General features: G+C 64.3%; 49 protein-coding genes and 1 pseudogene. 20 read left to right on the top strand and 30 right to left on the bottom strand.

What is annotated here, in order from left to right:
- The first annotated feature begins 388 nt into the window (after positions 1–388).
- Complete coding sequence (locus VMI09_10820; protein HTQ25180.1) at positions 389–595, top strand: hypothetical protein; 207 nt, start codon at positions 389–391, stop codon at positions 593–595.
- A gap of 53 nt (positions 596–648) precedes the next feature.
- Here the strand turns inward: VMI09_10820 and VMI09_10825 are convergent, their stop codons facing one another.
- Positions 649–1,440, bottom strand: coding sequence for an SDR family oxidoreductase (locus VMI09_10825; GenBank protein ID HTQ25181.1), 792 nt, complete (start codon positions 1,438–1,440; stop codon positions 649–651).
- Between the two features lie 187 nt (positions 1,441–1,627).
- On the opposite strand from VMI09_10825, the gene VMI09_10830 reads away from it, so the two are divergent.
- Entirely contained in the window at positions 1,628–3,058 is a 1,431-nt protein-coding gene (locus VMI09_10830) for a 4-hydroxyphenylacetate 3-hydroxylase N-terminal domain-containing protein (GenBank protein HTQ25182.1), read from the top strand.
- Between the two features lie 12 nt (positions 3,059–3,070).
- Here the strand turns inward: VMI09_10830 and VMI09_10835 are convergent, their stop codons facing one another.
- The 3 genes from VMI09_10835 to VMI09_10845 all read right to left on the bottom strand — a co-directional run bounded on the left by VMI09_10835 (position 3,071) and on the right by VMI09_10845 (position 4,962).
- On the bottom strand, positions 3,071–3,523 hold the full coding sequence (locus tag VMI09_10835; protein ID HTQ25183.1) for a VOC family protein: 453 nt from the start codon (positions 3,521–3,523) through the stop codon (positions 3,071–3,073).
- 151 nt (positions 3,524–3,674) lie between these two features.
- Positions 3,675–4,067 (bottom strand): VOC family protein, encoded by a 393-nt coding sequence (locus tag VMI09_10840; GenBank protein HTQ25184.1) that lies wholly within the window; start codon positions 4,065–4,067, stop codon positions 3,675–3,677.
- A 79-nt stretch (positions 4,068–4,146) separates the two neighbouring features.
- A complete protein-coding gene (locus VMI09_10845) occupies positions 4,147–4,962 on the bottom strand; it encodes an SDR family NAD(P)-dependent oxidoreductase (GenBank protein HTQ25185.1) in 816 nt (271 codons plus the stop codon).
- Positions 4,963–5,116: 154 nt separating this feature from the next.
- Between VMI09_10845 and VMI09_10850 the strand changes: the two genes are divergently transcribed.
- Positions 5,117–5,998 carry an LLM class F420-dependent oxidoreductase gene (locus VMI09_10850; protein HTQ25186.1) on the top strand — a complete coding sequence of 294 codons (882 nt, stop codon included), beginning with the start codon at positions 5,117–5,119 and terminating at the stop codon, positions 5,996–5,998.
- Positions 5,999–6,092: 94 nt separating this feature from the next.
- On the opposite strand, the gene VMI09_10855 is transcribed toward VMI09_10850, so the two are convergent.
- Positions 6,093–6,629 (bottom strand): VOC family protein, encoded by a 537-nt coding sequence (locus VMI09_10855; GenBank protein HTQ25187.1) that lies wholly within the window; start codon positions 6,627–6,629, stop codon positions 6,093–6,095.
- A 180-nt stretch (positions 6,630–6,809) separates the two neighbouring features.
- Between VMI09_10855 and VMI09_10860 the strand changes: the two genes are divergently transcribed.
- Complete coding sequence (locus VMI09_10860; protein ID HTQ25188.1) at positions 6,810–7,412, top strand: DUF1326 domain-containing protein; 603 nt, start codon at positions 6,810–6,812, stop codon at positions 7,410–7,412.
- 569 nt (positions 7,413–7,981) lie between these two features.
- Here the strand turns inward: VMI09_10860 and VMI09_10865 are convergent.
- The 5 genes from VMI09_10865 to VMI09_10885 all read right to left on the bottom strand — a co-directional run bounded on the left by VMI09_10865 (position 7,982) and on the right by VMI09_10885 (position 12,122).
- Positions 7,982–9,595: a TonB-dependent receptor gene (locus tag VMI09_10865; protein ID HTQ25189.1), complete on the bottom strand. Its 1,614-nt coding sequence runs from the start codon at positions 9,593–9,595 to the stop codon at positions 7,982–7,984.
- A 281-nt stretch (positions 9,596–9,876) separates the two neighbouring features.
- Positions 9,877–10,158, bottom strand: coding sequence for a DUF5985 family protein (locus VMI09_10870; GenBank protein ID HTQ25190.1), 282 nt, complete (start codon positions 10,156–10,158; stop codon positions 9,877–9,879).
- Positions 10,159–10,184: 26 nt separating this feature from the next.
- Entirely contained in the window at positions 10,185–10,451 is a 267-nt protein-coding gene (locus tag VMI09_10875) for a DUF5985 family protein (protein HTQ25191.1), read from the bottom strand.
- Positions 10,452–10,460: 9 nt separating this feature from the next.
- Complete coding sequence (locus tag VMI09_10880) at positions 10,461–10,838, bottom strand: hypothetical protein (protein ID HTQ25192.1); 378 nt, start codon at positions 10,836–10,838, stop codon at positions 10,461–10,463.
- Between the two features lie 114 nt (positions 10,839–10,952).
- On the bottom strand, positions 10,953–12,122 hold the full coding sequence (locus tag VMI09_10885) for an acyl-CoA dehydrogenase family protein (protein HTQ25193.1): 1,170 nt from the start codon (positions 12,120–12,122) through the stop codon (positions 10,953–10,955).
- A 115-nt stretch (positions 12,123–12,237) separates the two neighbouring features.
- On the opposite strand from VMI09_10885, the gene VMI09_10890 reads away from it, so the two are divergent.
- Positions 12,238–13,284: a LysR substrate-binding domain-containing protein gene (locus tag VMI09_10890; protein HTQ25194.1), complete on the top strand. Its 1,047-nt coding sequence runs from the start codon at positions 12,238–12,240 to the stop codon at positions 13,282–13,284.
- Positions 13,285–13,320: 36 nt separating this feature from the next.
- Here the strand turns inward: VMI09_10890 and VMI09_10895 are convergent.
- From VMI09_10895 to VMI09_10925, 7 genes and pseudogenes are all read right to left on the bottom strand, one after another.
- A pseudogene (locus VMI09_10895) lies at positions 13,321–13,623 on the bottom strand (ArsC/Spx/MgsR family protein).
- A 166-nt stretch (positions 13,624–13,789) separates the two neighbouring features.
- On the bottom strand, positions 13,790–14,428 hold the full coding sequence (locus VMI09_10900) for a hypothetical protein (GenBank protein HTQ25195.1): 639 nt from the start codon (positions 14,426–14,428) through the stop codon (positions 13,790–13,792).
- Positions 14,429–14,469: 41 nt separating this feature from the next.
- Positions 14,470–15,201 carry a competence/damage-inducible protein A gene (locus tag VMI09_10905; GenBank protein ID HTQ25196.1) on the bottom strand — a complete coding sequence of 244 codons (732 nt, stop codon included), beginning with the start codon at positions 15,199–15,201 and terminating at the stop codon, positions 14,470–14,472.
- 96 nt (positions 15,202–15,297) lie between these two features.
- Entirely contained in the window at positions 15,298–16,488 is a 1,191-nt protein-coding gene (locus tag VMI09_10910) for an RNA polymerase factor sigma-32 (GenBank protein ID HTQ25197.1), read from the bottom strand.
- A gap of 156 nt (positions 16,489–16,644) precedes the next feature.
- A complete protein-coding gene (rpoZ, locus tag VMI09_10915) occupies positions 16,645–16,842 on the bottom strand; it encodes a DNA-directed RNA polymerase subunit omega (GenBank protein HTQ25198.1) in 198 nt (65 codons plus the stop codon).
- A gap of 121 nt (positions 16,843–16,963) precedes the next feature.
- Positions 16,964–18,391 (bottom strand): amidohydrolase family protein, encoded by a 1,428-nt coding sequence (locus VMI09_10920; GenBank protein HTQ25199.1) that lies wholly within the window; start codon positions 18,389–18,391, stop codon positions 16,964–16,966.
- Between the two features lie 132 nt (positions 18,392–18,523).
- Complete coding sequence (locus VMI09_10925; GenBank protein HTQ25200.1) at positions 18,524–19,336, bottom strand: hypothetical protein; 813 nt, start codon at positions 19,334–19,336, stop codon at positions 18,524–18,526.
- Between the two features lie 240 nt (positions 19,337–19,576).
- On the opposite strand from VMI09_10925, the gene VMI09_10930 reads away from it, so the two are divergent.
- From VMI09_10930 to frc, 5 genes are all read left to right on the top strand, one after another.
- Positions 19,577–20,788, top strand: coding sequence for a hypothetical protein (locus VMI09_10930; protein HTQ25201.1), 1,212 nt, complete (start codon positions 19,577–19,579; stop codon positions 20,786–20,788).
- A 95-nt stretch (positions 20,789–20,883) separates the two neighbouring features.
- Complete coding sequence (locus VMI09_10935; GenBank protein ID HTQ25202.1) at positions 20,884–22,293, top strand: M20 family metallopeptidase; 1,410 nt, start codon at positions 20,884–20,886, stop codon at positions 22,291–22,293.
- 64 nt (positions 22,294–22,357) lie between these two features.
- Positions 22,358–23,665 (top strand): deoxyribodipyrimidine photo-lyase, encoded by a 1,308-nt coding sequence (locus VMI09_10940; protein ID HTQ25203.1) that lies wholly within the window; start codon positions 22,358–22,360, stop codon positions 23,663–23,665.
- Positions 23,666–23,846: 181 nt separating this feature from the next.
- Entirely contained in the window at positions 23,847–25,568 is a 1,722-nt protein-coding gene (locus VMI09_10945; protein ID HTQ25204.1) for a thiamine pyrophosphate-binding protein, read from the top strand.
- Positions 25,568–26,812 (top strand): formyl-CoA transferase, encoded by a 1,245-nt coding sequence (gene frc, locus VMI09_10950; GenBank protein HTQ25205.1) that lies wholly within the window; start codon positions 25,568–25,570, stop codon positions 26,810–26,812. The genes VMI09_10945 and frc overlap by 1 nt, the downstream gene beginning before the upstream one ends.
- A 34-nt stretch (positions 26,813–26,846) precedes the next feature.
- On the opposite strand, the gene VMI09_10955 is transcribed toward frc, so the two are convergent.
- The 8 genes from VMI09_10955 to VMI09_10990 form a co-directional block, all read right to left on the bottom strand.
- On the bottom strand, positions 26,847–27,500 hold the full coding sequence (locus VMI09_10955) for an FMN-binding negative transcriptional regulator (GenBank protein HTQ25206.1): 654 nt from the start codon (positions 27,498–27,500) through the stop codon (positions 26,847–26,849).
- Between the two features lie 84 nt (positions 27,501–27,584).
- Complete coding sequence (locus VMI09_10960; protein HTQ25207.1) at positions 27,585–28,988, bottom strand: ATP-binding protein; 1,404 nt, start codon at positions 28,986–28,988, stop codon at positions 27,585–27,587.
- Between the two features lie 217 nt (positions 28,989–29,205).
- The gene (locus tag VMI09_10965; protein ID HTQ25208.1) at positions 29,206–30,075 is read right to left on the bottom strand and encodes a CopD family protein; all 870 of its coding nucleotides are present in this window, start codon (positions 30,073–30,075) and stop codon (positions 29,206–29,208) included.
- Positions 30,072–30,455, bottom strand: coding sequence for a copper resistance CopC family protein (locus VMI09_10970; GenBank protein ID HTQ25209.1), 384 nt, complete (start codon positions 30,453–30,455; stop codon positions 30,072–30,074). Before VMI09_10970 ends, VMI09_10965 begins: the two co-directional genes overlap by 4 nt.
- Positions 30,452–30,676, bottom strand: coding sequence for a hypothetical protein (locus VMI09_10975; protein HTQ25210.1), 225 nt, complete (start codon positions 30,674–30,676; stop codon positions 30,452–30,454). The genes VMI09_10970 and VMI09_10975 overlap by 4 nt, the downstream gene beginning before the upstream one ends.
- Complete coding sequence (locus VMI09_10980) at positions 30,673–31,368, bottom strand: hypothetical protein (GenBank protein ID HTQ25211.1); 696 nt, start codon at positions 31,366–31,368, stop codon at positions 30,673–30,675. The genes VMI09_10975 and VMI09_10980 overlap by 4 nt, the downstream gene beginning before the upstream one ends.
- Before the next feature lie 185 nt (positions 31,369–31,553).
- Positions 31,554–31,748, bottom strand: coding sequence for a hypothetical protein (locus VMI09_10985; GenBank protein HTQ25212.1), 195 nt, complete (start codon positions 31,746–31,748; stop codon positions 31,554–31,556).
- Between the two features lie 47 nt (positions 31,749–31,795).
- A complete protein-coding gene (locus VMI09_10990) occupies positions 31,796–32,248 on the bottom strand; it encodes a Fe-S-containing protein (GenBank protein HTQ25213.1) in 453 nt (150 codons plus the stop codon).
- A gap of 154 nt (positions 32,249–32,402) precedes the next feature.
- Here VMI09_10990 and VMI09_10995 point away from each other — a divergent pair, with 154 nt between their 5' ends.
- The 7 genes from VMI09_10995 to VMI09_11025 all read left to right on the top strand — a co-directional run bounded on the left by VMI09_10995 (position 32,403) and on the right by VMI09_11025 (position 36,894).
- Positions 32,403–33,344 (top strand): fumarylacetoacetate hydrolase family protein, encoded by a 942-nt coding sequence (locus tag VMI09_10995; protein ID HTQ25214.1) that lies wholly within the window; start codon positions 32,403–32,405, stop codon positions 33,342–33,344.
- Positions 33,345–33,413: 69 nt separating this feature from the next.
- On the top strand, positions 33,414–34,676 hold the full coding sequence (locus VMI09_11000; protein HTQ25215.1) for an aminotransferase class III-fold pyridoxal phosphate-dependent enzyme: 1,263 nt from the start codon (positions 33,414–33,416) through the stop codon (positions 34,674–34,676).
- 64 nt (positions 34,677–34,740) lie between these two features.
- On the top strand, positions 34,741–34,947 hold the full coding sequence (locus VMI09_11005; protein ID HTQ25216.1) for a hypothetical protein: 207 nt from the start codon (positions 34,741–34,743) through the stop codon (positions 34,945–34,947).
- A gap of 39 nt (positions 34,948–34,986) precedes the next feature.
- Positions 34,987–35,478 (top strand): hypothetical protein, encoded by a 492-nt coding sequence (locus VMI09_11010; protein ID HTQ25217.1) that lies wholly within the window; start codon positions 34,987–34,989, stop codon positions 35,476–35,478.
- Entirely contained in the window at positions 35,475–36,041 is a 567-nt protein-coding gene (locus VMI09_11015; protein HTQ25218.1) for a hypothetical protein, read from the top strand. The genes VMI09_11010 and VMI09_11015 overlap by 4 nt, the downstream gene beginning before the upstream one ends.
- Positions 36,020–36,670 (top strand): metallophosphoesterase, encoded by a 651-nt coding sequence (locus VMI09_11020; GenBank protein HTQ25219.1) that lies wholly within the window; start codon positions 36,020–36,022, stop codon positions 36,668–36,670. The genes VMI09_11015 and VMI09_11020 overlap by 22 nt, the downstream gene beginning before the upstream one ends.
- The gene (locus tag VMI09_11025; protein HTQ25220.1) at positions 36,670–36,894 is read left to right on the top strand and encodes a hypothetical protein; all 225 of its coding nucleotides are present in this window, start codon (positions 36,670–36,672) and stop codon (positions 36,892–36,894) included. Before VMI09_11020 ends, VMI09_11025 begins: the two co-directional genes overlap by 1 nt.
- A 257-nt stretch (positions 36,895–37,151) precedes the next feature.
- On the opposite strand, the gene VMI09_11030 is transcribed toward VMI09_11025, so the two are convergent.
- Entirely contained in the window at positions 37,152–37,349 is a 198-nt protein-coding gene (locus VMI09_11030; GenBank protein ID HTQ25221.1) for a DUF3565 domain-containing protein, read from the bottom strand.
- A gap of 23 nt (positions 37,350–37,372) precedes the next feature.
- Complete coding sequence (locus VMI09_11035) at positions 37,373–39,697, bottom strand: DNA polymerase domain-containing protein (GenBank protein ID HTQ25222.1); 2,325 nt, start codon at positions 39,695–39,697, stop codon at positions 37,373–37,375.
- 170 nt (positions 39,698–39,867) lie between these two features.
- Here VMI09_11035 and VMI09_11040 point away from each other — a divergent pair, with 170 nt between their 5' ends.
- On the top strand, positions 39,868–40,293 hold the full coding sequence (locus tag VMI09_11040; protein HTQ25223.1) for a VOC family protein: 426 nt from the start codon (positions 39,868–39,870) through the stop codon (positions 40,291–40,293).
- Positions 40,294–40,313: 20 nt separating this feature from the next.
- Here VMI09_11040 and VMI09_11045 read toward each other — a convergent pair whose 3' ends face one another.
- On the bottom strand, positions 40,314–41,333 hold the full coding sequence (locus VMI09_11045; GenBank protein HTQ25224.1) for a sodium:calcium antiporter: 1,020 nt from the start codon (positions 41,331–41,333) through the stop codon (positions 40,314–40,316).
- 397 nt (positions 41,334–41,730) lie between these two features.
- On the opposite strand from VMI09_11045, the gene rpoD reads away from it, so the two are divergent.
- Complete coding sequence (rpoD, locus tag VMI09_11050) at positions 41,731–43,476, top strand: RNA polymerase sigma factor RpoD (protein HTQ25225.1); 1,746 nt, start codon at positions 41,731–41,733, stop codon at positions 43,474–43,476.
- 6 nt (positions 43,477–43,482) lie between these two features.
- Here rpoD and VMI09_11055 read toward each other — a convergent pair whose 3' ends face one another.
- Positions 43,483–45,099 carry a hypothetical protein gene (locus VMI09_11055; protein HTQ25226.1) on the bottom strand — a complete coding sequence of 539 codons (1,617 nt, stop codon included), beginning with the start codon at positions 45,097–45,099 and terminating at the stop codon, positions 43,483–43,485.
- A complete protein-coding gene (locus VMI09_11060; GenBank protein HTQ25227.1) occupies positions 45,092–46,276 on the bottom strand; it encodes a CoA transferase in 1,185 nt (394 codons plus the stop codon). The genes VMI09_11055 and VMI09_11060 overlap by 8 nt, the downstream gene beginning before the upstream one ends.
- Positions 46,277–46,490: 214 nt before the next feature.
- Here VMI09_11060 and VMI09_11065 point away from each other — a divergent pair.
- A partial coding sequence (locus VMI09_11065) for a VOC family protein (protein HTQ25228.1) occupies positions 46,491–46,831 on the top strand: 341 nt, incomplete at its 3' end.

The following is a 46,831-nucleotide window of genomic DNA, read 5'->3' on the forward strand; positions in this document are numbered from 1 at the left end:
TTTGCCGACTGGGTCGCACCGAGAGCAAGGAGTTCCCAGACTACTCCCCTCCTCGCACACGCATGAAGCGGGGCCTTGGCGCAGTCCCGTGACCGCCCGGGAAGTTAGCGGACAAAGAGTGCGCCTGCTCTCGCTATCTTATCGAGAACGCGCCGTCGATCAAAAGTTCTGTGCCGGGCTATGTTGTCCTAAAGGTCAGGTTGCCAGATGCTCACATGACGATGGCGCGGGATCGACGCGACTAGAGAGATAAGCCGCACAATGTGAACACCGCCCGGGCTCGGGCACTGAAGACTACGGAACGTGACCACGAAACGCTCGACAGGTCACGCGCACGGTCAGCAGTTGAAAAAGAGGAGAGGAGCAAACCTGCTCTGTTGAGCTGACAATGCCCAAATTTCTGATAGGCAGAATAGTCGTTATCCTGCTTTCCTCGCTGATCTTTTACTTCGCAATCGCCGGGCTGAAGTCTGGCGAGATACGATCGCGAGGGTACATGTTCAAACGCGACAAGAATCCTTTCGGCTATTGGTTCACCGTTTTGACCAGCCTGGTGGGGCCAGCGGCCATCATCTACCTGCTGCTGACCAGATGATGTACCAGCCCGTGGGACCGATGAATAGTGTGCAACCGGCTCAGTCAGAGCCGCTAACGGATAGAAAAGCCACCGTCTATGAGGAAGTCCGCGCCGGTCATGTTGTCCGACGCCGATGACGCGAGGAAAATCACTGCGCCCTTCAGCTCTTCCGCTTCGGCGAAGCGTCCGCGCGGCGTCCGCTGGACCATCTCCTTCAGCAGCCACTGGTAATCGGCGCCCGTGCGAATCCATTCGGTCATGTCGGTCGAGACCCATCCGGGCGCGAGCGCGTTGACCTGGATATTGTGCGGGCCAAGCTCGATCGCGAGCGAGCGGGTGAGCTGCGCAAGCCCGCCCTTGCTGACCGCGTAGGATGGAAAGACGCCGCTCCCGAAAGCGGAGGCGAGACTCGTCACATTAATGATCTTGCCCCCCTTGCCGCGCTTGATCATCGATTGGGCCGCGTACTTGCAAAAAAAGAAGGCCGTGTTGAGATTGACCGCAAGCACGCCGTCCCAGTCCTCTTCCGAGGTATCGACCACGCTGGTGAGCGTCGCGTAGGCGGCGTTGTTGACCATGATATCGACCGGGCCGAGTTTGCGCTCGACTTCGTCGAAAGCGGGCTTGAGTTCGCTCCGCTGCTTGAGATCGACCTGGAGCGCCAGCGCAGGCACGCCGAGTGCCTGCAGTTCATTGAGCGTCGAGCGGCTCTTTTCCTCGTCGCGCGCGAGGATCGCGACCGCAGCTCCGGCTTCGGCGAGCCCCAACGCGAGTCCGCGCCCGATTCCGCGATTGCCGCCGGTGACGATCGAGACCTTGCCGCTCAGATCGAACATCTTCGGAAATGCTTTGGGAAACGCCATCGCCCGAACCCTCCGGCAATAACTATTGATTGATGTCCGCGCGAGCTGCTTTGCGCCCGCCCAGCGCCGCTTCGCGTCCGTTGGACGCAGCCGCTGCGGGTCTTTATATTGGCCTGTCGGAGTTGGCCAAGTCGAGCGCCGCGCGGCGCACGGACGCGGCGCGAAATCAGCAAGGGGATGAATCACGATGGGGCTTAGAACGGCGGAGCAATACAAGGAATCGCTGCGCGACGGGCGCGCCGTCTATCTGCGCGGCGCGAAGGTCGCCGACGTGACCAAGGATCCCGTGATCGGAATCGCGGTCGATCACGCCTGTATCGACTACCGGATGGCCGAGGATCCGAAGTACCGCGGGCTCGCCGTGATGCACGACGGCTCCGGCGAATACAGCCGCTACTTCCATCTGCCGCGCAATTCCGACGATCTGCTCAAGCGCAGCGAACTCATCGCGGCCTCGACCCGCGAAGGCGCGACCCTGGTCGTGCTGATCAAGGAGATCGGCACCGACGCGCTCTACGCGCTGCATATCGTGGGCGAGCGGATGGCGGCCGCGGGCAAGCCCGAATACCGCGAGCGCATCGCGAAGTACCATCGCTATTGCCGCGACAACGATCTCGCGGTCGCGGTGGCGCAGACCGACGTCAAGGGTGACCGCTCGCTCGGGCCCACCGCGCAGGAGCATCCCGACTACTACGTGCGCGTGGTCGAGGAGCGGCCTGACGGCATCGTGGTCCGCGGCGCCAAGGTCCACACCTCGGTCTCGACCAACACCAACGAAGTGATCGTGCTGCCGACGCGCGCGATGAAGGCCGAGGACAAGCCCTACGCGGTTGCCTTTGCGCTGCCGATCAACACGCCGGGGCTGAAGCTCATCGCGAGTCCGCACGGCTCGAGCCACAAGAACCAGTTCGAACATCCGTTGAGCGCCGGGCACAAGATGATGGAGACGCTGACGGTATTCGACGACGTCTTCGTGCCGAAGGATCGCGTCTTCCTCTGCGGCGAAATCGACTTCGCGGGGCTGCTGGCGCTGACCTTCGTCCGGTACCATCGCTTCACCGCAGTCTCGTACAAGCTGCCGCTGCTCGAACTGATGGCGGGTGCCGGCTACGCGATAGCGGAGGCCAACGGCGTGCTGCGCGCGGCCCACGTGCGTGACAAGCTGACCCATCTGGCGGCCTATCACGCGACCGTGCGCGGCCTTATCGAGCACGCGGCCAACTCCTGCACGATCGAGGACGGCCTCGCGGTGCCCAACACGCTGCTCACCAACATCGCCAAGTACCACTTCGCGCACAACTACCATCAGGCGGTGCAGATCGTGCAGGACCTCGCCGGCGGATTACTGGTGACCGCGCCCGCCGCCGAAGACCTGACCAGCGAGGCAACCCGCGCTTACGTGCTGAAGTACATGGGCGGCGCCAAGGGCTTCGACGCGGAGAAGCGCCTGCGGCTGCTCAATCTGATCGGCGATCTGACGGCGTCGGACTTCGGCGGCTACCAGGAGGTGCTGGCGGTGCATGCCGAGGGCGGTTTCGAGGCGGAGAAACTCCAGGCTTACCGCGAGTATGATTTCAAGACCGTCGCGGCTTACGCGCGCAAGCTCGCGGGGGTGTGAAACGGCGCCCTTCTAGGTCTGGATCAGCTCGACGACCGTTCCGTCCGGGTCCGTCATGCAGACGAAGCCGGCCTCGCTGCCCTCCGCGTGGAACATCTGCGGCTCGGAGAGAAACCTGACGCCCCGGGCTTTAAGCTCCTGGTAGTCGGCGAGCAGCGTCTTTGTGCGGAGCGCGATCCGGCAGTATCCGATATTGAACAGATCCGGGTACGGGCGGCCGTGGCTCGGCGGGACCTTCCATTCGATAAGGTCGAGGCGCGTCGCATGCTTGTCGTCGCCGAGCATCATCAGCACGGCGCGCCCGCGACAACCCTTGCCGGCGCCCAATCCGCGCGCCAACTGCTCGTCGCCGAATTCACCGAAGTCGCGAACCACCCGGAAGCCGAGAATCTCGTAGAAATCGAGCGAGCGCTCGAAATTGGTGACGTTGAGGTTGATGTGGAAGATCGACCTGGTGTTCGGCATCTACGCATCCCCTCCACCATACGCGCGCTTTAAGGCAGCCTCGACGATACGCCCGGCGCGATGTTCGCGGCGCCGGCGTCGGCCGTCACGATGGCCGTCGCCAGGCGCGCCGCCAGCAGGCTGAATCTCGGGAGCTGCGCGCGAGCGCGGCTCAGGCGTCGCTCTTGCGCAGCTCGACCGTGTTGCCGTCGGGGTCGAGCACCCAGATCTGGCGGCCGAGACGGCGCTGGTCTTCCGCTTTCAACTGCGCGCGCATCGCGTCGCCGTCGAGGAATGGCACGCCCATCTTCTTGAGCTCGGCTTTGGTCGCGTCGAGATCCTCGACCTCGATCGCGATATGGGGACCGGTCGGATCGGGCCCCTGGCGCTTCTCGCTGACGATCAGGTGAATCTGGCCGCTGCCGATCCCGTACCACATGCCCTTGAAGCTGAAATCGGGACGCGGGATGGGCTTTAGGCCGAGCACCTTCTCGTAAAAGGCGCGGCTTTTATCGACGTCGGCGATCCTGAAGGCTGAGTGGGACAAGTCAACCGGCTTGTGCATCTGGACCTCCCGTGGCGGCGCCGGATTTGCGCACGAACTCTTCGCGTTGCGCCGCTCGCGATACGCTCGTAACCCACTTCTAGTGAATTTCCGCGCCGCCTGCCACCACTATCGAAGTGCCGGTGACGTTGTCGGCGCGGGCCAGGTAAACCACCGCCTCGCCGATATCGGCGGGCGTCTGCTCGCGCCCGAGATAGCACATCGTGCCCACCGTGTTGTCGAACAGCGACTCGGCGTTGCCGCCCCACGCCTTGCTCAGGTACTGGTTGAGCACGTCGGTCCACATCGCAGTGCGCAGCAGCCCCGGGCATACGGCGTTGACGCGGATATTGGCCGGGCCGAGCTCCTCGGCCAGCGCCTGCGTGAGCGCCATCACGGCGAACTTGCTCGCGCAGTACGCTGAGAGGCCGCCGCGCGAGGTCTTGCCGGCAATCGACGCGATATTGACGATCGCGCCTTCCTTCTTGCGCAAAAGATGGGGGATCGCGGCCTTGGAGCACAGAAAGGGCCCCTTGGCGTTGACCGCCATCACGCGGTCCCACGCCTCCTCGGAAAACTCGGCCACCGGGCCGGCGGCGATGATGCCCGCGTTGTTGACCAGGACGTCGATCGAGCCCAGCGCCTTCACGGTCTCGGCAGCCATCCGCTCGCAGTCGGCAAGGCGCGTCACGTCCGCGAGGATCGCCGCAGCCTTGACGCCGCGGGAGTTTACCTCGTCGACCGCGCTTTGAAGCTCGCCATGCGCGGCCAGGTTATAGGTCAACGCCGGATCGCGGGGATTCCCGAGATCGACCAGCGCGACGTTGGCGCCGGCCTCGGCGAGTTTGAGCGCGATACCGCGCCCGATCCCGCGCGCCGCTCCGGTGACGATAGCGTTTTTGCCCTTGAGTTCCATCGCGCCTGCCCTCCTTTCCGCTATTTAGCACGCCCGGCTCCCAACGCGGCAAACCCACCGATCCCGCGCCGTGCAAAGGCTCGCGCGCTGAGCTATATCAGGAACCTGCGTCGAACGAATTTCGCTCCGGACAAACGCAAGAGGAATACAGCAGATGGACATCGGCTTTCTGATGGCGGCGACGGCGGAGTGCGGCGACCTTGCCGAGATCGCGCGCGCCGCCGAGCAATCGGGTTACGAATCGCTCTGGATGGCGGAGCATCCGGTGATTCCGATCGGCATGAAGACGCAGTTCCCCTTCACGCCCGACGGAAAACTTCCCGACCATTATGCGCGATGGGCCGATCCGTTCATCGCGCTCGCTGTTGCCGCGGCCGTGACCAAAAGGATCAAACTCGGCACCGGCGTCTGTCTCGTCCCGGAACGCGAGACGCTGATCACGGCCAAGATGGCGGCGAGCCTCGACCTCGTCTCGGGCGGACGGTTTTTGCTGGGGGTCGGCGCGGGATGGCTCCGCGAGGAGACCGAAGCGATGGGCGCGAACTTCGGCCTGCGCTGGAAGCGCACGCGCGAAGGAGTCGAAGCGATGCGCGTCCTGTGGACCAAACGCGAAGCTTCCTACCAGGGCGAAATGGTCAGGTTTGCGCCGCTGCGCTCGGAGCCCAAGCCGGTGCAGAAGGCGGGCCCCCCGGTGCTGCTGGGAGCGCATGGCCCAAAGGCGCTCGAGCGCGTGGCGCGCACGTACGACGGATGGATGCCGCTGGTAGCGAGCGCCGAGGAGCTTAAGGCGAGCGTCGCGGAATTGCGCCGCCTCGCGGCCGAGCGCGGGCGCGACCCCGGCTCGATCGCGATCTCGCCGCTGGTCGATCCGGGCGAGAATGGTCCGTCGGCGGATGAAATCAAACGCTATCGCGACGCAGGCGCGAGCCGTCTTATCTTAATCTCGCAGAAGGCGCTTGCGGAGGTCGCGGACGGCAAGGCGCTCGAATGGATGCGGCGATGGGCGCCGGCGGTCGAACGCGCGCGAGCGATCTGAAAAGAACACCGACCTGAAAACGCATCCCCGCCTGAAGGCGCACTGAGGATCGCTTCGCGCGCGCGGTCGCTTTCGACGACCCATGTCGCCCGCTTTACGAGCGGGCGTGAGCGGAGTGGCGCCGGCTCTTTTCGCGCGTCCACTCGGCGAGTTCGTCGTGGGCGTCGCGCTGGTACTTCCGGAGCGTCGGATGAGCCTCCGGCAGCGTCGGCGTGGTCAGCTCGAGGCGGATCCCGTTGGGGTCGAAGAAATAGATCGACTTGATGAAGTGATGGTCGGTCGGCCCCAGCACGTCGATACCGGCCGCGGTGAGCCGCGCCTGTGCGGCCTCCAGTTCGGCGAGCGAGCCGACGCGCAGCGCGAGATGGTTCACCCACTCGGGCGTGTTGGGCGACGGCGCCGCGCTCTGATTGTCGCCGAGGTCGAAGAACGCGACGCACGAGCCGTCGGTCATGCGAAAGAAGATGTGCGCGTGCGGGCAGAATTCCCGGGTGCTCGGTACGCGGTCCTGGCGGATGACGTGGACCAGCGGCAGGCCGAGGAGGTCCTCGTAGAAATGCCGGGTCTCCTCCGCGTCGCGGCATCGATAGGCGAAGTGATGCAGTCCGTTGATCGGAACGAACGAAGGCATGCCGTCACCTCCTGACCGTAACTATCTGCGCGTAACTATCAGTCGGGGCCGTCTGGAACGCAAGCAGCCTTCAGGAGTGGCGACAGGACAGACTTGCGTCGGATGACGCTGCGTCCTATAGGAAATCTGGATGATGGGTCGGCAAGGGGACCGCGCAACAAATTGCAGGAGGAGGCGCCGATGGCTCCAAAATGGCAGGCAAAGGGTGATTATTTCGAGACGTGTAACTGCCAGACCTTGTGCCCATGCATATTTCTGAGCCCTCCAACCGAGGGAAACTGCACTGTTCTTGTCGGCTGGCATATCCAATCCGGCAAATTCGGAGATGCTTCTCTTGATGGATTAAACGTCGCCGCGTTCTTTTATTCGCCCGGACCGATGCACCAGGGGAACTGGAGCGCCGCCCTGTACCTGGATTCTCGAGCCTCGTCCGAACAAAGCGACGCCCTCCTCAAAATCTTCTCCGGACAGGCAGGTGGGGTGCCCGCGGCTCTCCATCCGCTGATCGGAAAGGTGCTGGGTGTTAAGAGCGCTGAAATCGCCTACAACGCAAACGGCCGAAAACGCCACATGACGATCCAAGGCGTCGGCGAATCGGAGATCGAAGCGCTCGAGGGGGCCGGCGGGGCGGATGTGACGATCAGCAATCATCCGCTCGGGATCGCTCCGGGCCATCCGAGCATCGTCTCACGTTCAAAGCAGCTCAAGTTTCGCGACCATGGCTATACGCTCGATCTCAGCGGCAGAACCGGACAGTTTTCTCCGTTCACCTATGAAGGCTGAGCCGTAAGCTTCTCCGGCGCGGCGGCTCGGGAGAACTCGGGTCGCGCCGAACCAGGCGCAGTAATGACTCCGGACGGCTCGCACGCGACCTCTCGATACCAAACCGGCGCGCCGCCGCAACTTCCCTCACGCGAGCGCCTAACCGTGTGGGCCGGCATATTGTCCGTTACGGCCGTCTCCTGGTTTGTGCTCGTTCGCATGCCGATGCCGTATGGGGGTATTAGCAACGGGACTATGACCGGCATGACCGCGGTCGCGAGTGGCGGAGGCGCTCCGTGGTCGCTTCGCGACGCTGAACTCGTCTTCGTCATGTGGACGGTCATGATGGCGGCGATGATGTTGCCGAGCGCGGGCCCGACGCTAGAGATGCATGCGCGAATCGCGCGCGGCCGCGGCGCTGGGCAGAGCCGGCGCACTTGGCTTTTTGCGTTGGGCTACCTGCTCGCCTGGACAGGTTTCGCCGCAGCCATAGCCGCGGTGCAGTATCTTCTGGAGCGTTCGGGGATCATCGGTGACGCGATGCGGATGGGACCGTTGGCCGGAGGGCTACTGCTGATCGCCGCGGGCATCTACCAGATTACTCCACTGAAGCAGGCGTGCCTGACGAAGTGTCGCACGCCGCTCGGCTTTTTCATGACGCAATGGCGCGCCGGCGACCGTGGCGCGATTCTGATGGGTTTGAACCACGGGATGTTCTGCGTCGGATGTTGTTGGCTGCTCATGGCGCTGATGTTTGTGGGCGGCGTTATGAACCTCGCATGGGCGGCGGCGCTCGCTATCTTTGTCCTGCTCGAAAAGGCGGCGCGTTGGGGCGGCGCCGTGTCCCGCGTTTGCGGCTTGATTATGGTGGTGGCGGGACTTGCGCTCGCCGCCCTCGAATGAGGAGTCTCGGGAACCGGCACGCCGGAAGCGACGCCTTGATAAATGAGATCGCCGATCGGGTCAGGATAAAATGTCTGGGTATTGTAGTGCGCCGAGTAGGCCAATTGATAATCCCAGTCCGAACCCCAGGTTCCGTTGAGGGCTAGAACGCCGAAGTAGTCCTGCTGATTCAACCCGGAATTGATGGCGCTCGACGGATAGGCAGCGGGATTTATGTGCTTAAGCTGGTACTGAGGCGTCTGGTTCGCCTGATTCGGGAACTGGTTGAACGCAAGCGTCATTCCGTAGATAAGGCTGAGCTTCATTGTCGGCACCGGGGTGTAGGTCAGGTAGGCGAAGCTCTGTCCGTGAGTCACCGCGTCGTGGATGGGATCGGGTGCTGGCACTGCTGAGCTGAAGCCAAGGTTGGATTGCTGGAAGAGGCCGGTCAGGTAATAGCTGAAATTACCGTCGCATCCGCCGAGTTCGAAGCTTCCCTGCGCCGTATCGCGCTGCCCGCCGAAGATTGTCACGCTGTTATGCGTATCATCGCAGCCATTCCTGGTGCGAATGTCGGTGATTCCCGAGGAGTGGTATCCGTAACGCGCCGGCAGCACTCCGTCGATTAGAGTGACGCTCCGGACCAAATAGGAGTTCAGCAGCTGAGTGAAGGTCGGATCGGTATTCAGATCGAGGGGCAGCATGATTCCGTTCGTCTGGTACTGGATGCCCATGTGCTCGCCGCGAATGTGAATCTCCTGGTTTTGATCCAGCGCCACGCCGGGCATTTGCAGGACCACTTCATTCAGTGCAGTTGCCTGGCCTTGGGGCAGATTTGTGATGTCATGCTCCGTGAGCGTGTACTTGTTCGTTCCGGTTGATGAGAGACTGTTCTGTGCGCCGATGCGGCTCGCGGTCACCGGAAAGCTCAACGCCTGGCAGGATTCCTGTGTAATCTCCACGCCGCTCTGGCGACTTTGCGGTAGCATGAGCAGTACGGTCGCGGGCCTGAAGCCGGTACTTTGCGCGGTTATCGAATAGGTCCCGGCGCGTGGTTGTTTGAACTTGAACAGACCGTGATCGTCGCTCGTCGTCGCTCCGATGATTCTTCCAGCGTCGGACTGGAGGGTGATGGTCGAACCCGCCAGCGGCCTTCCAAGAGAGTCCTTCACGAAGCCGGAAACGAACTGGCGGGCGGGTGGTGTGAGTTCTGCGCTGCGCAGGGCGCAGCGCGGAAGAGGATGGCCACAAAAAGGAGCGCAGCGAAAATCCGAAGCGGAAAAAAAGCCATTGGCGTTACCCCGTGCCCAGACCGCCCACAAACAAGGTCCGCGACGAGCGCCCTACGGCCGGCACCAATGCCTGCCGCCATCAGTCACGCGGGTGGCTTTCCGACACCTCTAACGGCTGGTCTGGAAGAGGTCAAGTCGATTCCGGGATTCCAGTTCCAGCCGCAAGCGGCCGGAGTACGGACGACTGCACTTCGCGACGCTGTAGAACGCGACCGGCTACCTGCGCATGCATGCGTTGCTCCGCCGCAATCGATGCGGGTTGGAGCGTTGCCACCGCTCAGTTAAGCGCCAATTCACCGGGTTTTGAGCAGCTATTTGCGTCGTTCGACAGATATCGTCCGTTGATCCCTCTCGAGTTCTTCTTCGTACGCTTCGCTGCGAGAGTTTTTCGTGAAGACAGCCCCTATGATCAATGTGAAGCCGACTAGTCGAAGGAGGTACGCGAAGATGTGGTTCTCCTCCACGCCGAACAGCGCAATGATCGCGGTGTTGAGCGCGAACAACCAGAATGCGCCGGCGAATAGCCCAAAGAAGATGTCGCGGGTGCGATTCCAGAAACGCAGGAAGAACAGCCCCGCTACGGCGAACCCCATCGTGGTAAGTCCCGAAATGAATCCGTTCATGGGCGGTCTGCTTCCCAAATGAAGCCGTAGAGCAGAACCGAGATTGACGCGAGAGCGGAAAAACCGCGCGCCAAGCGCAGGTCGATTGTGGGAAAAAAGACAAAATCAGCGACCAGCAACAGATTGTTGGCAGCGAGTCCGACAAAACACAGGGTACTCCAGAAGAGCAGCGGATTCCGATCCTTCAGGTAGTTACGCAGCAGCAGAACCATGCAGAAAATGCTGGCAGCGCTGCATAGCAGATATACCGTTGGGGCTAACATCCTGTGCTACTACCTCCTCAATTTGAAACCTCTGGCAAAGCTTTGCGCGCTTGGCTCTGGCGTTCTGAAAATTTCATTGATCAGCTTGATCCGGTTTTGGGCGTACGCGGCAGCCACCCGCTCAACAAGCCGCTCCAGTTCAGATACGGCGGGGTGATAGCGAAATACGTTTCGTGCGGTCTCAAGAACCAGTCCCTTCTTCACGAAGTCGGGCAGGATCGCTTGCACAAGTGTTTCGCTGGCACGCAATTCGCGCGTGAGATCGGCGACACTCCAAGCTCGATCGTTCTCGCGCCGCATGAGAAAGAGAAGTTCCAGCGCCCATACGGAACTGAACGAGCTTCGGACGAATTTGAGTGTTTCGGCAGAGATCGTATCGCCTGACATATGCGATTGACCCGTCCCAACATCTCTCCCGTTTACAGAAAACAGGCTGTCGACAAGGTCTGAGCGAGGGCGCTCCCCCCCGGGCCCCCACGCGCGATCGTCTTTGCGTCGCGTCTAGTCGAAGGCGCTGAGGCCCGTGATATCGCGGCCCAGCACCAGCGTCTGCACGTCGAAGGCGCCTTCGTAGGTGTTGACGGTCTCGAGGTTCAGCATGTGGCGGATGACCGGGTATTCGGTCACGATTCCGTTGGCGCCCAGCATGTCGCGCGCCATCCGCGCGACCTCCAGCGCCATCCCGACGTTATTGCGCTTGGCGAACGAGACCTGCTCGGGCCGCATCTTGTTGGCGTCCTTGAGCTGGCCCAGGCGCAGACAGATGAGCTGCGCCTTGGTGATCTCGGTCAGCATCGCGACCAGCTTGTTCTGCACCAGCTGGTAGCCGGCGAGCGGACGCGTGAATTGCTTGCGCGCCTTCGTATAGTCGAGCGCGCAATGGTAGCAGGTGCGCGCGGCGCCGATCGCGCCCCATGAAATTCCGTAGCGCGCCTGCGTCAGACACGAGAGCGGCGCGCGCAGTCCGCGCGCCGCGGGCAGCCGCGCCCCGTCGTCCAGCCGCACGTCGTCGAAGATCAGTTCCGAGGTCACCGAGGCGCGCATCGAGAACTTGCCGTGGATGTCCCTGGTGGCGAAGCCGGACTTGCCGCGCTCTACCAGGAAGCCGGTGATGCCCTCGGGAACCTTGGCATAGACCACCGCGACGTCTGCGATCGAGCCGTTGGTGATCCATCGCTTGGTTCCGTTGAGCACCCATCCGTCGCCATCGCGATGCGCGCGCGTCTCCATCCCGCCCGGGTCGGAGCCGTGGTCGGGTTCGGTCAGCCCGAAGCATCCGATGAGCTTGCCCTTGGCCATCTCGGGCAGGTAGCGGAGCTTTTGCGCCTCGGAGCCCCAGGCGTAAATCGAATACATCGCGAGCGCGCTTTGCACCGATGCAAACGAGCGCAGCCCCGAATCGCCAGCCTCCAGTTCCTGCATGATGAGGCCGTAAGCGATGTTGTTCATTCCGGCGCATCCGTAGCCCTTCAGGTTGGCGCCGAAGAAGCCAAGCTCGGCCATCTGCGGCACTATTTCCTTGGGGAAAGTTTCGCTGGCAAAGTTGCGCTCGATAGTCGGCAGTACTTCGCGCTGTACGAATTGCCGCACCGTGTCGCGGACCATCCGTTCCTCGGGCCCGAGCATCTCGTCAAGGTCAAGGAAATCCAAATCTTTCAATGAATCCGCCATCTTATGACTCCTGAGGAAACGTAGGGGCGAGGCCCTAAGAGAAATCGCGGCAGGTCGACGGCCGTATTGCCTCAGCTATAAGTATCAATTAGCCTTATGCAAGACCCCAATTCGTATGCACATCGAGACACTAAAAGTCTTTTGCGACATCATCGAGAGCGGAAGCGTTTCTTATGCCGCTTCACAAAACTTCGTCACCCAGTCGGCGGTCAGTCAGCAGGTCCGCAGTCTGGAGGAGAAGTATGAGTGTCGATTGTTAGAACGGGCGCGCGCGGGTGTCAAACCGACTCCGGCCGGGCAGATTCTTTACAACTCGAGCAAGGAAATCGTGCGCCGGTTCATGGAACTGGAGAACCGGCTGCGCGAGATCGGATCGGTCGTGGCGGGATCGATCCGGGTCGGCACCGTTTACAGCGTCGGATTGCATGAACTGCCGCCCTACCTGACCGAATTCCTGCGCACCTATCCCCAGGTGAACGTGCATCTGGAGTACCTGCGCTCCAATAAGATCTATGAGGACCTGATCGAGGGTAAGATCGACCTCGGCGTGGTGGCCTATCCAGCCAAGCGCAGCCAGATCGTCACGATCGCCTTTCGCTACGACGAACTGGTGCTGGTGGTGCCGCCCGATGACCCGCTGGCCAAGCTTAACAAGGTCAGCGTGAGCGCGCTTGCTGGCCTGAAATTCGTCGGTTACGAGCGGGACATCGCAACCCGCAAAGCGTCGGACCGCATCCTGCGCGAGCACGGAGTCAAGCCGCATTACACGATGGAGTTCGACAATATCGAGACCATCAAGCGTGCGGTTGAAATCGGACAGGGTGTCGCGATCGTGCCACTATCGACGGTCGAACACGAAACCGCTCGCGGCTCGCTCAAGATGCTCGAGTTTGCCGAAGGCACCTTCACGCGGCCGCTCGCGATCATCTACAAGCGCGGGCGGGAACTTTCGCCGGCAGTGCGGAAATTCGTCGAGGTCCTGACCTCGGCCAAAATTCAATCGCCCGGCACGCGCACCGAGAAGGGCGACGGCGGCAACGGCCGCAGCGAAGCTCGCGCCGAACGTCCGGATAAATCCGAGCGCCAGGACAGGTCAGACAGGGCCGACAAGGGCGAAAAACCCGACCGGGCCGAGAAGGCCGAACGGGCCGAACGCGCATAAAACGCAAGCGCGCCAAGCGCGAAGCCCTTAAAACTCCTACGACAGCAGCGCCCGCAGACCCTCGCGATCGAATCCGGCTACGATCTCGCCGTCCGCCACCACCAGCGGGCGCTTGATAAGGTTCGGCTCCCTGGCCATCAGCGCCAAGGCTTCTGCCGCCGTCAACTTCCTGTCCTTTAGCCCCATCGCCTTGAACGCCGGGCTCTTCGGATTGAGGAAATCGCGCGGATCGCGTCCCGCGAACAGAGCCTTCAGCTCGGAGGGGCCGAGCGGCTCTTTCGCGTAATCGCGCTCGTCGAGCTCCACCCGAAGTTCGTCACGCAAGAAACCTCTTGCGTTTCGGCAGGTGGTTCAGGTGGACTTCCAGAGCAGGCGCGCCCGCTTCATTTAGGCTATTCCTCGCTCACTTCGCGTAATTCGGTCTAATACGTGTACATTTTTGCAGGCTCCAGCCACTCGCTCCAGCCGCCGGAACGCTGCGACTCAATTTCGCCCGGGCCGGTATCTATTCGATACTGGTGCCCGGCAACGGCGGGGCAGCGACGCCGCCGCTGATCCCCTTGCCCGAACTGACCGGGCCCGCGCCGCGATCAGCCGGCTGAGCCGCAGCGGCCCCTGTCGTCGACGTCCCCGCGATAGGCGCGCTGCCGACCCCGGCGGTATTGGCCGCGGACACGGTTCGGTCGGCCGGCATCGGCTGGGCCGTCGAATTCGTTGCCGGCGGCGCGAACGAAGCCGTCGTCGCAGGCTGCGTCGAGGTGGTCGGCCCGCTGAAGTGAATCGGCTTCTGCCCCGCGACCATGTCGGGCGTAAGTACGTAGTCGCCGCCAAGCGAGCTGCGCCAGATAGTGTTGGCGGTCTGCGTGTTGCCGCCGGTCAGCAGATAGCTCGCTCCGCCGGTGATTCCGCCCAGGATTCCGAAGACCAGCTTGGCAGGCACGTAGAGAACGTTGCCAGCCACGGTGCCGGCGCCGATTCCGACGCCTTTCCAGTTGACGTCGCCGTTAGACGGCTGCGGCACCTGCGCCTGGCTTGCCTGCTGATTGCCGACTCCGATACTGCTGCCGTTCGAAGTTTGAGCTTTCGCGGGCAGCGCGATCGCTATCGCCGCGACCGTCACCAACAAACATGCAACCTTTCTCATCTCCCTTTTCCTCCTCCTCCCCCACAGACTGAACGAAAAGACTATTCGGTCCTCACCACCACCTCACCGGGCAAAAGGCTCATCAAATGAGCAAAGGCCCGCTCCAGGTAATCGCGGTCCTTGGATTCGAGCGTCAGCTTTACCCGGTAGTCCGGATCTCCAATCCTTGGATAAGAGCCCATCAGAAGATCGGGGTAACGCGCAAGACACTGGTTGAGATACTCGGCAATCACGCCCTCGGTGGCCGAAGTATAGATAGTGCGCAGATGATACGGGTCGGTCGCGAACCCGCCCAGCAGCGCGGTCAGCTTGGCTTCGAAGATTTGCGGGATGCCCGGCAGGATATAAACGTTTTCGAGCTGGATGGTCGGAAAGCGCAGGTCGCCCGCCGCGTTGAGCACAGCGCCCTCGGGCACCGCCGCCATCTTGAGCGCGGCGGGCGTGAGGCGGTCGGCCATGTGCGTGCGGATGAGGCGTTCGAGTTCGGGATGCATCACGAGCTTGCGGCCGAAGGCCGCCGCTACGCCGTCCATCGTGACGTCGTCGTGAGTCGGGCCGACGCCGCCCGAGGTCAGGACGACGTCGAAGCGGCGGGCGCAGTATCCGACCTCTTCGGCGATGAGCGCGACGTCGTCCGGGATGACCGCGATGCGCTGCAGGGCGACGCCTACGGCGCGCAACTGGCGCGCGGCAAAGTACGCGTTGGAGTCCTGGGTCTTGCCCGACAGGACTTCATTCCCCACCACCACAAGGGCGCACGTTCGCTCTCGCATAAGGCCTTGGCCGCCCGCGCCGCCCACCCCCTTCCCGCCGCCATTATCGCGTCCCGACAGGGGCTCGGCAACGGGGGTGCGGGGCGCGCCCCCGCTTCAGGACCCCGTCTGCTCGATATCGGGCGACTGCGCCTTGAGGAACAGTTTCAGCCGTTTTTTAAGCCGCGCCTCGATCTGACGCACGCGCTCGCGGCTGATCCCGAACCGCGCGCCGACCTCCTGCAGGGTCGGCGGATCCTCGGAAAGCAGCCGGCTCCGGAAAATTTCGAGCTCCTTGTCCTTGAGCGTGCTTGCGAACTGGTCGATTTTCTCGTGCGCGAAGCTGCGCCATTCGTCGTGCGCGGCCGCCTCCTCGGGCGTGTCGCCAGTGTCGGGAATAACGTCGAGCAATTCGATCGGTTCGTCCTCGCGCACCGGCTGATTGAGCGAAACTTCGCTGTGCGCCATCCGCTCCTGCATCTCGCGCACCTCGCTCTCCTTGACGCCCAGGCGCTGTGCGAGCAGCAGCGGCTGCGGGGTGAAGCCCTCGGTCTCGAGCCGTTCGGTCTCCTTGCGGAGATTGAAGAAGAGCTTGCGCTGAGCCTGCGTGGTGCCGATCTTGACCAGCCGCCAGTTGTTGATCAGAAAGCGGTAGATGTACGCGCGGACCCACCACACCGCATATGACGGGAAGCGGATGCCGCGGTACGGATCGAAATTGCGCACCGCCTCCATCAGGCCGACGTTGCCTTCCTGGATAAGGTCGAGCAGGTTGCGCGAGGCGTGCGCGAATTCGCTCGCGATTTTGACCACCAGGCGCAAATTGGCGGTGACCAGCCGGTAGGCGTCAGCGGGGTCGTGGAGCTTCGTGTAGCGCTTGGCGATCTCGATTTCTTCTTCGCGGCTGAGCAGCGGAAAGCGCCGTATCTCGGCGAGGTAGCGGCCGAGCGGGTCGTACGCGACCAGCGCGCCGCCTTCGCCGGCCGGGCCTTCCCCAGTTTCATCCGCAGCGTCTTTTCCGGCGCTCGCGCCGGCCTCGTGGCTCGCGTCCGCGCGGGAGAATCCGTGGGGAAGCTCGCCGAACTCGCCGATTTCCTCGGCCATCGGCGCCGCGCCCGGGCCTTCGTCATCAACGATTTCAGCGTCCAGCGGCGCATCGCGTCGCGCCGTTTCCTCCGATGCGTCCGCGCCGCCGCGGCGGCGGCGCGTGGCGCGGGCGGCGGGCCGGACCGGATCTGCGCCGGACCCGATCGCCGGGTCGCCTCCGGGATCGATCTTGGGTTTGCGGGGGCCTGATTTGCGCGCCACCGGATACTCCGCGGGTGGTCTGGATCGGAATTCCGCGCGCGCGCGGCTATCGCGCGCGAGACGGGAGGTGCGTCGTCTGCCGTTCCTCCGGCGCCTGGTCCACCGGCCTTGCGAGACGGTGGTCCGGCGTCCGTCGAACGGGTGTCAGCCGTCCGTTCAGGACTCTTGGGGCCGCTCTATCGAAACCTTGGCCGCGGCAATCTCGCGCAGAGCCGTGACCACTTCCTTGTTGTCAGTCTCCACCAGCGGACGGGCGCCCTTGAGCAGTTGCTTGGCGCGCTTGGCGGCTCCCAGCACGAGTTCGAAGCGGTTGGGAATCTTTTCCAGACAATCTTCGACTGTAATTCTGGCCATCGTGATGATCTTCCGGTGGAAACGCGGTCTTGTCAACGTATCGCGCAAGGAGCGCGGAGCACCGCGCGGCGCCGTCGATGGAGCGTCAGCATAGCGCGGCGTCAGGACGCCGGCGCGGTCCCTACGCTGCCGGACGGCGCAGCACGACCGGATCGACCTTGCGCGCAATAAGTTGTCCGTAGCCCAGTTTGGCCAGGAGCTTGCCGTTTTCGACAATCGGCTTCCCGCGCAATATCGTCGTAACCGGCCATCCTTCGACCTGCCATCCTTCCCACGGACTGTAGTCGCTCACGTGAAAGTCCTCGCGGGCGAGCTTTTTTTTGATCGACGGATCGATCAGCACCACATCGGCGTCGCTGCCCACGGCAATTACCCCTTTGCGCGGATAAAGCCCGAGGATGCGCGCGGCGTTGGCCGAGGTCACGTCAACAAACCGCTCGAGCGTCATCCCGCGCCTCACCACGCCCTCGGTGTAAACGATTCCCATCCGCGCCTCGGCACCCAGGTTGCCGCCGGTCACGTTGTCGATCCGCTTGCCGGAGAGCTTGTGCTGGAGCGAGGTCGGAAATTCGTCGGTCGCGGTGGTCGATACCGCGTCGTTGATCAATCCGTCCCACAACGCCTTGTTGTCATCGCGCCCCTTGAGCGACGGATAAGTGTGATAGCAAAAGCCGCGCGGCGTCTTGTAGTCGTCGGCAGAAAAGCAGGCATAGTGATGCAGCGTCTCGCAATAGACGGGCAGGTTGCGGCCACGGGCCTCGGCCACCGCCTCGACCCCTTCGCGCGCCGAAGTGTGGACGAAATAGACTCCCGCTCCGCTCGCGCGGGCCAGGCGGATTACACGGTCGAAGGCCAGCTCCTCGGAGAGCTTGGTATGGACCAGGTTCATGTTCCAACCTTCGGTCCTGCCCTCGGCGGCGAATCTTTCGTAGTTGAACTGGACCAGGTCGTCGTCCTCGGCGTGCACCACCATGATGCCGTCGTGCCGCGCGACTTTCTCCATCGCAAGCTGCACGCGCCCCATATCGAGGCGGACCCTGACGCGCTTGGGATGCGGCGGCATCACGTCCGTGGTGAAAACCTTGAAGCTCGGAAATCCCTGGCTGATTACGTCGCCGATCTGATCAAATACGCTCAGCGGAAGCGCGCCCAGCAGGCCGACATGGAATGAGTAATCGACATATGATTGCCCCTTCCATCGCGCCGCTCGCGTTTCGATCCCTTTGACGATATCCATCCCGGGTTCGATGAAGCAGAAATCCAGATGAGTGGTAGTGCCTCCGAAGGCCATGCCGCGAGTGTCTTCTTCGGGGCCGAGCGTGCTCACGCCGGCGTCGGGATTGGTGAGATCGTAGATGTCGAGATGGGCGTGAGGTTCGATCCCGCCGGGGACGACGATTTTGCCGATGGCGTCGATCGTGCGTCCGGCCTGAGGTGCGTGCTCGTCGGTTCCGATGAAGGCGATCTTTTCGCCCTGCACGCCGACGCTCCATCTGCCGGCCCCCTGCGAAGTAACCACTTCACCGCCGCGAATCAGTAAGTCCAGCATCGGACGCCTCCATGACAGGGCCGCGGATTTTGACGGGGGTCCGCATTTGACGTACCCGCACCTGTTGAGCGGCCTTACCGCGAGGAACCGGTGACGATCGATTCGGATTACTAGGACATCACGGGCGAAAACTCAATGCGCGCCCTGTACGACGATTACGCAGCGGTCGCCGTCCGGAACCTCGTCGAGCGGCAGTCCGATCTCGTCGGCGAATCGCTTGCCCACGATCAGCAGGCGCCCGGGACTCTGGCGGAACAATTGCTGCCGGCTGCGCCGGGTGAGCACGTCGCTGCGAAAAAGGCTCCCCAGGCGCGCCCGCGCGTCGCGCATCATGTCGACCAGTGCGGCGTCCGGCTGCGTGGCGCTGATCGCGAGCTCGTCATGGGCGATCAGCAGCGCGCGCAGCCGCGATCGATTGTGGCGCGCGATGCGCGCGCCCAGGTCGAGCGCCGCGCGGCCGTCCGGCCCCGTGTCGATCGCCGCGAAAACGCGCTCGAACGGACGGTCGGTGCCCTGGATGAAGGCGCCGACCTTGATTGGCGCCTTCTTCGCCTCGACGAAGACCTCGCGCACGACCCCGCCCAACGTGTCGCTGCCCGACGCCGCGCGATGATATCCCACGAGAATCCACTCCACCTCGGCCGAGCGGGCCGCCGCGATGATGTCGCGCGCGGGCGCGCTCGAGTGCATCGTCTGCGCTTCGACGGTCACGCCGCGCGATCGCGCGTAGGCGATCGCAGAAGTTAGCGCGGGCGGCGATGGCGGCGCTTGCGCCTCGGCCGCGCCGGCGCCTTTGGCGCCCCCGCCTTCGCTTACCAGCGCGAGCACGCGCGGGGGCGGCTCGCTGTCGGGATCAGCGGCCGCAAGCGCAATCGCCATCAGCGGCGCGACCCCTTCCGGATTCGCAACCGCCACCATAACTCCACCCTTGGGCGTGGTCGTCATCTCCTAAGAAACCTCAATCAGAGTGACGGGCCCTCTCCGTCCGGTCAAATGCCGCTCCATGGAACTGCCAACATCGACTGCGCGCGCGTGTGCACGGCCGCGGACGCGCGCTTGAGCGGCCGCATTTGCTGTCTCTGATGATCGGAGTGTGACAGGCTTAAATGAGTGAAGGAGTCACCTTGTTTGCGGAGGAATCCTGTACGACGGCTTGCCGCTGGCGCCGCAGCGCTTTTGCTTTTATTGACGTCGGGAGCTGCGCGCGCGGACGAAAGAGCGCTCGCGCGCGTCGTGCTGATGCCCGATCTCATTCCGAGCGTGATGATACAACTGGTGCCGATGACGATTGAGCTTCCTACGGGCGAGCTTCCCGCCGGCCGAACGGGTGCGCGAGCTTCAAGAATCAAGATCGAGGGCCTGGTTTATTGCGGCGGTGACGGAAAAGGGGGAGCGTGGGCGATCGGCGCCGCTTACCCTGCCGCCGGGGCAGCGGAACCGAATACGGCCAGACCGAATATGCTCGCGACCCCCGATTGTCAGGCTCCGCTGCCTGCGATCGCGCAAAGGCTCGCGCACGCCGCCGACGCGCCGGCGTGGGTTGAAATTATAAAGGCGCGCGTCACCTGGACGCCGTGGATGCTGCGTTTCGCGGTCGCAGACACCGCGGACGCGGGTAATAACGCAGCCGCTGCACCCCAGTTGAGCGGCCTTGGACAATTGAAGAGCTTTTCGACGTCGAACCTTCACATCCTGCCGCCACCCGGCGAACAGAACCGGTTCGACATCGCGATCGGATTTTCGGACTCCTCGATCGTCGCGGCCCTCTTTCCCGCCGGACGCACGAGCAATCCTATGCCGTATCTTAAGGGCGATCCGGTGCTCGCGGCCGAGATGGCCGACGCTCCTGCGCGCGCCAACGCCGTCACCGACGCCCAGTACGGATTTATCAACGCGCTGCTCCGCCTGTACGCGCCGTCCTTCGATATTCCGCTGCAGCTCCAGGGGATCACGCAGCGCGGGATAACGCAGCGATTGACCGCGAGAAATCTCCGCGCCGAGGGCGGCGACAACACGATGACGCTTAACGGGCAGCTCGACTTCGGAAACGTCAGCTACAGCGCCGCCGTCCACTGCGAAGGCGACGACCTGGCGATCCGGCAGGTGACGCTGGTCCCACCACCAATCAGATGCGACAACGCCGATCCGATCGCGCAGCTCCAATGCCAGGGGCAGCAGGCGGCAGGCGGAGCGTTCGGGCCGATGCTCACCAGCATCTACCAGGGCCAGCGCTTTCACTACTCGACCGTCGATCGCCCGCTGCGCTTCACGCTCGGCGACGCGGAGTTTGCGGCGCGATTCGAGGCGCTCCGATCGAGCTCGCGCGGTTCGACTTTCAACGAAGATGGCAACATCATGATCGAACGGATCGATCGCGCTGCGGCTTCGCTCCGCTGACGCGCCGGCGCTCGCGCCGTTGAGGAGAGTCCTTTCCGCCGCGCGCGCCGGCGAGCTTTTGCCCGCGACTCTCCGGATGGGTAGGCTTGTCTCCCATGGACAATACGGCCATCCAGAGCTACGTCGAACGGCTGTGGGATCAATCGATCCTGCCCGAGCTGACCGAATACGTGCGTATCCCGAACAAGTCGCCGGCCTTTGATCCGGAATGGCGCGCGCACGGCTACATGGAACAGGTGGTCGCACGCTTCTCCGACTGGGCGCGCCGTCAGCCGATCAAGGGCCTTGAGTTGGAAGTGATACGGCTCGAGGGCCGCACGCCGCTCCTGTTCATCGATATTCCGGGAGCCTCAGACGACTGCGTGCTGCTCTATGGCCACATGGACAAGCAGCCGGAGATGACCGGATGGAACCCGGGCCTCGGGCCGTGGACACCGGTGCTTGAGGACGACCGCCTGTACGGGCGCGGCGCCGCGGACGACGGTTATTCGATGTTCGCATGCCTGGCCGCGATCGGCGCGCTTGGAGCTCAATCGATTCCGCATGGGCGCTGCGCCATCATGATCGAGGCGTGCGAGGAAAGCGGCAGCTACGACCTACCGGCTTACGTCGATCACCTGAGCAACCGCATCGGCAAACCGAGCCTCGTCATCGCGCTCGACTCCGGCTGCGCCAACTACGAACAGTTGTGGTGCACCACTTCGCTGCGCGGGCTTGCGGGCGGAACGCTCAAGGTCGAAGTGCTCACCGAGGGCGTTCATTCGGGCGATGCCGGCGGCGTCGTCCCCGACAGCTTCCGCATCGTGCGCCGCCTGCTCAGCCGGATCGAAGATGAAGCGACGGGCAACATCCTGCCCGCGGATTTTCACGTTGAGATTCCCGCGGCGCGCCGGCAACAGGCAGCCGCCGCCGGCGCCGCGCTCGGCGAGAGTCTCTACACCAGGTTTCCGTTCGTCCCGGGAACGCGCCCGCTCACAATGGATCCGACGGAACTGATTTTGGATCGCACGTGGCGGCCCGCGCTCTCGATCATCGGCGCCGACGGTCTGCCGGCTCCGGCCGCGGCGGGCAACGTGATGCGGCCGACGACCACGCTCAAGCTGTCGCTGCGGCTGCCGCCGACCAGCGACGGCGCGGCGGCGACGCGCAAGCTGCAAAGCCTGATGGAGCAAGAGCCGCCCCACGGCGCGCGTGTGAGCTTCGAGAGCAACTGGGCGGCGAGCGGATGGAACGCGCCGGCGCTGGCGCCGTGGCTCGAGCAGTCGCTGGAGCAGGCGTCGCAAACCTGTTTCGGCAAGCCGGCCGCATACATGGGCGAGGGCGGCACGATTCCGTTCACCAATATGCTGGGCGAGCGCTTTCCCGACGCCCAGTTCCTGGTCACCGGCGTGCTCGGACCACATACGAACGCTCACGGCCCCAACGAGTTTCTTCACATCCCCACGGGCAAGCGGGTCACCTGCTGCGTGGCCCGGGTGATCGCGGATCATTTTCGCCGCCGCTAGATTCGCCGGCGATCCGCGCATCACCGTCAGGCGTCCGGGCGATCCGGATCCGCAGGGACGATGCGTGATTTACTGGATGCAGCGCGCGCAGCGGGCGATCGACAACCCTGCGCTCGCCGTGGCGATCCGCGCCGGCAACGAACTCGGCAAACCCGTCCTGGTCTTCTTCTGCCTGCTCTCGCGCCATCCGGCCGCCAACCTGCGCCACTACGCCTTCATGCTCGAAGGCCTCGAGGACACGGTCGAGCGGCTTCGGCGGATGCGAATCGGATTCGCGATCCGGGCAAGCGGCGGCGCAAGCCCGCTTCGCGCCTTCGCGCGGCTTTGCGCGGAGGCGCGTCCGGCGCTCGTCGTGACCGACGAGAATCCGCTCGGCCGTTCAAACCGATGGCGCGTCGCAGCCGCGCGCACGGTCGAGGTTCCGCTCCTGAGCGTGGACGCAGACGTAATCGTGCCGAGCGCGCTGCTCGGCAGGGAGCATTACGCGGCGCGAACGATCAGGCCGCGAATTCTCGCCGAGCTCGATCGCTTTCTGCAGCCGGTTCACACGCCGGCGGTGCGGGTTGCATGGCGCACGCCCGCCGGATTGCGCACGCTGGCCGCATCGACACAACTGCTCGACGAGTTGAAGCTTGATCGGTCGGTGGGCGTGGCGAGCGGCTTTCGCGGCGGCAGCGGCGAAGCGATACGGCGCATGCGCCGCTTCATCCGTGACGGCCTTCGCAGCTATACGCAGACCCGCAATTGTCCCGAACTCGACGGCACGAGCGGCCTCTCGCCGTATCTGCACTTCGGCCATCTTGGTCCACATACGCTTGCCCTGGCGGTCCGCGAAGCCGACGCGCCGCATGCGATTCGCGACGCCTTTCTGGAGCAGTTGATCGTGCGCCGCGAACTCGCGATCAATTTCGTGCGCTTCAATCCGAATTACGACCGCCTCGAAGCGGGCGAGCCCTGGGCGCTCGCCACATTGAAGAGGCATGCGCGCGACCGCCGCCCTCATCTATATTCGGCGGCGCAACTCGAACGGGCCGAGACCCACGATCCGCTCTGGAATGCGGCGCAGACGCAGATGGCGGTCTCGGGCTGGATGCACGGATACCTGCGCATGTACTGGGCCAAGAAAATTCTCGAGTGGAGCCCGACGCCGGCAGCCGCCTACGAGGCCGCGGTCCATCTCAACGACAAGTACGAACTCGACGGCCGCGATCCCAACGGTTACGCGGGCATCGCCTGGGCGATCGCCGGCAAACACGACCGCGCATGGGGGCCGGAGCGGCCGATCTATGGCCTGGTGCGCTACATGTCGTATGCGAGCACGTCGCGCAAATTCGACAGCCGCCGCTATATCGCCGGATGGGCACACCGCTGAGGCGATATCGCTGGGGCGCACCGGGACTCGGATTACGGCAAGGTTTGCCGCGCTTGCTGCGAGGCGGTATATCAATCGATGCGATTTGCGTCCGGCAACTTGCCTCGCGCACGCCCGAGACCCCGCTCCATTCCATCGTGAAAGTGAAAGGTATGCCGAAAATCCCCGCAGGAGAGTGACCATGGCCGGAGCTGTTGAGAGATTGACCGAAGGCGCAGCGCCCGCGGCCGACGCGAGCCCGAAAATTTCCGGCGGCAACCTGGTGGCCAAGGCGCTCAAGAACGAAGGCGTCGAAGCCATCTTCACCCTCTGCGGCGGCCATATCATCGACATCTATGACGGCTGCCTGAACGAGGGCATCAAGATCGTCGACGTCCGCCACGAACAGGTCGCCGCCCACGCCGCCGACGGCTACTGGCGCGTCACCGGCAAGACCGGATGCGCGGTGGTCACGGCGGGACCGGGGACGACCGACGCCGTGACCGGCGTCGCCAACGCGTTTCGCGCGGAGAGCGCGATGCTGCTGATCGGCGGTCAAGGCCCGCTCACGCAGCATCGCATGGGCTCGCTGCAGGACCTGCCGCACGTGGACATGATGCAGCCGATCACCAAGTTCGCGGCGACGGTATCTTCCACCGAGCGAATCGCCGATATGGTGAGCATGGCGTTTCGCGAATGCTACAACGGCGCGCCGGGACCGTCGTTCCTGGAAATCCCGCGCGACGTGCTGGACGCGCGCGTCGACGCCACCCGGGCGCGCATCCCGGTCGCCGGCCGCTATCGCGCGTCCACCAAAACCGCCGGCGATCCGCGCGAGGTCGAGCGCCTCGCCGACATCCTGGTGAAATCCGAGCGCCCGTGCGTCCTGCTCGGCACTCAGGTCTGGAGTTGCCGGGCAGGCGCCGCGGCGATCGAGTTCTGCCGGCGGCTTAACATCCCGGCCTACATGAACGGCGCGGCGCGCGGCACGTTCGCGCCCGGCGACCCGCATCACTTCCATCAGACCCGCGGCTACGCCTTCGAGAAGGCCGACGCGATCGTGATCGTCGGCACGCCCTTCGACTTCCGGATGGGTTACGGGCGGAGGCTCCGCGCGGAGGCGACCGTGGTGCAAATCGATCTCGACTACCGCACCGTCGGCAAGAACCGCGACGTCTCGCTGGGCCTCGTCGGCGACGCCGGCGCGATCCTTGCCGCCGTCACCCAGGCCGCGAGCGGCCGCGTTGACAGCGGCGCGCGACGGCGCGACCCGTGGCTGCGCGAACTGCGCGAGCAGGAAAACAAGAGCGCCGAGGCGATGCGCCCGCGGTTGCTCTCCGACGCGAGCCCGATTCATCCGTTGCGCCTCGCGCACGAAATCAACCAGTTCCTGACCGAGAACACGATCTTCATCGGCGACGGCGGCGACGTCGTGACCTTTTCCGCCGGCGCGATCCAGCCCAAGTCGCCGGGCCATTGGATGGATCCCGGCCCGCTCGGCACGCTCGGCGTGGGCACGCCGTTCGCAATGGCGGCCAAGCTCGCGCGGCCCGACAAGGAAGTCGTGTGCCTCTTCGGCGACGGCGCGTTCGGGCTGACGGGCTGGGACTTCGAGACCTGCGTGCGCTACGGCCTGCCGTTCATCGGCGTCGTCGGCAACAACTCACACATGAACCAGATTCGCTACGGGCAGACGGCGAAGTACGGCAAGGCGCGCGGCGAGGTCGCAAATTACCTCGGCGACGTGCATTTCGAGCGGTTCGCCGCGATGTTCGGCGGCTATGGCGAAGAAGTGCACGAAGCGAAGGAAATCGGGCCGGCGCTCAGGCGCGCACGCGAATCCGGCAAATGCGCGCTTATCAATGTGTGGATCGATCCCGAGGTTTACGCGCCGGGAACGATGAACCAGACGATGTACAAGTGATGAGGAAAGAGATGGACAAGGCGCTCTCGGATGTGCGGGTTTTGGACATGACGCACGTGCAGTCGGGCCCGAGCTGCACGCAGATCCTGGCGTGGCTCGGCGCCGACGTGATCAAGGTCGAGATGCCGGGCCGCGGCGATATCACGCGTGGACAGCTTCGCGATCTTCCCGGCGTTGACAGCCTCTATTTCACGATGCTCAACTGCAACAAACGCAGTGTCACGCTGAATATCAAGTCGGCGAAGGGCAAGCGCATCCTGGACGAACTGATTAAACGCGCGGACGTGCTGGTTGAAAATTTCGGCCCCGGCGCGCTCGACCGCGAAGGCTTCACCTGGGAGCGCCTCCAAAAGCTCAACCCGCGCATTATCTTCGCTTCGATCAAGGGTTTCGGCGCCGGCCCGTTCGAAGATTGCAAGGCCTATGAGACGATCGCGCAGGCGATGGGCGGCGCGATGAGCACCACCGGCTTCGAGGACGGCCCGCCGACGAGCACCGGCGCGCAAATCGGCGACTCCGGCACCGGAATGCACATGGTGGCCGCGATCGTGGCCGCACTCTACCAGCGCACACGGACCGGGCGCGGCCAGCGCGTCGAAGTCGCGATGCAGGATGCGGTGCTCAATCTGTGCCGCGTGAAGCTGCGCGACCAGCAGCGGATCAGGCGCGGACCGCTCGCCGAGTATCCCAACCGCAGCTTCGGCGACGAGGTGCCGCGTTCCGGCAACGCGTCAGGCGGCGGCCAACCCGGCGCCGCGCTGCGCTGCGCGCCGGGCGGTGCGAATGACTATTGCTACGTGATTATCCAGCCCCAGGTGTGGCCGGCGCTCGCGCGTATCGCCGGCCGCCCCGAACTCGCGGACGATCCCGCGTATGCGACGCCCGAGGCTCGGATCAAGCATCTCGACGAGGTGTTCGGCGTGATCGAGCAATGGACGATGCGCCACACCAAGCACGAAGTGATGCGGACCCTGATGGAGGCCGACGTTCCGTGCGGGCCGATTCTCTCGATGAAGGATTTGATCGAGGATCCGGCGCTCGCCCAGCGCGGGATGGTCGCCGACGTCGAACATCCGGAGCGCGGCTCGTTCAAGACCGTAGGCTGTCCGCTGATCCTGTCCGAAAGCCCGGTCGCAATTGCCGCCTCGCCGCTTTTGGGCGAGCACACCGCGAGCATTCTGCGCGAGGTCATGGGCTACGACGACGCCGAGCTTGAGCGCCTGCGGGCCGAAGGCGTCGTCTGATCGACTCGGCCGGATCGCGCGGTTCGGGGGCGCGTTAACCCGGCTTTTCCTGCGCGCCGGCGGGCTCGAGCCCAAGGTGATTGCGCGTGAGGCTCGCGAGCGCGCGTGCAGCGGGATCGGCACTCCTTTCGAGATGTTCTACCGCGCCGATTCGATCCTCGAGCGGCCGGTTCTGTCCCATCTTGAACTTGCCTTCGATTCGCTCGATCTCGACCTCGAATCCGACGATGGCCTTGAGCATCGACGCCCTGAAGTCGGCGGGCATCGTGCCGGGCCATGGCTCGCTCAGCCCGGCTTCGTATATGCCGACCAGCCTGTCCACCAGCGCGGAGAGCCGCTCCGTGTCATGGATCGCGCGGGCGATGCCGTAAACGTGCACGGTCGCATAGTTCCAGGTCGGAACCGCGGGCGACGTCGCATACCAGCTCGGCGAAACGTAGGCATGCGGCCCGTCGAACATCGCGAGACAGCGCTGGCGGCCGTCGAACGAGCGCCATTGCGGATTGGCGCGCGCGACGTGGCCAAGCAGGGTTCCGTGCTTGCCGGTTGCGCGGTCGAGGATCATCGGCAGCCGCGTTGCGGTCGGCTCTTCGGCGGCGATCGTCACTAGCGTCCCAAAGCTGTAGGTTTCGATGAACTGGTGGAGCGTCGAGGCGTCGGTAACCTCGAACGTCTTCGGTATGTACATCCGCGCTTCTCCCGGCCGGAGCCTCGGCACCAGTAAACTAGGGAGAGCGACAATCTTCAATCAGCAACCGTTCGGTCAACAAATTCAATGAGGATGGCTGCCGTTTGGGGCCCGCTCCGGCCCGTTACTGTCGCGCGCCGGGTAGCGGCGCGGTAGCACCGCCCAGAAGACACTGCCCTTGCTGTGCTCGCTCGACACCCCGACCGTGCCGCCCTGCGCCTCGACGATCTGCCGCGTCAGAGCGAGGCCGAGGCCGGTGCCCTGATGCCGTTTGCTGGAGGAGGAATCGAGTTGATGAAACTCGGTGAACAGCCTCGGCAAATCTTCGGCGCGGATACCTTCGCCACTGTCCTCGACCTCGAGGCGCAGCCATGCCTCGCCCTCAGGGCGCATCCGGATCGTGATGTGCGCGCCATCGCCGCTGAACTTGATCGCGTTCGAAAGATAGTTGTAGAGGACCTGCCGCAGTTTTCCTGAATCGAGAACGACACCGCCGAGATCCGGCGCGACTTCAGCGTCGACCCGGATGTTCTTTTGCGCAGCTATAGCGCGCAGCACGCTGCGCACTTCCTCGACCAGCAGCGCAGGATCGATCGGCTCCGGCACGAATTCCATCTTGCCCGATTCGACCTTGGCGAGGTCGAGCGCATTGTTGATGACGCTCAGCAGGTGGCGCGCGCTGGAGAGGATATCGGCAAGGCTCTGTTTGTATTCAGCCGAGCCCGGCGCAATGTGTCCAGCGTACAGCAACTGGCTGAAACCGATAATGCCGTTAAGCGGCGTGCGCAATTCGTGCGACATGTTGGCGACGAAGACCGATTTAAGCCTGGACCCCTCAAGGGCCTCGTCGCGCGCACGCGCCAGTTCGAGCTGCACGCGCTTGCGATCCGAAATGTCGCGGATGGCGCTCGAGATCAGCATCCCTGCATCGGTGCGCAGCGGACACAAGCTGATTTCGACCGGGAATTCGCTGCCCTCCTTGCGCCGGCCGAACAACTCGAGCCCGCTGCCCATCGCTCGCGCCCGCGGCTCCTTGACGTAGTTCATGCGCTCGCTTACGTGGCGTCCGCGAAAGCGCTCCGGCATCAGCAACTCCATCGGTTTGCCGACCATCTCCTCCCGCTGATAGCCGAAGAGTCTCTCGGTCTGTCCGTTCACCAGCGCGATGTTTCCTTTCGCATCCACGATCACCATCGCGTCCGGAGCCGATTCCAACAAACCTCGAAAAATGGCCTCGGCCCGCTTGCGCTCGGCGACCTCAGGTTCGAGCTCGCGGTTGGTATCTGCGAGTCTCCTGCCGGTCGCAAATGCAAACACTCTTGGCATCAATGGCACCAGCACGACCAGACAGATTGCCGCGGCAAACGCCGATATCGCATCGGCCGCTTCCGGCCAGAGCAAGGACCGGTCCCACGACAGCCACTGGTCATGCGCGAAGCGAAGGCCCGAAGCTTGCGCGGCCAGCACATATAGAAAAGCACCCGGCATGCTCGCTCCGTATTCAGTACACCGACAGTTTCTGATTGGTACAGTGTACGCGACACCGAAGCGAGCCCGGCCGAGCCGCTTGCGCCTGCAGGAACGTGGACGCGAAAGGTTGGCGCGATTGGCTTGTTGCTGGCGGATAATCTGCAGTCAGGGCAAGCGCTGCGCATCGTGCGCACGCTACGGAAGTTCAAACCAAGAGCGCGCGCAGCAAGTCCCCTCAATGCGCCGGCGGAGTGTTGGCGAGCAGCGCCGCCAGACCTAGAACGCCGACCAAAAGGATACACTCGATGCCCACATTCCGCAGAAGGCTCGCCTGCGCTGATGTCTCAGAAACCGCGGGCATCACCCAGTAGCGGTTGTACGCGCCGATCATCAGTACGAGCATCGCCGCACAGACCTTATCCACCAGGGTCCGTCCGTATGCCGCTTCGATTAGACGGTGCGGGTCGGCGCCGAGCGAATAGTAAGCCGTGTACAGACCGCTCAGTATGAGTATTGTCACCGTCCATCCTGCGACGCCCGAAACCCGCGGCGCAGTCCGCAATACCCACTCCGATCCAAGCTTGCCGCGTACAGCGCCCACCCAGAGCCCGAGGATCGCTCCGATCCAAAGCGCTGCCGCGACTTCATGCGCGAAGTACACGACGACCGCGAGCGCGCCGCGGTCGATCGCGTGGCCAGAAAGGCTCCCAAGCAAGAGCAGACCGCACGCGGCGAGGCCCAGGGCCGCCGTCTTCAGCGGTCCGCGCCCGCGCGTCCACGCGATCGCGGGCAAGCTCAGGCTGAGGGGAAAGCTCCAGAGCCAGACCTTTCCAAAATGCGTCTCGCGAAGCACGTCCGGAACAAAAGGCAGCGCCGCGCGCAGCGACAGGTCCCCCATGTTCGCGGTGCCGATCAGCAGAGCGAGCGGCGAGGACACGACCGCCATGAGCGCGAGCACGCGCCATAGCGGCGTGAGCGCGTTGGCGACTTCTTCAGACTGGGCCTCCGGCGCCAACAGCACGGCAAACGCGGCCGTGCCGAAGATCAGGACCTCCGCCACCAGCAACGGCCACGCGACGAGCGCCCGCTCCCCGATCTGCGTCATCCGCCGCCTCCCGCAACTGTAAAGACGTATGAGCCTTCCGTGTGGTGCGAGTCGATGCAGACGACCGCCCATTTCACCGTGTAATCGCCCGGCTTGAGCGCGGCGAGTTTGACCGACAGGGTCAGTGCGCTCGGATCAACCTGCGGTTGACCGACGGCTTCGGACTTGCCCTCGGCGTCCAGCACGTCGAGCTTGGCGAACAACTTCTCGATCGGCGCGTCGAATTTGATCGTGATCGCGGAGGGCGGCGAAGAGAGGCGCTGGCCGGCCGACGGCGTCTCCTCCTGCGGAAACGAATGCGCCAGCGCCGCCAAAGGGCCGGCCGCGCCTGCGGCCAGCAGCAGGCAGACGCCGATGATCCACAGCGTGAGCGTGTTCATCCCGGGAAGCCTCGATTGATCGTCCAATTGCCGATCCTGGGAAATATCGAATCGTAGAATATGTCGAGAAGACCGATCGCCACGGCGTGAGTGCCCGGCACCGACGCGTGGTTGAGCGCGAGTTGCGTGCCGAAGCTCAGCTCGAAATGGTAGCCCACATAGGCGATTCCGGGCGTTGCCACGATATTGGGAAAAGTCTGCTGCGAGGGACCCGTGATCAACTGCGAGTAGTTGAACTCGGTAAAAAGAAAGAGGTTTCTAAACGGCTGTTCAGCCCGATGTCGCGGACGGAATTGCTCAGGTATGGCAGTGAATATTCGACCACCCCGTCGGCGAACATCAGATGGCTTGTATGACCGCCCAGTGCCGGCAAATAAGCGAAGTCTCCCTGAAGTCCGAACGGTCTCAGATACCTGAGTCCCGTTACATTGGGCAAATCGCCCATCCCCTTCTCCCACAGGAAGAGTGGCCCCAGACTCGTATGACTCTGCTCCTCAACCGCGGGAGTGCCCGTGGGCAGTTGCAAAAGCGGACCGGCCGAGAGCAGAAATTCGTGCGCGGCTGAGACGAAAAACGCCCATTTCGCGAAAAGCTCGAGGTTGTCGAAGCCGCGCTCATCCGGCGTATTCTTCGGCCACTGATAGTGCCAGGCGTTGTCGAGCCCGACGCTGAAGCGCGGCATTTCGTTGTCATCCAGGTAGAGCACCTTCTCCAATGAGTATCCGAGTGTGAAGTCGTGGCGGTCGCTGGCCTTGGTCCATGAAGGTTGGGCGATATCAAACTCATTGGCCGGCGTAGGGTCTTCCGCGATTAGCGGCTCGAGAAAAACATAGTCTCCCACAACGCCGTGCGCGAATGCCGCGGTGGGTATCGCAATAGCCAGAACCAGCAAGAGAACGCATCCGTATTTCATAGCCTTCTCCGGTAAGTGCGTCCGACCGGCTGCAGGGCATCCCAACGACGCGCTCGAGCGTCGCGTCGCCGCTGTGCGACGCCATGCTCGCAAAACCTGAATATCCGATTCGTCCGCTTAGGCGCGGGTTTTTGCCGGCGGCGGATCAGGAGCGTCAGCCGCTCGCACGCGCAGCGCCATCGTCGTCACGGCATCGTGCCCGCGCTCCGGCAAAACTGCGTTACGGCAGGAGAGCCCGGAAAAATCGCCGCCACCGCCGCCGGCGAGTGGCTGAAACTTTGCCCGGGATGGCAGATGTCCAGGGTGAACATCGTCTCGGAACTATGCACCACTATCCCAGGGGTCAGCGGCATCCCGCCGAGCAGGATCGCCAGCGCCACTAGCGCAGCCGCGGCGCGGTCAGGACGCCGCGAGTCCGTTGCCGATCTCAAAACAGCGCCGCGCCCGACTTGAGATCGGACACTTTGATTTCGACCCGCGACGAATCTTCATGATGCGCCAGGCTGACCGGCACGCACGAGGCTTCGCCCCTGGTCATGTGATTGATCGGATAGCGGTTGCCGCAGAGCCTGCAGATCAGCATTCCGTGCGATACTTTGTAGCCCTGGCGGAACTTATAGCACTGGCGGCAGGCGTCGAAGACCGCGCGGACCTTGCCGTCATCGCCCTGCGCGAGAAGAAAGCGCAGCCGCTGACCGGCCTGGTCGCGGTAGCAGAAAAGGTGCGCTTCGCCATCGGCCAGCCGCGCCATCGAGACCGTCAGCATCTCCGCGCCTCGAAGTTCGATACAGCGGGAGTGCAGGATCGGCATCGCGGCCGCGATCGCGACCGCCGCGGCCGCTATTCCGATGACGAGTTTTTTTACACCGATTGTGCGCATCGCCCGGTTTCATCAAGCGTTCATCACGGCGCCAATAAATGCAAGCTACGACCATGACCTCCGCCCGTTTGGGGTCAGCGCCGCCGTTTGCACTATACTGCCGTGACGAAACGCGCCCGCAGCGCGGCTATCCTGCAAGGAGAACTCACTATCAATGCGCCTGGTCACATTCGAAGACGAGCCCCGACACCTTCGCCTCGGCGCCCTCGCCGAAGGTCTCGTAGTCGACCTCAACGCCGCCTGTCGCGCGCTGATGGAGGAGCGCGGTGAGCGCCGCGCCAGCGAGCTTGCGCTCCAGGCCGTGCCGCCCGAGATGGTCGCCTTTCTCGAGGCCGGCGAGCGCGCGATGAACGCCGCCCGGGAGGCGCTCGCGCTGGTCGCGCGGCTTGGCGCCGACGGCGCGCGAGAGCGCGGGCTTGCCCGCCGCGCCGAGTCGGTCCGGTTGCGCGCGCCCGTGCCGCGCCCGACCAAACTCATCCTGGTGGGACTCAATTACCGCGACCACGCCGAAGAGGCCGGCTTCAAGATTCCCGAGGTTCCGACGTTCTTCTCCAAGTATGCCAACTGCGTGATCGGGCCAGGCGACGCGGTAAGGATTCCCAAAGTCTCCCCGATGATCGACTACGAGGGCGAGCTCGCCTTCATTATCGGGCGCGCCGGCCGCGATATCCCGCCCGAGCGCGCGATGGAGTACGTGGCCGGCTACACGATCATGAACGACGTAAGCTGCCGCGATTACCAGATGAAGACCGGGCAGTGGATGATCGGCAAGACCTTCGACACTTTCGCGCCGATGGGGCCGTACCTTGTGACGCGCGACGAGATTCCCGATCCGCACAACCTCGAGATCTCGCTCTACTTAAACGGCCAGCGCATGCAGCACTCGAACACGCGCAACCTGATTTTCAAGACCGAGCATGTCGTCTCGTATCTCTCGCAGGTCTTCACCTTCGAGCCGGGCGACGTGATCTCGACCGGCACGCCGGCCGGCGTCGGCTACACGCGCAAGCCGCCGGTCTTCATGAAGCCGGGCGACCGGGTACGGGTCGAGGTCGAGGGCCTGGGCGCGCTGGAAAACCCGGTCGAGGCGGCTTAGCGGCCGGCCGGGCCGCCGCCGAAACCCGCGCCGCCGAGCAATCTTCAGTTCGATACGGGAGGTCTCCGCATGAACTCGATCGAACAACTCTATCGTACGCGGACCCCTGGCTCGGCCGCTCTCGGAGAGCGCGCGGCACGCGTGATGCCCGGCGGCGACACGCGCAGCGTAACCTTCCATCGTCCGTACCCGCTGGCGATCGTGCGCGGGGCAGGGCCGTTTCTCTGGGACGTCGACGGCAACCGCTACATCGATCTGCTCGGCAATTATACGAGCCTCGTGCACGGCAACGCCTATCCGCCGATCGTCGAGGCGATCGCGCGTGCGGGCGCGAACGGCACGGCGTGGCCGGCGCGCAATGCGGCGCAGGTCGAACTTGCGGAGCTCATCTGCGAGCGCGTCGCTTCGGTCGAGCGGGTGCGATTCTGCAATTCGGGCAGCGAGGCCGGAATGCTCGCCGCGCAGCTTGCCCGCCACGTGACCGGCCGCACGCAGCTGCTGATGGCGCGGCAGGGCTATCACGGATCCTACGACGACCTATCCTCCGAATGGGCCGGCGAGGGCGGGCGCACGATGCTCGCGGAATACGGAGACGCCGCGTCGTTCGAGGCGATGCTCGCGCGGCACGGGGGCGACATCGCTGCGGTCTTCCTCGAGCCCGTACTCGGTTCGAGCGGAATCATCGCGCCACCGCCCGACTTTCTGCCCCGTGTGGCCGGCGCTGCGGCGCGCGCAGGCGCGCTGTTCGTGGCCGACGAAGTGATAACGCTGCGGCTCGGAGTGGGCGGCGTGCAGGCGGCGGCGGGAGTCGCGCCCGACCTCACCATGATGGGCAAGATCGTCGGCGGCGGCTTGCCGGTGGGCGCGCTCGGCGGGCGCGCGGATCTGATGGCGCATTTCGATCCCGCGACGCCGCACGCGATGCATCATTCGGGCACCTTCAACGGCAACCCGCTGACCTGCACCGCCGGGGTGGTTTCGCTGCGCGAGTTGACCGCCGAGCGGATCGCCGCGATGGACCGGATGGCCAGCGGGATTCAGGCGGAACTGGAACGCGCAGCGGCAACGCTGGGTCTCCCGTTCGGCATCCGCCGGTCGGGCTCGCTGATGAACGCCGCCTTCGAAGGCGCGGGGGCGGGTGAGGTGCACGCTCGCGCGGCGCGAATGATGGAGGACTTTCATCTGGCAGCGCTGAACCGGGGACTGTTTTTCGCGCCGCGCGGACTTATCGCGCTCTCGACGGTGATGACCCCCGAAGTCGCCACCGAGCTTTGCGATCGCGCTGCCGCCGCGCTCGGCGACCTGGCCAGGGAAGAATCCCGGATGGCGTAACGACGCAGCCGAAGCAGGCCGGCGCGCCGCGCAATGCGCCGCGGCGCGCGTCCAAGGGGAGAAAATGGCCACGATACGAGTCTCGATCATCAACGAGAGCAAGCTGGTCACTCCTGCCGAAGTTCACACCGTGGCAGCAGCGCTGCAGCGCCAGGTGAGCGAGCACTTCGCGCCCGCCTGGGGCGTCGACGCGACGATAAGCTTCGTTGCACCCGGCACGAAGCCGCTCTCCGGAAGTTGGTGGCTGGTCATCCTCGACGACACCGGCTAGGCGGGCACGCTCGGTTACCACGATTTGACTGATGAAGCGATGCCGCTCGGCAAAGTGTTCGTGAAGACCGCGCGCGACGCCGGGGTCGAATGGACGGTCACCGCGAGCCACGAACTGATGGAGTTGCTGGCGGATCCGTCGATCAATCTCTCCGTGTGCACGACGGAAAACAGCCGCCTGATGCTTTACGCCTATGAAATCTGCGACCCCTGTCAGGCCGACGAGTTCGGCTGTGCGATCGACGGCGTGACGGTCTCGGACTTTCTCTTCCCGACCTGGTTCGAGACTTTCCATCGCAGCGGCGGCGCGGTTCCGTTCGATTACTGCGGGCGCATCGGCGCGCCGTTTGTCCTCTTGCCGGGCGGCTATGCCAGCGTGCTCGACACCACCAATCCGGCCGCCGGCTGGACGGAAAAAAGGGGACCGGCCGCGACGATCGCGGGCGCGCGCTTCGCCGGGCGGCCCGCGGTCAAGGGTTCGCGCCGCGAGCGGCGCGGCGCGGCGCGGCCGGATGGATCGCGAGCGAGTTGAAAAGCGCGCTCGCGGGAGGCGCCACGGCGGCGGTTACCGCGGCCGCACCCGCGGGAGCGGCAGCTGCGCGAGGAGGCGCGGCGGCCGCAACATGGCCGCCTCCGCTCGCGACTCCGCGCCTGCTGCGGCAGGCCGACGCAGCGGGGAAATCGATCCTGCATATCGAAAGGCCAGGCGCGCAAAGCAAACCCGTGCCGGACGAGATCAAAGCGATACTGGACAAGCTAGAGGCCGCCAGCGGGAACGCTCTGCCGCGCGCCCAGTCGGTTATCGCCGCGCTCAAGGCCGCGCTCGATCAAACCGCACCCAGCAAACTCGTCGACACGCTCAAGAGCGCGCAGCCGCACCAGTTGCAGCTTTCGCTGCTGGCGGCGGCGATGACCTCCGAGGCGCCGCCGGCGCGGCCGATGAGCGCGATCGACGCGACCGACTTCTATCAGTACGGGAACTTCATCCGGGATGGCTCGGGACGTTCTTCCATCTGCTGGAATCGCGGCCGCTGCCGTTCCCCACCCATATCGCGCGCAACATCAGCCCGATCGTGCGGATCGGCAACGCGGTGACGATCGCGATCGCCGGCGACTGGGGCACCGGCAACCCCTCCTCGCGCAGCATCGCCCAGCGCATCGCCGACCTCAGGCCCGACCATACGATCCATCTGGGCGACATCTACTACGCCGGCGCCGAAAGCGAGGTGCGCAACAAGTTCCTCGCGCTCTGGCCGGCGGGTGTCAACGCCAACGCGCCGTCATTCGCGCTCAACGGAAATCACGAGATGTACTCGAGCGGCGTGAGCTACTTCCAGATCGCGCTTGCCGATCCGCGGTTCAAAGCGCAGCAGGGGCTGAGCTACTTTTCTCTGCAGAACGATCACTGGACCATAATCGCGATCGACACCGCCTATTACGCGCACGACCTCTACCTCAACGGCTTCATCGACACCGACGTTCAGCTCCCGTGGCTCGCGACCCTGACGCGCGCCGCGCGCCAGGCCGGCCGCCGCGTCATCCTGCTCACCCATCACGCCGGCATCGACGTCGAACCGGCGGGCGCCGGCGTCAAGATCACCGTCGCGGATTGTGGAACCAGGTGCTCCAGGCGACCGACGGCGGCCCCGATTACTGGTACTGGGGACACGTCCACGCCGGCTACGCGCTGGCGCCGTTTCCGATCGGCGGCGGGCGCAATCTGATGGCGCGATGCGTCGGGCACTGCGGCGTGCCGTGGCTGCCGTTTGCCGCCGAGACCGGGCTCGGCGCCGCCGGCTTCACGCTGGAGTGGGCCGAGAACCGCAACGCCAAGGACGTCGAAGAGCCGGCGCGCGCGCTCAACGGATTCCTGATGCTGCGGCTTAGCGGCGATCAGCTCGTCGAGGAATTTCGCGACGAAAACGGCAATCTACGCTGGCGCCGCTAGTGTGACGTCCCGCAAATAACTTGCATATCCAGAAAAGCGTCAAGGTGTCATTCCGAGACCGGGACTCCTCGCTGCGCTCGGAATGACCGCCTCGAGATAGCGTCAGGGTGTCATTCCGAGGGAGTCAGCGACCGAGGAATCCCGGATCGTTATTCGTTCCTTCGTGGAAGGCGAGATTCCTCGCTGCGCTCGGTAATGACCGCCTCGAGATCCTGGGCTCAATCTTATTTCCGGGACACCATGCCAGCCGCTCATGCCTATGCGGCGGCCTCGTCGTCGCACTTTTTGCAGTCGAGTTCGACGCCGAGCCGGCTCTGACGTCCCTCTGCGGTCGTCACCCACGGACGCTGCTGCCAGGGCGGCTGATGGCGCACGTGCTGCGTGTGTCCGCACTCGAGGTCCGCGACCCAGTCGGCCTGCTCGTCCAGATGAAACCCGATGATCTTCCGTTTCATCGCTCCGGCATCTCAGGCGGATCCTATTTGCCGGCTTTCTCGGTCACGGCCTCGTCGAACATCGACTGCTGCTCCGGCTGTTCGGTCGCGCTTTCGACTTCGGCAGGGCTGAAGAGACCGGGCCTCTCGGCATAGGGCCTGAACTTGGCGTAAAGCTCGGCGAGCTTGGCCTGGTAGTATTCGACGTTTTCGTCGGGATTGGCCGGGTCGTATTCTGCGGCCAGGCGCGCCGCCGCGCTCACTTTGACCCGGGTTCCGCGGCCCGCAACGTAATAGGAAATCTGGTCGCCGCTCAAGTACGGGCGCGGGGCCTTGAGCGCCAGTTCGTAGGCCGCCGAGACGTTGCGCCGCTTGCCGCCGATCTTGTCACGGTAGGTTTCGGGCGAGTCCTGCAGCGTCTCGGTCTTCATCAGGTCGCCGATACCGAAGGCGTGGCGCGCCAGGCGATCGCGCCAGCCCTCGTAGAGCTCCGGGATTTCGCCGGCGCGCTGCTCCAGCATCAGGCGGAACATCTCCTCCATGAAGCGGCGCTGGAACCGCTCGAGGCCGCGCGAGCGCAGCCCCGAGCCGCGAATCGTCATCTCGCCCGATTCCTCGAGCAGCACGTAGTTCTTCATCTTGTAGGAGAACATCGCGGGATAGCAGCCGTCGATCTCGAGCCGCACGCCCTCGGGCATCGCGGCGCCGATCCGCTCGATCAGGCTCTGCGCGGCGGCGGCCTCATCGACGCCCGGCGGCGCGACGAAATAGATGCCGTCGGTATCGACCTCGATCACCTGCGCGCCGGCGTCCTCGAGCGCGGCGACCGCGGCCTGGATAAGCTCCCGTCCGCGACGAGTGACGGCATTGGCCTGGAAGAAGTCGTTGAAATGGCCGAGCGAAAAGCCGAGGTAGCCGTAAAACGAATTGATGAGGATTTTGAAGGTCTGCTGGAGCGCCTCGAGGTTGCGCCGCGCGGCGCCGTCGAGTTCGCGCACCGCCGCCTTGGCCTGGATGCGGAAGCTCCGCAAGTCGCCCAGCGCTTTCAGGAACACGCCGAGCCGGTCGCCCGCCGGCGCGTGCCCGTAATGCAGCATCAGCGACGGGTACAGCGACGTCACGTCGCAATGCAGCACGCGGCGCGCGACGCCGCAGCGCCGGACCTCGGTGTACCCGCCCATCACTTCGCTCGGGGCCTGCGGCGAGGGAATCGAATGGCGCGCGGCCAGGTAGGCGCGCATCAGCAGCGCGTCTATCCGGGTTGCGTTCCCGCGCAGCATCACGTTCTGGAAGGAGTAGGGGAAAATCTGCGCCTGCACGAAATAGCTCGGCGCGAGCAGCCCCGCGAGCGCAGCGGTCTCGCGCACGTCGCCCACCGCGTAGGCGAAAAGCTCTTCTGGCCGATGGTCGAAGCAGTCGCTCACGCGCGCGGCGTCGATATAGACGCGGTCGGCGGCGGCCACGTGAAAATGCTGCGCCAGCTCCTTCAGCCCGAAGCCCTCGAGCTCGCGGCTCGCGATATCGTAGTGCTGAGCGAGGATCCAGGTATCGACGATGCTGCGGCCGCGGATGTCGTAGCGGCGGTAGGCGATCGAGCGCTCGGCGATCTGCAGGCGCGAGGCGCGCGCGCTCATCTCGCTGCGGTCGCGGCCGAGCGCGAGCTTCACCCGATGGCGCCGGGCGCGCGCTTCGAGATACTCGAGATCGAAACGGAAGAGATTATGGCCCTCGATAACGTCGGGGTCGCGCGCGGCGACGATCCGCACCAACTCTTCGAGCATCGTGCACTCGTCCATCTCGTCGCCGCGCAATACGCGTTCGTAGCCGGCCGAATCGCGGAGCGCGATCGCGATCACGCGGTCGCCCTCCCGCGCCGCGGTCGGAAACTCGAAGCCCGGACTGATGTAGGTTTCGATATCGAGCTGCATCCGGCGCAGATCGTCGAATTCCATCCCGATGAAAAACGCGGAGCCGCTCAGGATGAGGTGCTGCTCGACCGGGTCCGTAAGCACCAGGTAGGGAGCGTCGGAAACGCCGAGCGATTTGCCGGTGAGGTTGCGCAGATGGCGCCGCGCGGCTTCCAGCGCGTCGAGGCGCTCGAATGTCGCAAGCCATCGCAGACGGAAATTGCCCTCAAGCGGTTCGACCCGGTACGGGGCGCGAAGGCCGTTGAGCATCCCCGGTTCCGCCAGCAGGGCGAAGAGCCTGAGCGGGCGGCGCTCACGCGTCAGATCGGCGCCGAATCGGCGGTAGATTTCGACCTCGCCCGGCGGAACAACCTCGACCGCGACGATCCCGCGTTCCGCGGGATCGCCGAAGAGCAGCCGGTTGTCGTAAAACTGCCGGCAGATCTCCTGGTAGTGGTTCATCGCAGCTTCCGGAGGCGAATTGTGGCGCGCCAGCGGGCGATATCACAACCGCGCCGTCCGCTCACCGCCATTGATTCCGCGGTTGCCATACCCGTGGCAATCGATCAAAGAGGATCATGCAAAGAGGATTGTGCGAAACGGATCGCGAAGTTTCCCGGCGGAGGCACATTATGGGCCGCGGTAGTATCAGTCATTTGGCGCTAACAGCCAGCGATTTGGTCCGCTCGACGGAGTTTTTCGACAAGGTTCTGGGCTTCATGGGCTATACGCGGGTCGAGGTGCGCGAGGAAAATCAGCAGTTGATGAAGACCCGGCTGAACGCATGGACGAGCCCCAATGGCTCCGTCACGCTACGCCCGGCGAAGGGAGATTCCGCGCGCAAGAGGCATGACCGCGACGCGCCGGGCCTGAACCATATTGCGTTCAATGCAGACGATCGGGCCGACGTCGAGCGCATGCACAGCCTGCTCAGGGAGATGGGCGCGCAGATCCTCGATCCGCCGGCCGAGTATCCGTATTTCCGGGGATATTTCGCGGTTTACTTTGCCGATCCCGACGGGGTGAAGTTCGAATTCGTTCACTGGCCGCGATCCTGAGAGACTCGCGGTCCAAGCGGTCACAGAGCGCGGAGCCATAGCAGGCCCGCGATGAACCCGGCGTAGGCCGCGCCTCCCACTACCAGGGTCGGCGTTCCCAATACGCCGTCGCGGAGGTTGGCGTAAAGGAGCGCAGCCGAAAGAACCGCGATCGCGCCGGCCAGCAGTTCCGGCGGGCTCAGATGCCAGGGCGTGAAGACGAGGCCGAGTGCGACCGGGATGCAGCTCTGAAAGACCATCGCGCCCGTAATGTTGGCCAGCGCAAGATTGTCCTTGCCCTGACGAATCCAGACGACGGCGTTGTATTTTTCGGGCAATTCGGTGGCGAGCGGGCTCAGGATGAGCGAAAGCACGCCGGCGCTCAGGCTGGCGTGTTGTGAAAGAAAAACGATCTGATCGACGAACACGTACGCACCGAGCAGAATCGCGATCACACCGAGCAGCACCTGGATCACGGTGGTGCGGCCACCCGGGTCGCGCGGATTACCTCCAAACAGGCGCTCCAGGTGCAGCCCGTACTCGACCGAAGTTCCAGCGTCGCGTCTGAGCCTAAGGATCACCAGCGCATAGCTCGCATACACCGCGAGCAGCATCGCACCGACGATGTAGCGGGCGGCCGGGGGCAGCCTGGTCATCCCGAGGAGCAACGTCGCGATGAATACCGGCATGAAGAATGCTAGGTCACGCCGGGCGTCAATTCGCGGAATGTGGAGCGCGCTCCGCCCGCGGCGGCCGCGGAAGCCAAGCGCGGCTACTCCCATCACGAACAGCGCAATAGTCGAAAGCATCAGCGGCGCCCCGACGATCGCACCGACTCCGACTTCGCTATGAGCCCCCGGCATACCGCGGCTCATGAGCAGCGCGACCGCGGGAATCAGCGTCTCGGGCAGGGCGGTACCGACAGCGGCGAGCAGGCTCCCGACAGCGGCCTCGGAGAGGCTCAGGTGATGGCCCGCCCATTCGACCCCGTTGGTGAACATCTCGGAGCCCGCGAGGATGACGGCGAAGCTCGCCAGCAGGATAACGATATGAATCGACAACCGATGCCACCTTCACAAGCAAGACCGAGGCCGGACCGCGCCGCGCGGCCCACCATCTTATGAACTTTGAAGCAAGCCGTCACGCCAGGCAAACGGCGCGCGGGAGCACGCTTCCCCGATGCGCGAGGACGAAATAGTTGCTAAATTGGATTGGTGGGGTCGGTATGGGGTGGATAGCCTACAAGCAGATCAAGGCAAAAGAGCCTGCTTTGACTTGCCTGGCGACGATCCATATAATGGGGTGCTTTGCCACAGACGGTCCCGCTTATTCAATTTGATCTTCCTGAAGCGGCGCGCAAGGGGTGCTCGCCGGGTTTTCCCCCGCGTGCCGCAGGCTCCCATATCGATCGACCCGCCCGCGACAGCCGGGTAAGACGGCAGAACGGACACTAGCAGTATGAAGCAAAAGTACGAAGGGAAGGATCTTCAAGGCCTGGTGGACCTCGGCCGCGAGCAGGGCTACCTGACTTTCGATCAGGTCAATGATTTCCTGCCTCAGGACGTGGCCTCGCCCACCGATTTGCGCGCCGCGCTCGAGAGCTTCGAGGACATGGACATAAAAGTTCTCGAAGAGGTCCCCACCGAGGGGGCCGAGGGCGAGGTCGAGGCGGAACCCGAGAAAGAGGCCGAAGAAGAGACCACCGAGGCAGCGGGCGATTCGTCCGACCCAGTACGCCTTTATCTCAAGGAGATGGGCAACTTCCAGCTGCTCTCGCGCGAGCAGGAGGTTGAAATCGCCAAGCGGATCGAGGCCGGCGAGCAGGAGGTCGAAGAAGAGGTCCTCAAGTCGCCCGTAACGCTGGATTTTTTGATCGACCTCGGCGAGCGCATCGAAGCGGGCGAGGCCGACCTGCGCGACATCTTCGAGGAAAGCGAAGAACCGGCGGATCCGGATGAAGAGCGCGGGCCCGAAGCCAACGAGAAGCTGCTCAAGAAGCTCCACGACTCGACAAAAAAACTGAAGGACCTGCGAAGCAAGCTCGAAGACCTGGAAGAGGAGTTGCGCGAGCGCCCGGGCCCGCGGCGCAAGCCGAAGCTCGAGCGCAACTACCAGCGTACGCGCGAGCGGGTCAAGGCCGCATTGATCGCGATGGGGCTCTCGCGCCACGTGCGCGACGCAGTGATCGCCGAGATGCGCCATCAGCTCGACCAGTTCCGCCAGGCCCATCAGATCGTTCAGCACTACGAGGAGGCGACTGGCCGCTCCAAGACCCAGCTCATCAGGGAAGCCGCCGAAGCCGAGGATCGCCGCCACGTGCTCAAGGTCAACGGCACCCGCGAGAACCTGCTCGACATCGCGGCGCGCATCCGCGAGGCGCAGCGCACGATGAAGGCAGTCGAACGGCGGGTCAAGACCAGCGGCGACGAGTTCAGCCGCTCGATCGAGGTCATCGCCGCCGGGCAGCACAAGAGCCGACGCGCCAAGAAGGAGTTGACCGAGGCCAACCTGCGCCTGGTCGTGAGCCTGGCCAAGCGCTACACCAACCGCGGCCTGGGCTTTCTCGATCTGATCCAGGAAGGCAACATCGGCCTGATGCGCGCGGTGGACAAGTTCGAGTACCAGCGCGGCTACAAATTTTCGACTTACGCGACGTGGTGGATACGCCAGTCGATGTCGCGCGCGATCGCCGACCAGGGGCGCACCATCCGCATCCCGGTGCACATGGTCGAGACCATCAACAAGCTGCTGCGGGTCACGCGGCTGCTCGTCCAGCGGCTGGGCCGCGAGCCGGGCCCCGAAGAGATCGCCGAGCAGATGGAGATGCCGCTCGACAAGGTCCAGAAGGTGCTCAAGATCGTCAAGGAGCCGATTTCGCTGGAGACTCCGATCGGCGACGAAGAGGAGAGCTCGCTCGGCGATTTTGTCGAGGACGAGTTGGCGCCCTCGCCGGTCGAGGCCGCGATCCAGGGCAACCTCGGCGAGCAGACGCGCAAGGTGCTGGCAACGCTGACGCCGCGCGAAGAGCAGATTCTGCGTATGCGCTTCGGCATCGGGCAGAAGACCGACTACACCCTGGAAGAAGTCGGCAAGCAGTTTGCGGTAACGCGCGAACGGATCCGGCAAATCGAGGCCAAGGCGCTGCGCAAGCTGCGCCAGACCGGGCGCTCGCGCAACCTCGAAGGCTTCATGGAGCGCGAGTAGCCGCGCTCAACGCGGCCGGCGCGGTCCATATACCGCGAGCGAGTTGCCCTTCCATATCAGCTCATGACCGTCCAGCGCGCGCTGGATATCGGGCCACCATACCAGCATGTTGCTGTAGCCGGGGCTGATCACGACGACGATGCGCTGCGCGCCGTCTATCTGGCGCATCAGGCGGGCGAGCTGATCCGGCATCAGCTCACCCGGCGTGAAATGGTTGGCGAAGGGCGGCTCGAACAGGGGCGATAGCACCGGCGCGGATCCCATCGCGGTGAGCACCAGCGCGCGACGGCTGGCATCCTCACCGCCGACCGCGCGCTTGACTTGTTCCCACTCCCGCACCTCTTCGGCTGACGCCCACATCCCGGCCGTCACCGGGCTGCGCGACGTGCTGCGCCATTGCCCATTGATCTGCGCGAAATGCGAGACGTTACCGAGCAGCGCCATAGCGGCAAGCAGACCCGCGATTCGCGCCGACAGAAGATCGCGGACGCTGGTCGCAGCGGCGCCCATCACCAGGATGTAGCAATAGTAGCGCCAGCTGACCTCGGAGCCGAAAAAGACCGTGACGAAGGTCACATGCAGGACGGCGCAGGTCAGAACGAATTCGGCGGAGCCGGTAAGGACGAACTGGTCGGCGGCGCCGGCGATGTCGCGCGCGCGCGGCGCCAACGCCAGGCTCCGTAAGGCCCTCAGCCCCGCGACGATCAACCAAAGGCTTGCAGCGATCCAAAAGCCGACCACGGTGAAGACGTAAAAGGGGAGTCCGAGTTGCGGTTGATACCAGAAATCACGGCCGACCCCGCGAAAAAGCCCGGAGGCTTGATTATGATGCGCCGCCATCCCGGCGAGCGGCAGGATGGTCTTCGCCAGCGCAAGCGGACCATAGACTGCGCACAGGATGAGTATCACGATACCGCCGGTGATTGCCGCGGGCGCAATCACGTGCAGGATCCGCGGCCAATCAACTGACCAACCCTGCAGCCGACTCCCGCGATCGTCGGGCCCCCGGCTCTCCCACAGCAGTCCGAGCAGCAGCACGAAGCCATAGAGGTACGCCATGCTGGGATTGACGAAGCAGGACGCCGTCGCCAGCGCGAGCGCGCGCGAGCGCCTTTGCGCCGCCTGTTCGGCGAGCGCGTTGGAGAGCAGCGCGGCCTCCAGGGCATAGGTCAGCGTGAAGGTCGGAAACGCAAACGGCATCGCGAACATCAGCAATCCGATGCCGGGCGCGCCCAGGCGCAGCGCCGCCGCCATCCGCGCCATCCCGATCGCGACCATGAGCGCGCAGATGACCATGATCGCTTCGTTCGACTGCGCCGTCGCGCCAAAGAGCGCAAACCACGCCTGCGCCAGCATTATCGGCAGGAGTCCCCAATGGTAGCCGAAATCGATTGCCGGACGGCTGCCGTGTCCGACCAGGTATGCGATCGAGAGGAAATCGCCCCGGTCGGCAAAGGCGTTGGCGTCAAAACCCATATCTGTAGGCAGACGAAAGAGCGCGCACGCCAGCATTTCCGCGCCGAACAGGAGGCAAAGCCTCAACGCGCTGCGGCGGCCTTCCGGAGCGCGCGGCAGCGGCGCCGCGCTCGCCGACGGGGATGCCTGCTCGGGCGCGCTAGCCAATCGCCCGGGCCTCGCGCAGACGGGTTAGCTCCTCGGCGCTGAAGCCGCGCGCCGCAAGGACCTCGGCCGTATGCTCGCCGACGAGCGGCGGCCGCGTGATGCGGCCCGGCGTTTCGGAGAGTTTTACTCCGAGTCCGGTCGTCATGAACTCGCCGCGGACCGGATGCGGCAGTCGCAGCAGCATCTCTCGCGCCGCGATCTGCGGATGGTTGAACATTTCCTCCAGCGTCATGATCGGACCGGAGGGGATGCCCGCGCGATTGAGCAAGTCGATCCAGTAGGCCGCCGTGTTGGAGGCGAGCGCGCGATTGATCTCCACGGTCAGGGCCGCGCGGTTCTTTATCCGATGGCCGAGCGAGGAAAAGCGCGGATCGTCTTTAAGCTCGGGCCGCCCGATCGCGTCGGCCAGCGCCCGCCACATTGCCTCGTTGCCGCAGGCGATGTTGAAAGGGCGGTCGGAGGCGGCGTGGACGCCGTGCGGCGATGCGAGCGGATGATGGTTGCCGGCGGGGCCGGGCGCGCGCCCGGTATCGAAGTAGATTCCCGCCGACCAGGTGAGCACGCTGACGATCGCCTCGAGCAGCGAAGTATCGACGCGCTGACCGCGGCCGCAGCGATGGCGCGCCTCGAGCGCGAGGAGGATTCCCTGCGCGGCGAAGATTCCGCCCAGCAGATCGCAAATCGCAATCCCGACCCGCATCGGCCCGCTCTCCTCGGTCCCGGTGACGCTCATCAGGCCCGAGAAGCCTTGCGCGATCTGGTCGAAGCCCGGAGTATCGCGCATCGGTCCGCTCGCGCCGAAGCCCGAGATTGAGCATGCGATGATCCGCGGATTGCGCGCGGCAAGCGTCTCGTAGCCGAGGCCCATCGCCTCCATCACGCCGGGGCGAAAATTGTCGATCACCACGTCGGCCTGGCCGGCAAGACGAAGCATCACGTCTCGGCCCGCGCTCTGGCGCAAATCGATCTGCACGCTCTTCTTCGAACGGTTCGTGCTCATGAAAAAATAGCTGTCCTTGCCGGTATAGCCGCCCATCTCGGCACGCGCGCCTTCGACCGGCTCGATCTTGATGACCTCGGCCCCGTAGTCGCCGAGTACCTGCGTGCAGAACGGGCCAGCCAGGTAGCGGGTGAGATCGATGACCGTGATTCCGGCAAGCGGGGGAGAATCGGGCATCGCGCTTGGAACCTCCTGTCGGCAACCGATGGGCGCAGCCGATCGGAATCGACGGCAGCGTGCAACCATCCAATCGATGCGATGACCATATATCGGATGGAGCGGCCCGGCGAAACGAGGGCCCCAGGGCCGGCTCGATCGTGGATGACAACGGGGCGACGCCGGTGTTAGCATCGGGCCATCTCGCCCACGGAGGACCCCTATCGTGGCAGTCATGCGCATCGGGCACGTCTCGGTTCGAGTAACCGACATCGAAAAGGCGCGCGACCATTACTCCAACGTGATCGGACTCATCGAGACTCATCGCGAAAGCGGCGGAACGACGTACTACAAGGCATGGGATGAATGGGACCGCTACAGCGTGATTCTGACTCCCTCCGATCATGCCGGGGCCAACTACATCGCATACAAGGTGGAACGCGACTCCGAACTCGACACCTTCAGCGACGCGATCGCGGACTGGGGCATCGAGGTCGAGGAACTGGCGCCCGGTGCAATCCCGTTCGTGGGCCGCGCGATCCGTTTCTCCCTGCCGAGCAGTCATCGGATGGTACT

Source organism: Candidatus Binataceae bacterium (genome assembly GCA_035500095.1).
Taxonomy (GTDB): Bacteria; Desulfobacterota; Binatia; order Binatales; family Binataceae; genus JAKAVN01.

What these genes read in the sequence shown, in the direction of transcription:
- VMI09_10830 (HTQ25182.1), top strand. Translation starts at nt 1,628, where the DNA reads ATGGGGCTTAGAACGGCGGAGCAATACAAGGAATCGCTGCGCGACGGG.
- VMI09_11005 (HTQ25216.1), top strand. Translation starts at nt 34,741, where the DNA reads ATGGCCACGATACGAGTCTCGATCATCAACGAGAGCAAGCTGGTCACT.
- VMI09_10995 (HTQ25214.1), top strand. Translation starts at nt 32,403, where the DNA reads ATGCGCCTGGTCACATTCGAAGACGAGCCCCGACACCTTCGCCTCGGC.
- VMI09_10845 (HTQ25185.1), bottom strand. Translation starts at nt 4,962, where the DNA reads ATGGAACTCAAGGGCAAAAACGCTATCGTCACCGGAGCGGCGCGCGGG.
- VMI09_10980 (HTQ25211.1), bottom strand. Translation starts at nt 31,368, where the DNA reads ATGAAATACGGATGCGTTCTCTTGCTGGTTCTGGCTATTGCGATACCC.
- frc (HTQ25205.1), top strand. Translation starts at nt 25,568, where the DNA reads ATGAGGAAAGAGATGGACAAGGCGCTCTCGGATGTGCGGGTTTTGGAC.
- VMI09_10825 (HTQ25181.1), bottom strand. Translation starts at nt 1,440, where the DNA reads ATGGCGTTTCCCAAAGCATTTCCGAAGATGTTCGATCTGAGCGGCAAG.
- VMI09_10855 (HTQ25187.1), bottom strand. Translation starts at nt 6,629, where the DNA reads ATGCCTTCGTTCGTTCCGATCAACGGACTGCATCACTTCGCCTATCGA.
- VMI09_10835 (HTQ25183.1), bottom strand. Translation starts at nt 3,523, where the DNA reads ATGCCGAACACCAGGTCGATCTTCCACATCAACCTCAACGTCACCAAT.
- VMI09_10840 (HTQ25184.1), bottom strand. Translation starts at nt 4,067, where the DNA reads ATGCACAAGCCGGTTGACTTGTCCCACTCAGCCTTCAGGATCGCCGAC.
- VMI09_10960 (HTQ25207.1), bottom strand. Translation starts at nt 28,988, where the DNA reads ATGCCGGGTGCTTTTCTATATGTGCTGGCCGCGCAAGCTTCGGGCCTT.
- VMI09_10880 (HTQ25192.1), bottom strand. Translation starts at nt 10,838, where the DNA reads ATGTCAGGCGATACGATCTCTGCCGAAACACTCAAATTCGTCCGAAGC.
- VMI09_11035 (HTQ25222.1), bottom strand. Translation starts at nt 39,697, where the DNA reads ATGAACCACTACCAGGAGATCTGCCGGCAGTTTTACGACAACCGGCTG.
- VMI09_10920 (HTQ25199.1), bottom strand. Translation starts at nt 18,391, where the DNA reads ATGCTGGACTTACTGATTCGCGGCGGTGAAGTGGTTACTTCGCAGGGG.
- VMI09_10925 (HTQ25200.1), bottom strand. Translation starts at nt 19,336, where the DNA reads ATGACGACCACGCCCAAGGGTGGAGTTATGGTGGCGGTTGCGAATCCG.
- VMI09_10860 (HTQ25188.1), top strand. Translation starts at nt 6,810, where the DNA reads ATGGCTCCAAAATGGCAGGCAAAGGGTGATTATTTCGAGACGTGTAAC.
- VMI09_10955 (HTQ25206.1), bottom strand. Translation starts at nt 27,500, where the DNA reads ATGTACATACCGAAGACGTTCGAGGTTACCGACGCCTCGACGCTCCAC.
- VMI09_10870 (HTQ25190.1), bottom strand. Translation starts at nt 10,158, where the DNA reads ATGGGGTTCGCCGTAGCGGGGCTGTTCTTCCTGCGTTTCTGGAATCGC.
- VMI09_10945 (HTQ25204.1), top strand. Translation starts at nt 23,847, where the DNA reads ATGGCCGGAGCTGTTGAGAGATTGACCGAAGGCGCAGCGCCCGCGGCC.
- VMI09_11010 (HTQ25217.1), top strand. Translation starts at nt 34,987, where the DNA reads ATGCCGCTCGGCAAAGTGTTCGTGAAGACCGCGCGCGACGCCGGGGTC.
- VMI09_10875 (HTQ25191.1), bottom strand. Translation starts at nt 10,451, where the DNA reads ATGTTAGCCCCAACGGTATATCTGCTATGCAGCGCTGCCAGCATTTTC.
- VMI09_11060 (HTQ25227.1), bottom strand. Translation starts at nt 46,276, where the DNA reads ATGCCCGATTCTCCCCCGCTTGCCGGAATCACGGTCATCGATCTCACC.
- VMI09_11025 (HTQ25220.1), top strand. Translation starts at nt 36,670, where the DNA reads ATGGCGCGATGCGTCGGGCACTGCGGCGTGCCGTGGCTGCCGTTTGCC.
- VMI09_10850 (HTQ25186.1), top strand. Translation starts at nt 5,117, where the DNA reads ATGGACATCGGCTTTCTGATGGCGGCGACGGCGGAGTGCGGCGACCTT.
- VMI09_10890 (HTQ25194.1), top strand. Translation starts at nt 12,238, where the DNA reads ATGCACATCGAGACACTAAAAGTCTTTTGCGACATCATCGAGAGCGGA.
- VMI09_10970 (HTQ25209.1), bottom strand. Translation starts at nt 30,455, where the DNA reads ATGAACACGCTCACGCTGTGGATCATCGGCGTCTGCCTGCTGCTGGCC.
- VMI09_11000 (HTQ25215.1), top strand. Translation starts at nt 33,414, where the DNA reads ATGAACTCGATCGAACAACTCTATCGTACGCGGACCCCTGGCTCGGCC.
- rpoD (HTQ25225.1), top strand. Translation starts at nt 41,731, where the DNA reads ATGAAGCAAAAGTACGAAGGGAAGGATCTTCAAGGCCTGGTGGACCTC.
- VMI09_10900 (HTQ25195.1), bottom strand. Translation starts at nt 14,428, where the DNA reads ATGAGAAAGGTTGCATGTTTGTTGGTGACGGTCGCGGCGATAGCGATC.
- VMI09_10885 (HTQ25193.1), bottom strand. Translation starts at nt 12,122, where the DNA reads ATGGCGGATTCATTGAAAGATTTGGATTTCCTTGACCTTGACGAGATG.
- VMI09_10935 (HTQ25202.1), top strand. Translation starts at nt 20,884, where the DNA reads ATGGACAATACGGCCATCCAGAGCTACGTCGAACGGCTGTGGGATCAA.
- VMI09_10990 (HTQ25213.1), bottom strand. Translation starts at nt 32,248, where the DNA reads ATGCGCACAATCGGTGTAAAAAAACTCGTCATCGGAATAGCGGCCGCG.
- VMI09_10965 (HTQ25208.1), bottom strand. Translation starts at nt 30,075, where the DNA reads ATGACGCAGATCGGGGAGCGGGCGCTCGTCGCGTGGCCGTTGCTGGTG.
- rpoZ (HTQ25198.1), bottom strand. Translation starts at nt 16,842, where the DNA reads ATGGCCAGAATTACAGTCGAAGATTGTCTGGAAAAGATTCCCAACCGC.
- VMI09_11030 (HTQ25221.1), bottom strand. Translation starts at nt 37,349, where the DNA reads ATGAAACGGAAGATCATCGGGTTTCATCTGGACGAGCAGGCCGACTGG.
- VMI09_10905 (HTQ25196.1), bottom strand. Translation starts at nt 15,201, where the DNA reads ATGCGAGAGCGAACGTGCGCCCTTGTGGTGGTGGGGAATGAAGTCCTG.
- VMI09_11040 (HTQ25223.1), top strand. Translation starts at nt 39,868, where the DNA reads ATGGGCCGCGGTAGTATCAGTCATTTGGCGCTAACAGCCAGCGATTTG.
- VMI09_10820 (HTQ25180.1), top strand. Translation starts at nt 389, where the DNA reads ATGCCCAAATTTCTGATAGGCAGAATAGTCGTTATCCTGCTTTCCTCG.